At 71.0% G+C, this 55257-nt stretch carries 55 protein-coding genes and 3 pseudogenes (2 of these 58 running past the window's edge); 21 read left to right on the plus strand and 37 right to left on the minus strand.

Going from position 1 to position 55257, the window contains the following annotated elements:
• Positions 1-164, minus strand: a pseudogene (locus tag PSQ21_RS09290) (amino acid permease) (its annotated part extends 991 nt beyond the left edge of the window); the annotation flags it as partial.
• Between the two features lie 45 nt (positions 165-209).
• On the minus strand, positions 210-1433 hold the full coding sequence (locus tag PSQ21_RS09295) for an RNA-guided endonuclease InsQ/TnpB family protein (protein ID WP_274029968.1): 1224 nt from the start codon (positions 1431-1433) through the stop codon (positions 210-212).
• A 25-nt stretch (positions 1434-1458) separates the two neighbouring features.
• On the opposite strand from PSQ21_RS09295, the gene tnpA reads away from it, so the two are divergent.
• Positions 1459-1875 (plus strand): IS200/IS605 family transposase, encoded by a 417-nt coding sequence (gene tnpA / locus PSQ21_RS09300; protein WP_274029969.1) that lies wholly within the window; start codon positions 1459-1461, stop codon positions 1873-1875.
• A gap of 87 nt (positions 1876-1962) precedes the next feature.
• Here the strand turns inward: tnpA and PSQ21_RS09305 are convergent.
• Positions 1963-2286, minus strand: a pseudogene (locus PSQ21_RS09305) (amino acid permease); the annotation flags it as partial.
• Positions 2287-2632: 346 nt separating this feature from the next.
• On the opposite strand from PSQ21_RS09305, the gene PSQ21_RS09310 reads away from it, so the two are divergent.
• Positions 2633-3811, plus strand: coding sequence for a PP2C family protein-serine/threonine phosphatase (locus PSQ21_RS09310; RefSeq protein WP_443334377.1), 1179 nt, complete (start codon positions 2633-2635; stop codon positions 3809-3811).
• Positions 3812-4046: 235 nt separating this feature from the next.
• Here PSQ21_RS09310 and PSQ21_RS09315 read toward each other — a convergent pair whose 3' ends face one another.
• On the minus strand, positions 4047-5015 hold the full coding sequence (locus PSQ21_RS09315; protein ID WP_274029972.1) for a glutaminase: 969 nt from the start codon (positions 5013-5015) through the stop codon (positions 4047-4049).
• A 432-nt stretch (positions 5016-5447) separates the two neighbouring features.
• Between PSQ21_RS09315 and PSQ21_RS09320 the strand changes: the two genes are divergently transcribed.
• Complete coding sequence (locus PSQ21_RS09320; protein WP_274029973.1) at positions 5448-6269, plus strand: S1 family peptidase; 822 nt, start codon at positions 5448-5450, stop codon at positions 6267-6269.
• Positions 6270-6333: 64 nt separating this feature from the next.
• Here the strand turns inward: PSQ21_RS09320 and PSQ21_RS09325 are convergent, their stop codons facing one another.
• From PSQ21_RS09325 to PSQ21_RS09335, 3 genes are all read right to left on the minus strand, one after another.
• Positions 6334-6687 carry a DoxX family protein gene (locus tag PSQ21_RS09325; RefSeq protein ID WP_274029974.1) on the minus strand — a complete coding sequence of 118 codons (354 nt, stop codon included), beginning with the start codon at positions 6685-6687 and terminating at the stop codon, positions 6334-6336.
• A 319-nt stretch (positions 6688-7006) separates the two neighbouring features.
• Entirely contained in the window at positions 7007-7588 is a 582-nt protein-coding gene (locus PSQ21_RS09330; RefSeq protein WP_274035686.1) for an HD domain-containing protein, read from the minus strand.
• A gap of 20 nt (positions 7589-7608) precedes the next feature.
• The gene (locus tag PSQ21_RS09335; RefSeq protein ID WP_274029975.1) at positions 7609-8625 is read right to left on the minus strand and encodes an XRE family transcriptional regulator; all 1017 of its coding nucleotides are present in this window, start codon (positions 8623-8625) and stop codon (positions 7609-7611) included.
• Between the two features lie 203 nt (positions 8626-8828).
• Between PSQ21_RS09335 and tgmA the strand changes: the two genes are divergently transcribed.
• The 3 genes from tgmA to tgmC are packed head-to-tail and all read left to right on the plus strand — an operon-like array spanning position 8829 to position 11212.
• Entirely contained in the window at positions 8829-9083 is a 255-nt protein-coding gene (tgmA, locus tag PSQ21_RS09340) for a putative ATP-grasp-modified RiPP (protein ID WP_274029976.1), read from the plus strand.
• 3 nt (positions 9084-9086) lie between these two features.
• Positions 9087-10046, plus strand: a complete 960-nt coding sequence (gene tgmB, locus PSQ21_RS09345; protein WP_274029977.1) for an ATP-grasp ribosomal peptide maturase — start codon at positions 9087-9089, stop codon at positions 10044-10046.
• A complete protein-coding gene (tgmC, locus tag PSQ21_RS09350) occupies positions 10043-11212 on the plus strand; it encodes an ATP-grasp peptide maturase system methyltransferase (RefSeq protein ID WP_274029978.1) in 1170 nt (389 codons plus the stop codon). The genes tgmB and tgmC overlap by 4 nt, the downstream gene beginning before the upstream one ends.
• 56 nt (positions 11213-11268) lie before the next feature.
• Here the strand turns inward: tgmC and PSQ21_RS09355 are convergent, their stop codons facing one another.
• The 4 genes and pseudogenes from PSQ21_RS09355 to PSQ21_RS09370 form a co-directional block, all read right to left on the minus strand.
• Entirely contained in the window at positions 11269-11475 is a 207-nt protein-coding gene (locus PSQ21_RS09355) for a DUF397 domain-containing protein (RefSeq protein ID WP_443334378.1), read from the minus strand.
• An 85-nt stretch (positions 11476-11560) separates the two neighbouring features.
• Positions 11561-12088: pseudogene (locus tag PSQ21_RS09360) on the minus strand (GntR family transcriptional regulator); the annotation flags it as partial.
• 117 nt (positions 12089-12205) lie between these two features.
• Complete coding sequence (locus PSQ21_RS09365) at positions 12206-12415, minus strand: DUF397 domain-containing protein (RefSeq protein ID WP_274029980.1); 210 nt, start codon at positions 12413-12415, stop codon at positions 12206-12208.
• Positions 12412-13239, minus strand: a complete 828-nt coding sequence (locus PSQ21_RS09370) for a helix-turn-helix domain-containing protein (RefSeq protein ID WP_274029981.1) — start codon at positions 13237-13239, stop codon at positions 12412-12414. Before PSQ21_RS09370 ends, PSQ21_RS09365 begins: the two co-directional genes overlap by 4 nt.
• Before the next feature lie 106 nt (positions 13240-13345).
• Between PSQ21_RS09370 and PSQ21_RS09375 the strand changes: the two genes are divergently transcribed.
• Genes PSQ21_RS09375 through PSQ21_RS09390 form a run of 4 tightly spaced genes read left to right on the plus strand, consistent with a single transcriptional unit; the run spans position 13346 to position 14860 of the window.
• Entirely contained in the window at positions 13346-13618 is a 273-nt protein-coding gene (locus tag PSQ21_RS09375; RefSeq protein ID WP_274029982.1) for a hypothetical protein, read from the plus strand.
• A gap of 49 nt (positions 13619-13667) precedes the next feature.
• Complete coding sequence (locus PSQ21_RS09380) at positions 13668-14072, plus strand: hypothetical protein (RefSeq protein ID WP_274029983.1); 405 nt, start codon at positions 13668-13670, stop codon at positions 14070-14072.
• 5 nt (positions 14073-14077) lie between these two features.
• Positions 14078-14476 (plus strand): hypothetical protein, encoded by a 399-nt coding sequence (locus PSQ21_RS09385; RefSeq protein ID WP_274035687.1) that lies wholly within the window; start codon positions 14078-14080, stop codon positions 14474-14476.
• Between the two features lie 9 nt (positions 14477-14485).
• Entirely contained in the window at positions 14486-14860 is a 375-nt protein-coding gene (locus PSQ21_RS09390; RefSeq protein WP_274029984.1) for a hypothetical protein, read from the plus strand.
• A gap of 106 nt (positions 14861-14966) precedes the next feature.
• Here the strand turns inward: PSQ21_RS09390 and PSQ21_RS09395 are convergent, their stop codons facing one another.
• From PSQ21_RS09395 to PSQ21_RS09405, 3 genes are all read right to left on the minus strand, one after another.
• Entirely contained in the window at positions 14967-15200 is a 234-nt protein-coding gene (locus PSQ21_RS09395) for a DUF6243 family protein (RefSeq protein ID WP_274029985.1), read from the minus strand.
• Between the two features lie 188 nt (positions 15201-15388).
• On the minus strand, positions 15389-15592 hold the full coding sequence (locus tag PSQ21_RS09400) for a hypothetical protein (protein WP_274029986.1): 204 nt from the start codon (positions 15590-15592) through the stop codon (positions 15389-15391).
• A gap of 100 nt (positions 15593-15692) precedes the next feature.
• A complete protein-coding gene (locus tag PSQ21_RS09405) occupies positions 15693-17075 on the minus strand; it encodes a glycine--tRNA ligase (protein WP_097868994.1) in 1383 nt (460 codons plus the stop codon).
• A gap of 176 nt (positions 17076-17251) precedes the next feature.
• Here PSQ21_RS09405 and PSQ21_RS09410 point away from each other — a divergent pair, with 176 nt between their 5' ends.
• From PSQ21_RS09410 to PSQ21_RS09425, 4 genes are all read left to right on the plus strand, one after another.
• Positions 17252-18307: a metal ABC transporter substrate-binding protein gene (locus PSQ21_RS09410; RefSeq protein WP_274029987.1), complete on the plus strand. Its 1056-nt coding sequence runs from the start codon at positions 17252-17254 to the stop codon at positions 18305-18307.
• An 83-nt stretch (positions 18308-18390) separates the two neighbouring features.
• Positions 18391-19215, plus strand: coding sequence for a metal ABC transporter ATP-binding protein (locus PSQ21_RS09415; protein ID WP_274035688.1), 825 nt, complete (start codon positions 18391-18393; stop codon positions 19213-19215).
• Complete coding sequence (locus PSQ21_RS09420) at positions 19215-20114, plus strand: metal ABC transporter permease (protein ID WP_274029988.1); 900 nt, start codon at positions 19215-19217, stop codon at positions 20112-20114. Before PSQ21_RS09415 ends, PSQ21_RS09420 begins: the two co-directional genes overlap by 1 nt.
• 89 nt (positions 20115-20203) lie before the next feature.
• Positions 20204-20638 (plus strand): Fur family transcriptional regulator, encoded by a 435-nt coding sequence (locus tag PSQ21_RS09425; protein WP_097868997.1) that lies wholly within the window; start codon positions 20204-20206, stop codon positions 20636-20638.
• Positions 20639-20717: 79 nt separating this feature from the next.
• On the opposite strand, the gene PSQ21_RS09430 is transcribed toward PSQ21_RS09425, so the two are convergent.
• The 4 genes from PSQ21_RS09430 to leuA form a co-directional block, all read right to left on the minus strand.
• Positions 20718-21581, minus strand: coding sequence for an isoprenyl transferase (locus PSQ21_RS09430; protein WP_274029989.1), 864 nt, complete (start codon positions 21579-21581; stop codon positions 20718-20720).
• A 101-nt stretch (positions 21582-21682) separates the two neighbouring features.
• Positions 21683-22429 (minus strand): DNA repair protein RecO, encoded by a 747-nt coding sequence (recO, locus tag PSQ21_RS09435; RefSeq protein WP_030577480.1) that lies wholly within the window; start codon positions 22427-22429, stop codon positions 21683-21685.
• Between the two features lie 58 nt (positions 22430-22487).
• Positions 22488-23192: a TerB family tellurite resistance protein gene (locus PSQ21_RS09440; RefSeq protein WP_274029990.1), complete on the minus strand. Its 705-nt coding sequence runs from the start codon at positions 23190-23192 to the stop codon at positions 22488-22490.
• A gap of 224 nt (positions 23193-23416) precedes the next feature.
• Positions 23417-25222, minus strand: a complete 1806-nt coding sequence (gene leuA / locus PSQ21_RS09445) for a 2-isopropylmalate synthase (protein WP_274029991.1) — start codon at positions 25220-25222, stop codon at positions 23417-23419.
• A gap of 289 nt (positions 25223-25511) precedes the next feature.
• Between leuA and PSQ21_RS09450 the strand changes: the two genes are divergently transcribed.
• Together PSQ21_RS09450 and PSQ21_RS09455 are read left to right on the plus strand one after the other, a co-directional pair.
• The gene (locus PSQ21_RS09450) at positions 25512-26585 is read left to right on the plus strand and encodes a M4 family metallopeptidase (RefSeq protein ID WP_274029992.1); all 1074 of its coding nucleotides are present in this window, start codon (positions 25512-25514) and stop codon (positions 26583-26585) included.
• Positions 26586-26643: 58 nt separating this feature from the next.
• Positions 26644-26910 (plus strand): protealysin inhibitor emfourin, encoded by a 267-nt coding sequence (locus tag PSQ21_RS09455; protein WP_274029994.1) that lies wholly within the window; start codon positions 26644-26646, stop codon positions 26908-26910.
• Positions 26911-27125: 215 nt separating this feature from the next.
• Here PSQ21_RS09455 and era read toward each other — a convergent pair whose 3' ends face one another.
• The 7 genes from era to PSQ21_RS09490 all read right to left on the minus strand — a co-directional run bounded on the left by era (position 27126) and on the right by PSQ21_RS09490 (position 33165).
• Positions 27126-28100: a GTPase Era gene (era, locus tag PSQ21_RS09460; RefSeq protein WP_176739489.1), complete on the minus strand. Its 975-nt coding sequence runs from the start codon at positions 28098-28100 to the stop codon at positions 27126-27128.
• Positions 28101-28208: 108 nt separating this feature from the next.
• Positions 28209-28562, minus strand: a complete 354-nt coding sequence (locus tag PSQ21_RS09465; protein WP_274029996.1) for a cytidine deaminase — start codon at positions 28560-28562, stop codon at positions 28209-28211.
• Between the two features lie 84 nt (positions 28563-28646).
• Complete coding sequence (locus PSQ21_RS09470; RefSeq protein WP_274029997.1) at positions 28647-29000, minus strand: MmcQ/YjbR family DNA-binding protein; 354 nt, start codon at positions 28998-29000, stop codon at positions 28647-28649.
• Positions 28997-30295, minus strand: a complete 1299-nt coding sequence (locus PSQ21_RS09475) for a hemolysin family protein (protein ID WP_097869009.1) — start codon at positions 30293-30295, stop codon at positions 28997-28999. The genes PSQ21_RS09470 and PSQ21_RS09475 overlap by 4 nt, the downstream gene beginning before the upstream one ends.
• The gene (gene ybeY, locus PSQ21_RS09480; RefSeq protein ID WP_003969265.1) at positions 30292-30789 is read right to left on the minus strand and encodes an rRNA maturation RNase YbeY; all 498 of its coding nucleotides are present in this window, start codon (positions 30787-30789) and stop codon (positions 30292-30294) included. The genes PSQ21_RS09475 and ybeY overlap by 4 nt, the downstream gene beginning before the upstream one ends.
• Positions 30790-30801: 12 nt before the next feature.
• Positions 30802-31863: a PhoH family protein gene (locus tag PSQ21_RS09485; RefSeq protein ID WP_274029998.1), complete on the minus strand. Its 1062-nt coding sequence runs from the start codon at positions 31861-31863 to the stop codon at positions 30802-30804.
• A 141-nt stretch (positions 31864-32004) separates the two neighbouring features.
• A complete protein-coding gene (locus PSQ21_RS09490; RefSeq protein WP_274029999.1) occupies positions 32005-33165 on the minus strand; it encodes a carbohydrate kinase family protein in 1161 nt (386 codons plus the stop codon).
• A 442-nt stretch (positions 33166-33607) separates the two neighbouring features.
• On the opposite strand from PSQ21_RS09490, the gene PSQ21_RS09495 reads away from it, so the two are divergent.
• Positions 33608-34969, plus strand: a complete 1362-nt coding sequence (locus PSQ21_RS09495; protein WP_274030000.1) for an MFS transporter — start codon at positions 33608-33610, stop codon at positions 34967-34969.
• Here the strand turns inward: PSQ21_RS09495 and PSQ21_RS09500 are convergent.
• From PSQ21_RS09500 to hrcA, 7 genes are all read right to left on the minus strand, one after another.
• Positions 34933-35925: an adenosine deaminase gene (locus tag PSQ21_RS09500; RefSeq protein ID WP_274030001.1), complete on the minus strand. Its 993-nt coding sequence runs from the start codon at positions 35923-35925 to the stop codon at positions 34933-34935. The two genes, PSQ21_RS09495 and PSQ21_RS09500, sit on opposite strands and share 37 nt — an antisense overlap.
• Before the next feature lie 29 nt (positions 35926-35954).
• A complete protein-coding gene (locus PSQ21_RS09505) occupies positions 35955-36869 on the minus strand; it encodes a ribonuclease Z (RefSeq protein ID WP_274030002.1) in 915 nt (304 codons plus the stop codon).
• A 15-nt stretch (positions 36870-36884) separates the two neighbouring features.
• The gene (locus PSQ21_RS09510) at positions 36885-37244 is read right to left on the minus strand and encodes a histidine triad nucleotide-binding protein (protein WP_018961213.1); all 360 of its coding nucleotides are present in this window, start codon (positions 37242-37244) and stop codon (positions 36885-36887) included.
• A gap of 69 nt (positions 37245-37313) precedes the next feature.
• Positions 37314-38060, minus strand: coding sequence for a 16S rRNA (uracil(1498)-N(3))-methyltransferase (locus tag PSQ21_RS09515; RefSeq protein WP_274030003.1), 747 nt, complete (start codon positions 38058-38060; stop codon positions 37314-37316).
• Positions 38057-39130 (minus strand): nitronate monooxygenase, encoded by a 1074-nt coding sequence (locus PSQ21_RS09520; protein WP_274030004.1) that lies wholly within the window; start codon positions 39128-39130, stop codon positions 38057-38059. The genes PSQ21_RS09515 and PSQ21_RS09520 overlap by 4 nt, the downstream gene beginning before the upstream one ends.
• A 133-nt stretch (positions 39131-39263) precedes the next feature.
• Positions 39264-40406, minus strand: a complete 1143-nt coding sequence (gene dnaJ, locus PSQ21_RS09525; RefSeq protein WP_274030005.1) for a molecular chaperone DnaJ — start codon at positions 40404-40406, stop codon at positions 39264-39266.
• The gene (gene hrcA, locus PSQ21_RS09530; protein WP_274030006.1) at positions 40407-41423 is read right to left on the minus strand and encodes a heat-inducible transcriptional repressor HrcA; all 1017 of its coding nucleotides are present in this window, start codon (positions 41421-41423) and stop codon (positions 40407-40409) included. It abuts the gene before it with no gap.
• Positions 41424-41584: 161 nt separating this feature from the next.
• Between hrcA and PSQ21_RS09535 the strand changes: the two genes are divergently transcribed.
• The 3 genes from PSQ21_RS09535 (at position 41585) to PSQ21_RS09545 (ending at position 46340) form a co-directional block, all read left to right on the plus strand.
• The gene (locus PSQ21_RS09535) at positions 41585-42400 is read left to right on the plus strand and encodes an MBL fold metallo-hydrolase (RefSeq protein ID WP_274030007.1); all 816 of its coding nucleotides are present in this window, start codon (positions 41585-41587) and stop codon (positions 42398-42400) included.
• 73 nt (positions 42401-42473) lie between these two features.
• Positions 42474-43292 (plus strand): DUF3097 domain-containing protein, encoded by an 819-nt coding sequence (locus PSQ21_RS09540; protein ID WP_274030008.1) that lies wholly within the window; start codon positions 42474-42476, stop codon positions 43290-43292.
• A gap of 171 nt (positions 43293-43463) precedes the next feature.
• A complete protein-coding gene (locus PSQ21_RS09545; protein ID WP_274030009.1) occupies positions 43464-46340 on the plus strand; it encodes an ABC transporter substrate-binding protein in 2877 nt (958 codons plus the stop codon).
• A gap of 15 nt (positions 46341-46355) precedes the next feature.
• Here PSQ21_RS09545 and hemW read toward each other — a convergent pair whose 3' ends face one another.
• The 4 genes from hemW to lepA form a co-directional block, all read right to left on the minus strand.
• On the minus strand, positions 46356-47597 hold the full coding sequence (gene hemW / locus PSQ21_RS09550; protein WP_274030010.1) for a radical SAM family heme chaperone HemW: 1242 nt from the start codon (positions 47595-47597) through the stop codon (positions 46356-46358).
• Between the two features lie 119 nt (positions 47598-47716).
• Positions 47717-49783: an ATP-binding SpoIIE family protein phosphatase gene (locus tag PSQ21_RS09555; RefSeq protein WP_274030011.1), complete on the minus strand. Its 2067-nt coding sequence runs from the start codon at positions 49781-49783 to the stop codon at positions 47717-47719.
• 205 nt (positions 49784-49988) lie between these two features.
• Positions 49989-51878: an AMP-dependent synthetase/ligase gene (locus PSQ21_RS09560; protein ID WP_274030012.1), complete on the minus strand. Its 1890-nt coding sequence runs from the start codon at positions 51876-51878 to the stop codon at positions 49989-49991.
• A 255-nt stretch (positions 51879-52133) separates the two neighbouring features.
• Positions 52134-54008: a translation elongation factor 4 gene (gene lepA, locus PSQ21_RS09565; protein WP_274030013.1), complete on the minus strand. Its 1875-nt coding sequence runs from the start codon at positions 54006-54008 to the stop codon at positions 52134-52136.
• Between the two features lie 216 nt (positions 54009-54224).
• Between lepA and rpsT the strand changes: the two genes are divergently transcribed.
• A complete protein-coding gene (rpsT, locus tag PSQ21_RS09570; RefSeq protein WP_007449624.1) occupies positions 54225-54491 on the plus strand; it encodes a 30S ribosomal protein S20 in 267 nt (88 codons plus the stop codon).
• 551 nt (positions 54492-55042) lie between these two features.
• Here the strand turns inward: rpsT and holA are convergent.
• A protein-coding gene (gene holA / locus PSQ21_RS09575; protein WP_274030014.1) for a DNA polymerase III subunit delta crosses the window boundary here: on the minus strand, positions 55043-55257 show its end. 772 nt of this gene lie beyond the right edge of the window; the window shows 215 of its 987 coding nt (coding positions 773-987); its start codon lies off the right edge, out of view — the gene reads right to left on this strand; its stop codon occupies positions 55043-55045.

Raw genomic sequence — 55257 nt, forward strand, 5'->3', positions numbered from 1 at the left:
CGGATCAGGAGGAAGAACCCCCACAGGCCGATCGAGGAGATCACCACCGCCGTCACGGTGTCGCCGTCGCCGAGCACCGGTGCCACCGCGCCGACCGTCGACATGATGAGCACCCAGTAGGTAACGTTGCCGACGCAGGCGCTGGCCCATTGACTTGCTCCTCGGGCTGAAGCCCGAGGATTCTGGTCTTCCGTTCCGTTGCTGTGCCGCTACGCGGCACGAGGTTCGGGCGGGAATCCGTGGCTTCCTGCTTCGTCGCGCTGTGCCAGGACGAGTCCTGGTCCTACCTGCGCTCCACAGGCTGTGACCGCCAGCCCGGCGGCCGCTTTGACGTTCTTCGCGGCGTTGTGGTCCCGGTCATGTACCGCACCACAGGCGGCACAGGTCCAGGTCCGGACGTGCAAGGGCTTGGGGCCGTCCTTGGCCCCGCACTGCGAGCAGACCTGGCTGGTCGGTGTGAACCGGCCGATCTTCACCAGGGTCCGCCCGTACCGAACCGCTTTGTACTCCAGCATGTGTACGAACTGCGACCAGCCCGCGTCATGCACACTCTTCGCCAGCTTGGTGCGTGCCAGTGCCCTGACCGCCAGGTCCTCCACGGCAATCCCTTGGTTCTCGGAGATCAGCCGGGTGGAGAGCTGGTGGTGGAACTCACGGCGGGCGTCCGTCACTTGTGCGTGTGCGCGAGCGACCTTGAGTCGCGCCTTCTCGCGGTTCCTGGATCCCTTCTGTTTGCGCGACAGCTCGCGTTGGGCCCTCTTCAGCTTCTTCTCCGCGCGGCGCAGGAACCTGGGGGAGTCGATCTTCGTGCCGTCGGAGAGGACGGCGAAGTGCGTCAGCCCGAGGTCGATGCCGACTGTCCGGTCACTGCTGGGCATCCGGGCGGCGTCGGCGGCCGGGTCGGTGTCGATGACGAACGAGGCGAAGAACCGTCCGGCCGCGTCCTTGATGACGGTGACCGAGGTCGGGGTGGCGGGCAGGGTGCGGGACCACTTCACCTTCACCGGACCGATCTTCGGCAGGTTCAGCCGGCCACTGTCAGTGACGGACCAGCGGGCGTTGGCGGTGAACCGGATCGACTGCCGTGCGTCTTTACGGGACTTGAAGCGGGGCGGGCCGATCCTGGGGCCCTTGCGGGTGCCCTTGAGGGAGGCGAAGAAGTTCCGGTACGCGGTCTCGACGTCGCGCAGGGACTGCTGCAGGACGACCGCGGAGACCTCGCCCAGCCAGGAGCGTGAGGCGGTCTGCTTGGCCTGCGTGATCAGGCTGGTGGACAGCTCGCCGATCTTCGGGAACGGCTGCTGGGCCTTGCGGGCGTCCTCGCGGGCGCGCACCGCGTCGTTGAACACGACGCGGGCGCACCCGAACGCCTTCGCCAACGCCCTCTGCTGGCCGGGGTCCGGGTACAGGCGGAAGGCGTACCGGAGCTGCATGACGGCCACGATACATACTTGGGTTATGGGCGATATGCAGAAGATCAGAACTGGTCGGCACTGTGCTTTCGTGATGCATGTGCACTTGGTCTTCGTCACCAAGTTCCGGCACAGAGTGTTCACCGATGCCCACTTGAAGCGTATGGAGGAGATCATGCGATCCGTGTGCACGGACTTCGAGTGCGAGCTGGTGGAGTTCAACGGCGAGGACACCCACGTCCACCTCCTGGTGAACTTCCCGCCCAAGGTCGCCGTGACCAAGCTGGTCAACTCCCTCAAAGGCGTTTCCTCGCGCCGCCTGCGCCAGGAGTTTCCCGACCTCGTGCGCCACTACTGGCGGGCCAACAAGCTGTGGTCCGGCTCCTACTTCGCCGGAACCGTCGGCGGTGCCCCGCTCACCGTGGTCAGGCAGTACATCGAGCAGCAGAACCGGCCGGCATGAGCGTTCCCCGCCTCCGCCGGGGCAGACGCGGCGACGCTTCGCGTCGCCACCATCAGATTCGCTTCACCCCCGGCGTGAACGCCGGAGCACTGCGAATGAATCCCGGTAGCCGAAGGCGGAGAAGAAGCCGAGGTACTCGCCGAAGCCCGCCTTCGCGTAGGCGTAGACCCCGGCGTCCAGGTCGGGCCGGCGGACGGCGAGCGTCTGGAAGACGAAGGCGAGCATCAGCATGCCGGTCCCGGCGACGGCCCAGGCGATCAGCGCTCCCACGACGCCGGTCTCCTGCGCGAAGCGTCGGGGCAGTGAGAACACCCCGGCGCCCACCATCGAGCCGACGACCATCGCGGTGAGCGTCAGGAGTGTCAGCTTCACCGCCGGTCGCGACTCGGCCCGAGGTTCGGCGTGCGTCATGACGTTCCCCTGTCGATGCGGTCATCGGTCCTCCAGGGAAAATAGCAACCTTATGTGCCGGTATGACCCATATCGCCACGGGCGGAGTGGTGCACCGGGCCACGGGCCCACTCCCGGAGCTGAACGACGCCGATGAACTCGACTCGTTCCGGACACACCCGCACCCGGCGACCCAGCGACCCGGCCGCCCGACCTCCTGGCCACCTGGCCTCCTGGCCGCCTGGCCGCCCGGCCGGAATCTCTCGCCGCCACCGCAGGATTCCTCGACCGGGGCCATGAGAGTGGCGGTGGCGTCAGCGGGCAGAAGCATTCTCAACTTTGGGAGGCTGTGGTGACGTGTGACCGGATGGGACTGGCTGATGTGCTGGCGGCGGCGGAGAACGCGGCCCCGGTGGACTCACTCGATGTCGTGGCGCGCAATCTGCGCACCCGGTTCGGTGCGCGGTACGTGTCGTTCCTGTTCGTCGACGTGGTCGGCAGCTGTCTGCTGCGGATCAACGACACGGTCGGTGTGTCCCAGGAGCACCGGACCGAGAGAGTCCCCCTGGCCGGCAGCGGCATCTACGACAAGGTTCTGCGGGCGCAGAAGCCCGTGCTGACGGAGGAGGGCGGGCTGGGGCAGCGCGTGCTCGCGCCGGTCACCAACCGCGGTGACAGCATCGGCGTGCTGGAACTGTTCCTCGACGTCGTGACCGAAAGCGTGCTGAAGCAGGTCGAGGAGGCCGCGCACGCACTGGCGTACATCGTCGTCACCGACCGTCGCTTCACCGACCTCTACCACTGGGGAAACCGCACCACGACGGTCAGTCTGGCGGCGGAGATCCAGCGGCAGCTCCTTCCCTCGGCCCCCTCCTGCGAGGCGGGGGAATTCGCGCTCGCCGGGGCCCTGGTCCCGGCGTCCGACATCGCCGGGGACACCTACGACTACAGCCTCGACCACGACACCCTGCATCTGTCCGTCACCGACGCCATGGGCCACGACGTCGACGCCTCGCTCACCGCCACGCTGGTCGTGAACGCCTCCCGCGGCGCCCGCCGTGCCGGGGCGGGCCTCGCCGAACAGGCCCGCCACATGCATCAGACCCTCCTCGACCACGGGCGCCACGCCTACGCCACGGGCCAGTTGCTCCGCATCGCCCTTGACGGAAGCGGCGCGCAGATGGTCAACGCCGGCCATCCCGGGCCGCTCAGGCTGCGCGACGGCGCGGTCGAGGAAGTGGGCATGGCCGTCAACATGCCGTTCGGCTTCACCGCGCAGGGCTCCTATGAGGTACAGGACATCGACCTGCGCCCCGGTGACCGTCTCGTGCTGTTCACCGACGGAATGCAGGAACGCGAAGCGGAGGCGGTCGACCTGCCCGGCCTCCTGCTGCGGACCGCGGCCGAGCACCCGCGCGAGGTCGTCCGCACCTTGGTCGCCGCGGTGGCCGACGCCTATGGCGGCCGGCCGCCGAAGGACGACGCCACCGTCCTGTGCCTTGACTGGCGAGGCCCGAGCGGCGGTACGCACCGGCCGGACGCCTGAACTCGAACGCTCCTCGGCATCACCAGACGCATCCGCTAGGGCCCCCGGGGGCGCCGGGCCCGCGAGGTGCCGCATGCAGGACTGTCGGGTACGAGGTCCCGGCGGAGGTGAGGTCGGACCCCGTGTTCCGGAACCGGGCGAACGGCCTGATGGCGTTCTGGTGCACGGGGGCCGCGATACTCGGCCTCGCCCCGCTGGAGGCCCTCGGGAGCGTCATGCTGGGGACGGCGGCACGTCAGAAGACGGACAGACCGGTCAGCGTGGTGAAGCGGTCGAGGGCCGACACACCCGCCACCGAGTTGCCACGCCGGTCGAGACCCGGGCTCCACACGCACAGGGTGCACACTCCCGGCACGATGGCGATGATCCCCCCGCCGACTCCGCTCTTGCCCGGCAGCCCCACCCGGTAGGCGAACTCCCCCGCCGCGTCGTACGTCCCGCAGGTCAGCATGACCGCGTTGATCTGCTTCGCCTGGCTGCGGGTCAGCAGCGACGAGCCGTCGGCCCGGATGCCGTGCCGGGCCAGGAACCCGGCGGAGAGGGCCAGGTCCGCGCACGACGCCTCGATCGAGCACTGGCGGAAGTAGGCGGCGAGCAGTTCGGGGACCGGGAGCGTGATGTTGCCGTAGGAGGCCATGAAGTGGCCCAGCGCGGCATTCCGGTCGCCGAAGGCCGCTTCGGAGGCGGCGACCTCCGGTACGAAGTCGATGGCGGCATTACCGCTCTCCGAGCGCAGCAGCTCCCGCACCTGCCCCGCGGCGTCCCCGGTCAGCGCCTGCAGCCGGTCGGTCACCACCAGGGCGCCGGCGTTGATGAACGGGTTGCGGGGGATGCCGTTCTCGTACTCCAGCTGCACCAGGGAGTTGAACGGGTTGCCCGACGGCTCCCGGCCGACGCCCCGCCATATCTGCTCACCGTCCAGGGAGAGCGCCAGCGCCAGGGCGAAGACCTTGGAGATGGACTGCGTCGAGAACGGCTGCTGCCAGTCGCCGACGCCGTAGACGGTTCCGTCCGGTTCCGCGACGGCCATGCCGAAGCGCCGGGGGTCGGCGTCGGCGAGCATCGGTATGTAGTCGGCGGGGGCGCCGTGGTCGGGGAGGGCGGCCATCTCCTCGGCGATACGGCGGATGACGCCGCTGAAGCGGTGGTCGTCGGCGCCCGGAGCGGCGTTGCTCGTCCGGGGGGCGGCGGAGGGGTGGGACACGGCGATTCCTGACGGGGAGAGGAGCGAGGCGGCGGCCCGGCGGACGGGGCCTGAGCGAGGCGGTCGCCCCCTAGTCTGGCCCGCCCACCCGGGTGGCCAGGAATTTCCCTGGCGCCGCGTTCCCGGGACGACCGCCCGGGCCCGGATCCGCCCCCGCCGGATCCGCCCCCGCCGGATCCGCCCCCGCAGGATAGGCGGGCTGTCCCCGTCACGCGGCGACGGCGGTCACGGTGGACGAGGGCGGCCTGCGCTGCGTGCTCCCCCTGAGTCGCCTGGTCACCGCCACGCGTTGACGGCAGCGCCACCCGGCAGCACCACCCCGCGCGGTCCAGCAGGCCCTACCCCGGACAGGCCCGCTGGCCGGATGGATCAGTTCCTCTTGATCGCGAAGGCTGAGCCTGTCGAAACATGCTCAGCCGATCGGAGAACCCAGTGTTCCGCTTGAAGTCCTCACGCCGTACGGTGGCGCGCGCCGCCGCAGTCGTCCTGGCCGGAGCGGCGTGCGCCGCCACGATGACCGGGAGCGCCGGGGCCATCGTCAACGGCGAGGATTCCACTCAGCGTTACCCCTCCATGGTGTCGATCCCCGTGACGGGCGCGGACGACCCGACGTTCAAGGGGGTCTGCGGGGGATCGCTGATCGACTCGCGATGGGTGCTCACGGCCGCCCATTGTGTGGACCCGAGGCTGGTCACCCTGGACGGCACCGTCCGGATCGGCAGCGAGTGGAAGGACGCCGGGGGCACGGTCCGGTCCGTCGCGAAGACGGTGTCCCACCCCGGCTACAGGAGCGGTGAGGACACCGGCCCCAACCGCGCCGACATCGCCCTGATCCGTCTGAACCGCCCGGTCGCGGAGAAGCCCATCCGTATGGCCGACCGTCCGGGGCGGCCCGGCACCCCGACCCGGATCCTCGGCTTCGGCAGGACCGACGACGCACCCGACGCCCCGTGGGTCTTCCCCGACCGACTCCAGGAACTCGACACCCGACGGGGTGCGGTGACCGACTGCGCACCGGGCTACGCGGACAGCACGCGCCTGTGCACCGTCAGCCGGACACCCGGGGCCATGGCGTGCAACGGCGACTCGGGCGGCCCCCAGCTCCAGAGGGACCGGAAGGGCCGCTGGGAGCTCATCGGCGTCACCTCGGGCCCCGGCGCACCGGGCGTGCCCTGCAGCGAAGGACCGGGGCTCTACACCAGCGCCCCCGCCTACGCGGGCTGGATCCGTGAGGCGACAGGCCGCCACGGCTGATTCGGGACGCCGACACGCTGGGTCGCCGCGACGCAGCCGCCCCGCAGCGAAGATCACGTCGCCGTCACCGGCCGCCCGCGAAGTAGACGGTGGCGGCGACCGCGAGCAGCAGGAAGCCGCCCGGGAAGGCGATGTTGTGGAAGACGCGGGCGCGGAGGTGGGCCAGGACCGCGCCGACGAAGAACGCGGTCAGGCCGACTGCCGCCGCCAGGCCCAGCCAGCGGTTCCCGGACAGGCCGAAGAGGAGACCGGCGGCGCCCGCGAGTTTCAGTGTCGCCAGATACGGCACGGTGGCCGGCGGGAGCCCGACCTCCGCGGAGTTCGCCAGGACGAAGGGCACCCGCGCGTAGTCCGCGACCGCGATCAGCACGTTCGCGACGACGCATCCCACCGTGGCGATGAACAGTACGGAACTCATGTGATCACCAACTGTAGTCTCACGATTTGCTCACTCTCGGGAGGCGGACAGGGAAGGTTTCCCCACCCCCCGTCCTGACGGCCGTCGGCCCCGGAAAGTGACACCCGTGCCGATCACGGTCGAAGAGTTCGAGACCGCGCGTCCGCGTCTCCTCTCCGTCGTCCACCGCAAGCCGGGCTCGGCCCAGGACGTTCAGGACGCCGTCCGGACCGCATGGGTACGGACCGCCACCGGGCGACCGTACGGCACGGGAACCACGGACCTTCATCGTTGCCTCGGCCGCAGCCCGCACGAGAAGCCGGAGTCCGGGGCACCGGTCTCAGCGGAGGTACGTCTGCTGCCACTCGATCGACGTCATGGTGAGCGCGGCCTCGGCGAGGGACTGGGCGGAGGCCGTTTTGAGCTTGGCGATGCTGCTGTCGATCCAGGGCTGGACGTTGGAGCAGCCCTGTTCGCGGTATTCGACGGCTTGGAGAAGACATTCCAGCTTGTCGGCGTCGTGCGCGCAGACGACTTCGAGGGAGTCGCCGTTCTCGTACTCCTCCACGATCCGCTGGGCGCCGGCCTTCACCGCCGGATGCGCGGCCGATACCTGGTCGGCGGTGACCTTCTCGTTTCCGACGGCTTCGAGGTAGCGGCGGCCGATGTGCGGGATGTCGCCGACGCGGGTCTCCTGGGTGTCGTGCCACAGTCCGAGGAGAGCGGCCCGCGCGGGGTCGGCGCCCTCCATCATGGCGAGTACGGAGCCGATGAGCGCGACTCTGAAGCTGTGCTCGGCGATGGTCTCGGGGTCCTTCACCCCCGCGATCCACCAGCCGGACCGCTTGGCGCGCTTGAGCATTCCCATTTCCAGCAGAAAGCCTGTCGTGCCCTTTGCCTGCTCCTGCTCGGTGTCCGCCATGAAGTACGACCTCCGATGTGTCATGTGCGGTTCTCGCGTAGAACGTAAACCACCGCGCTGAGTTCCCGCCTCGCCCGCAGAGAGATCCCGTCGTGGTCGAGGAGCCGCGCGGTATGGGCGGCCAGACCGTCCGCGAGAACCGGGTCTGCCAGGGGCAGCCACCGATTGGAGGTCAGCAGGGCCCAGAGGGAGTGGACGTAGAGGTCCAGGTACGCGGGAGCCTGGTGCAGGCCGGTGGCGAGTCCGCGAAGGAGTCGTATGGGCTCCCAGTTGGTCGGACCGTGCCGCATGAAGCCGTCGTCCGTCTGCGCCTCTCGGATCGAACCGAACCAATAGGCCAAGTAGTTGAGGTTCGCGATCTCAGCGGAGTCATCGCCTGTCAAACTCCTCTCGATGAAGTCCCGCAGCGGCTGCTGGTCGCCAAGCCGCACCGACGCGGCGGCTGCTGATCGAGCGGTGGCCCAGTGCGGCGTCCAGCCACGGACGGAGAAGAGGTCGCGGCTGCCGTGCAGAGCGTGTGCCATCCACGATGTCGCCTCGGAGCCTTGGTCGTAGGAGCAGAGGTAGAGACACTGGCGATGGAGCAGTAGCCCGTCACCTCCGGCCCGCAACGCGGATTCGGCGGTCTCGCGGAGGCGCGCGAAGAACACGCTTCGGTCGGGCGCTGACAGGAGCGGGGCCTTGGCTACGGGACCGCGTCGCCCCGTCACCGCTCTGCGGGCCAGAGCGGGCGGAGCGGTCCCGTTCAGAGCCCAGGCGATCATGTGGGCCGTGTCGCGGGTGTGTACCCAGCTCGCGAGCGGATGACATACGTTGCCCTCCGGATGGATCGTGGACGTGATGACGCGGTCTGCGTCCATCGCCGGGTCGAGAAGGTGGAGGACTCCGGAATCCGCGCCCAACGCAAGTAACCGGCGTCGGATGTCGAGCAGGACACCCGCCTTCACATGGGCGAGCGGTCGCCGCCCGGTCTCCCAGCCCTGCCACGTACCAAGATCAACCCCCATCGCTTCGGCCATACCGGCCTGCGTGCGCATGCTCGTACTCTCCCGGGCCACGCGGAGAACGAACCCGGCAATAGTGCCCGCTGTCGCAGGTCCACGCGCGAATCCCTTCGCGTTCATGCCGCACCCCCGGTGTCCCTCGGCCGCCCGAACCCGTACCTCCGGTCAGTCCTACTTCATCGACGGTGCCCGTAGCTTCTGGTTCGACAACAACCACCGTCGTCAAGGAGGCCAGGATGGCTACCGCGGTTGAGCCTCATATGCGCCCCTGGGGAGCCGACCGGCTCGCCCCGTATCCGACCGTCACGCATCGGCCCCACGCTGCAGTCTCGCTCGACCCCGACACCCAGCTCGGCATCTTCACCGACCGCGTCGGCACGGTGGTCGACATGGGCAAGCACGGCACCAGCAAGGGCACCGAGACGAGCACGACCACGAACTCGGACTCCGCACCCGATCAAGGGCATGACCAGGACTCCGAGCAGGACTGACCGGTGACCGACAGAAGGCCGGTGCTGGTGGCCACCGAGGCGGACGACCTCACCGCCGACATGGTGATCAGCGAGCTGAATCGGCGCAACGTGCCGGTCGCCAGGTTCAACCCCGCCGACATCGGGGCGGCGCTGACGGTCTCCGCTCGGTTCGGGAGCTGCCCGGTCCCTGTGACCGGGCAGCTCCGCACCCCTTCGCGGACCGTGGAGCTGGCCGACGTCCGGTCGGTGTACTGGCGCCGCCCGGTGTGGCCGGCCTTCGACCGTCTCAGTACGGACGACGCACGGTTCGCGGCGGCCCACACCCGCTACGGGCTCGGCGGCATCCTGTATGCCCTCGACGGACCGCTGTGGGTCAACCATCCCCTGCGCAACGCTGCTGCCGACTACAAGCCGACCCAGCTCGCGGTTGCCCAGCGCCTCGGGCTCACAGTGCCGCCGACGCTGGTCACGAACGACCCGCACGAGGTACGAGCCTTCATCGAAAGCCACGATCAGGTGATCTTCAAAACGCTCCGATGGACGCCCTACCAGCGAGGTGGTGTTCCCCTCACCGGGTGGGCCGACCCGGTCGTGGCGACGGAGATCGACGAGCGCGTGGCGGTGGTGCCACACCTCTTCCAGGCCGTGGTGAAAAAGGCGGCCGATCTTCGCGTGCTGGTCGTCGGCCGTCACGTGTTCGCCATACGGATCGATTCCGGGATGCTGGACTGGCGCAAGGACTACTCGGCCTTGTCCTACCACGTGGTGGACCTGCCCGACCGCGTGGAGAAGGCGCTCCTGGCCTACCTGGACCACTTCGGTCTGGCCTCGGGAAGCTTCGACATCGCCGTCGACGAGGCCGGTGGCCTCTGGTGGCTGGAGCTGAACCCGAACGGACAGTGGGGGTGGCTGGAGGATTCCACCGGCCTTGCGATGTCCGCCGCATTCGCTGAACTGCTGACGCAAGGAGTTGCCCCATGACCGACACCGCCCAGGAGCGACGTGCCCTCGCCGGACGCCTGACGCGGGCGGGCGTCCTCATCGGCTCCCCATGGCGGGCGGCGGTGGAGGCTGTTCCCCGTGAACTGTTCCTGAAGCCAGGTGTGTTCCTGCCCGCAGAAGGTGGCCGGTGGCAGCCGGTGGCAGCGGCCGGGAGCGACCCGGCCGAGTGGGTACGGATCGCCTACCGCGACGATTCCCTGACCACCCAACTCGACGGGCACCTCACCGCCGACCAGGTCAGCAGCCCTGTGACCGGCTCTCCGACTTCCTCGTCCACCACCCCGGTCACCGTTGTGGACATGCTGGAGAAACTGGAGGTGGAGGACGGTCATCGGGTCCTGGAGATCGGCACAGGAACCGGCTACTCCGCCGCCCTCATGTGCTTCCGCCTCGGGGAGGACGCCGTCACCACGGTCGAAGTGGACCCCGGCGTCTCGGCCCGGGCGGACGACGCCCTGGAAGCGGCCGGATACTCGACCTGGACCGTCACGGGTGACGGGCTCCTCGGCCACCCTCACCGCGCCCCGTACGACCGCGTCATCGCTACCTGCGCGGTCCGTCGCATCCCCTACGCCTGGATCAGGCAGACCAAGCCGGGCGGCGTCATCCTCACCACGGTGGGCGGCTCCTGGCACTACGGCACAGGCCTGGCGAAGGTCACCGTCGCGGAGGACGGTACCGCCGAGGGCGCGATCATCGGCCGTAGCTCGTTCATGCAGGCCCGGTCCCAGGCGGAGGAACCCATCGGTGGTGACCTGTCGGCCCGCACGGCCTACGCCGACAGTGAGCGCGAGACCAAGGTGTCCCCGCTCCTGCTGGAGGACTGGATGCCCGCGTTCCTCGCTCAACTCGCGGCCCCGGGGGCGCGCTTCACTCGCGCGACATCGCTGGAGGGCAACCGGCTGCTGTACCTCTTCGACCCGGAGCGCGAGTCCTTCGCCTCGTTCACGGAGAACGACGGCACCTGGACGGTCCGCCAGGGCGGCCCCATCGCCCTGTGGGACGTGGTCGAGCAGGCCCTCACCGCCTGGCAGGACGCGGACCGCCCCGACATCACCGAGGTACGGCTCCGCGTCACGAAGGAGGCCCACGTGTACTGGATCGACGGCCACCCCGCGCTGCGCTGGCGGCACGACCTCGTCTGAACAGCAGGATGCCCGCCGTGCGGGGCAGGGGGGCATCCGGTTGCCCCGGTGCGTTGTCAGCCGGCGTCGAACGCCCCGCCCCGGACGCCCGCGACGAACGCCGCGAAGGCGGTGTGGGGGACGGTGACCACGGGGCCGTCGACGACCTTGGAGTCACGGACCGGGACGATGCCGTGCGCGGCGGCGAGGTTGGCGGCGACCTCGACGCAGTCGCCGCCGTTGTTGCTGTACGAGGACGTGAACCAGCACGGGGATTCGGGCATCACAGGTGTCCCTTCGCCGCAGGAAGCAGAGGCAGCACCACCATGCACGGCGCGGCCGGGCGTGCACCAGAGGGCCTCGGGGCGGTCACGCGTCGAAGGCGTACTCCAGGACGTACGCGGCGGCATCGAGCACCATCTCGTTGACCTCCACGACACGCCCCTCCTCCGCGAAGGCGGTCCGGCAGATGAGCATGACGGGCGTTCCGGCCGGAAGCCTGAGCTTCGCGGTCTCCTCGGGCAGCGGCATGCGCGAGCGGACCTCCTCCCGGAAGTGGACTGGGCCATGGCCCAGTTCGGCGAGCCGGGCGTAGATCCCACCGGGCCCCGTGTCCGGCTCGGTGATGGCCGAACCCTCGACCAGAGACGCCGGGAGGTACGACGTCGAGAGCAGCACCGGCTTCCCGTCCAGGTTGAACCGGCGGCTCCTGACCCAGACACGCTCACCGTCGAGTCCGAGCACGCGCGCCGCGTACTCCGAGGCGGCGTCGGCCTCTCGCACCTCCAGGCGATCCACCACCAGGTCTCTGCCTGAGAGCTCCGCTTCCCAGACCGAGCGCCCGGTCCCCCACTGCGCGGGTGCCAGACGCTGAATCCCTCGACGCACGAGCGGTCGGGGTTCGGGCTCGCGCCCGCTGGTGTCGGTGGCGGTCATCAAGGGGTGCCCCCTCTCTCGGAACAGCAGGGTGCCCCACCCTGCGCGGCACGGTGGGGCACCCGGTTGCTCGGTTCCTCAGACGGTGTCGAACGTCCCGCCCCGCACGCCCGCGACGAACGCCGCGAACGCGGTGCCGGGGACGGCGATCACGGGGCCGTCCACGACCTTGGAGTCACGGACCGGGACGATGCCGCGCGAGGCGGCGAGGTTGGCGGCGACCTCAATGCAGTTGCCGCCGTTGTTGCTGTACGAGGACTTGAACCATCGGGGGGATTCGGTCGTCACAGGGTGCCCTTTCGCAACTGGCTGATCTTGGCCACAGACGCCGTCTGCGACAGCGACGCGCCCTGAAGTTGATGGTAGGCCGTCAACATGGGCAGGACGAACGAACTTTCCCGGTCAAGATGACCCAGGGTCTGCGACTCGGCGTAGCAGATCACGGACCGGTCCGGCAGCGTCAGAATGTTGACCGGCAGGTCGAACGTCCGCTGTTCACCGATCTCGTACGGAGCCACCTGAAGCAGGGTGTTGGGCAGTTCGGCGAACTCCATCAGCCGGTCCAGCTGGGCGTTCATGACGGCGGAGCCTCCCACCGGACGGCGGATGCAGCTTTCGTCCATGGTCACGAAGAGCATGGGCGGCTTCGGCCGCACCAACGCCGCCTGGCGCTTCGCCAGAAAGGCCACTCGGTCGTCGGCCTGCTCCGGTGTGATCGCTCCCCGCCGTACGGCGCTGTCGGCCAGGACCCGGGCGTACTCCGGCGTCTGCAGCAGCCCAGGGATGATCCCGACTTCGTACAGCCTGAGCTCCGCCGCCCGGCCCTCGTAGCGCACGTACTCCGGAAAGCCTTCCAGCAGGGTCAGGTCCTTCATCGCCTGGACCATGCGGCTGAACTTCTCGCCGGTCCCCAGCGCCCTGTCAACACTTCTCGCGAAACGTGGAGTCGGAGAACGCCGACCAGTTTCCACGGCCGAGATATGCGTCCCCGAGCACCCCATGCGTCCGGCCAACTCATCCTGCGTCCAGCCACGCGCGTCTCTGGCCTGCCTCAACTGCAAGCCGAAGGAAGCGCCCGGATCTTCGGGGTCGAGCTGCTTGCGATTCACCATGTCGAAGCCCTAACTCTCTGAGCAAAACGCGCAGGTTGAAGCCAAACCGACCCTAGGCCACGCTGAATCGCCCCGGTAGCCAAACGGCTACGGAGAGGAGCGATCGATGTACGGCGAGAACGTACGCCCGAATACACCCACGCCCTCCACCCCCTCCGCCCCCACCCCCGCCCTCGGAACCCTCCTGGTCGACACCAGCCGCGCCGACCGCGTGGGGGAGTTCCGAGGGGTCGCCGGCCCCTACTGGTCGCTGCGGCCGGTAGGGGGCGGCGCGGGGTGGGAGGTCGAGCCCCGCCATGTGCGGCCCGCCGTCCTGATAGAGCAGCTCCGCGCCCGTACCGCGCGCCTCAACGCCCGTAGCCGGGGTGAGGTCCTGTGAATTCCCTCGCCCGGTCACCGTTTCGGTTCGGCGAACCCGGACGGCCCACGTGACGCGCTCAGCGGTCTACGCGGCCGAGGTCACCCTGTCCGACGGGCAACGGTTCGCCTCGCTCGGCGCAGTCGTCGTACGGAACCGGCGGCTCGCCCTCCTCTGGCTCCGGCGGCAGGCGCTGCGCCTGGCCAACGGCCATGGGACGGCCCTCGCACCCGAGCCCGTGCGGCAGCCGGCCGGCGACGTGCGCCCGGTCCGCTTCCACGGCTCGGACGCGCCCGAGGAGTTGCGCCGCTGGGCCACGGACGGCGCGCACCAGGACGACGCGATACGGGCCCTGGAGGCGGGGTCCCCCGCGCTGTTCACCGTGCTCGATCCCGCCGTCGGGCTCAGCCTGACGCTCGCCGGGTGGCGTGGCCATCCGGCCGACCGGTCGTCCCGCCACACGAACCGGAGTTGAACACCATGCTCCAGTGCACCGCCGTCACACTTCTCCCTCCCGATGCCGTGCTGCGGCTCCTCGCCCCCGGAGTGGACGACCCGGACGAGCCGGAACCGTATGTCCTGTGCGAACTCGGCGAGCACGACGGCCCGCACACAGAACACGCCGCCTTCCTCCGGCCGGGCAGGACGCCCGACTCGCCGGCCCAGTGGTTCTTCTGGACCGGCAGCGGAACGGAGCGCGCCCACCGGACCGGCAGCGCGGCCTGGTGCCCCGCCCTCCTCCGCCGGCTCGACACGGACGTCGTGCGGCGCTGCGCGTTCTTCGACCACCACACCGCGCCCCACTCCTGGGACGTGGACGATCCGCTCGGCGACCTGATCGCGGAGCGGCTCGTGCCAGGCGACTCCCCCGAAGGGTGACCCGTATCCATGAACCAGTGCACCGCCGTCGCGTTACTGCCGCCCCCGGAACACGTGCTCGCTCTGTCTGTCCCGGATCGCCGCCCGGAGGCCGGACACCTGCTGTGCGAACTCGGGGAGGGCCACGGAGGGGCGCACGCGACGATGCTGTGGGACGAGGGCGGCGGACGGCCGGGAAGCGCCGTCTGGGCGCGGTGGCGCGCGGGGCGGGTACGGCTGCTGCCACTCCCCTGGTGCGCGGTCCTCGACCCCCGGAACGCGGACGCGGCCTGCGGTCTGTTCGCCGGGCATCCGCCGGGCCACGACTGGGAGGTGACCGACCCCACCGACGAGGCGATCACGCGGGAGCTGGCCCGGAGCCTCCCGCATCTGTTCCGCCGGTGACGGACCACGCGCGGACGTACGGGCGGGCGGTCCCGCCCGGTGCACGACCGTGGGCCCGGATCACGGATGATCCGGGCCCACGGCCCTACGGGGTGATGCTCAGGTGTCAGCTCTGCGCGGGCGACGCGTCCTGCTCGCCCGGCTCGGCGGCGGCCGTGGTGGCCGTGGTGGCCGCCTGGGCCTCGGCGCGCTCGCGCATCTTGCGCACCAGCTCCTGCTTCTTGTCCTCGGCGGCCCTGCGGTCGGCGCCTCGCGCGGAAACCGCGCCCTGCTGTTCGGCGCGGGACAGCTTCTTGCGCTGTCCGCCGACACCGAGGAGGTTGTTACGGCTCTTGGCCATGGCGTTCTCCCATGCGACGTGTGAAGTGAATCAGGTGAAGGATCGGGCCCGGTCGCGCCGGTCCCGGGCTGCGGCGGGGTGTGCGCACCCGCCGCGCTCTCACTCGTAGATCTGGAAGAACGAAGACATGCGGAGACCGTACCCCGCCCCGCGAACGCCCCGCACCCGGTTTTCAGGCCGTCGAGGTCTCAGGCCGTCGGGTCGACCGTCGCCTGGTGGGCCTCGGCCAGATGCTCCTCGGCCTTCAGCCAGGGCAGGAACTGCGCCGGGCGCCGCCACGCGCAGGTGGAGCAGGTCAGCTGACGCGTCACGCCCGACTTCCGTACCCGCACGACGTGTTCACGGCCGTGCTGGTCCCATCTGCTGACCTTGCTGGTGGTGCTGGACGGCATCGCGTACCTCCCGGAACGGCGGCGGGGCTCCGGTCCGACCGTACGACGAAGCCCCCGGTTCCGTACCCGGAACCGGGGGCCTCACGCACGGGTGCGGGCGTCAGCAGCCGAGCAGACGCGAGCCGAGGTACGCCTGGATCTGGTCCAGGGAGACGCGCTCCTGCTTCATGGTGTCGCGCTCGCGCACGGTCACCGCGTTGTCGTCGAGGGTGTCGAAGTCGACGGTGACGCAGAACGGGGTGCCGATCTCGTCCTGGCGCCGGTAGCGGCGGCCGATGGCGCCGGCGTCGTCGAACTCGATGTTCCAGTTCTTGCGCAGGTCGGTCGCCAGGCCCTTGGCCTTCGGCGAGAGCTGCGGGTTGCGCGACAGCGGCAGGACCGCGACCTTGACCGGCGCCAGGCGCGGGTCGAGGCGCATCACGGTGCGCTTCTCCATGACGCCCTTGGCGTTGGGCGCCTCGTCCTCGACATAGGCGTCCAGGAGGAACGCCAGCATCGCGCGGCCGACACCGGCCGCGGGCTCGATGACGTACGGCGTCCAGCGCTCGCCGGCCTCCTGGTCGAAGTACGACAGGTCGGTGCCCGACGCCTCGGAGTGCGCCTTGAGGTCGTAGTCCGTGCGGTTGGCGACGCCCTCCAGCTCGCCCCACTCGCTGCCGCCGAAGCGGAAGCGGTACTCGATGTCGGCGGTGCGCTTGGAGTAGTGGGAGAGCTTCTCCTTCGGGTGCTCGAACCAGCGCATGTTCTCCTCGCGCATGCCGAGGCCCGTGTACCAGTTCCAGCGCTGGTCCATCCAGTACTGCTGCCACTCCTCGTCCTCGCCCGGCTTGACGAAGAACTCCATCTCCATCTGCTCGAACTCACGGGTCCGGAAGATGAAGTTGCCCGGAGTGATCTCGTTCCGGAAGGACTTGCCCATCTGCGCGATGCCGAACGGCGGCTTCTTGCGCGACGTCTGCTGCACCTGGCCGAAGTTGGTGAAGATGCCCTGGGCGGTCTCGGGGCGCAGGTAGGCGACCGAGCCGGAGTCCTGGGTCGGGCCGAGGTGGGTGGAGAGCAGACCCGAGAACTGCTTGGGCTCCGTGAAGGTGCCCTTGTTGCCGCAGTTGGGGCAGTTGAGGTCGGCGAGGCCGTTGACCGGCGGCTTGCCGTGCTTCTCCTCGTACGCCTCCTCCAGGTGGTCGGCGCGGTAGCGCTTGTGACAGGAGGTGCACTCGGTGAGCGGGTCCGAGAAGGTGGCGACGTGGCCCGAGGCGACCCAGACGTCCGAGGCCAGGATGACCGACGAGTCGAGACCGACCACGTCCTCGCGCGCGGTGACCATGTAGCGCCACCACTGACGCTTCAGGTTCTCCTTCATCTCGACGCCCAGCGGCCCGTAGTCCCAGGCGGCCCGCTGACCACCGTAGATCTCACTGCAGGGGTAGACGAAGCCACGGCGCTTGCTCAGGCTGACGATGGTGTCGATCTTGTCGGCGGCCACGGTGCTCTCTTCATTACGACGGTGACGAACGGCGAATGCTTCAGATTACCGGCGGGCGCACCCCTGGGATCAAATCGGTGGGACGTGAAGGATCTTCGCGGGGCCCCTAAGTGACCTTCCGGGCATCTCATCAGCCTTGTTGACAATCGTTTCCACTTTAGTTGAAAATGACTGTCATGAACGTACGCCGCCTCATACCCACCACCGCCGTCGCCGGAGCAGTCGCCCTCGGTCTGACCGCTCTCTCCGCCTGCTCCACCTCCGACGCAGCGGACGGGGGCGACGGCGGCAAGCTGAAGGTGACGGCGTCGTTCTACCCGATGCAGTTCCTGGCCGAGAAGATCGGCGGCGAGCACGTCGCGGTCACCAGCCTCACCAAGCCGGGCGTCGAGCCGCACGACCTGGAGCTCAACCCGCGCCAGATCGGCTCCATCAGCGAGTCCGACTACGTGCTGTACCTCAAGGGCATCCAGCCCGCCGTGGACGACGCGATCGCGCAGTCCGGTGTGAAGAACACCGTCGACGCCGCGACCCTCACCACGCTGGAGAACCACGGCTCCGAGGTCAGCGGCCACGACCACGGGGAAGAAGAGCACGCGCACGGCGAAGAAGAGCACGGGGACGAGCACGGCCACGAGGAAGAGGCCCACAAGGAGGAGGCCCCCGAGGAGCACTCCGAGGGCGACGGCCACAACCACGGCGAGGAGGGCGGCGCCGACCCGCACATCTGGCTGGACCCGGTGAAGTACGCCGAGGTCGCCAAGGGCGTCGGCAAGTCGCTGGAGAAGGCCGACCCCGACCACGCCGCCGACTACAAGAAGAACACCGACGCCCTCGTCTCCGAGCTGGGCGAGCTGAACACGGCGTACGAGACCGGGCTGAAGAACACCTCCACCAAGACGTTCATCACCACGCACTCCGCCTTCGGCTACCTCGCCGAGCGCTACGGGCTCACCCAGCAGGGCATCGCGGGCATCGACCCCGAGGCAGAGCCGAGCCCCGCCCGGATCCAGGAGATCCACACCATCGCGGAGAAGGAGAAGGCCACCACGGTCTTCTTCGAGACCCTCGCCAGTGACAAGACGGCGAAGACCCTCGCGAAGGACACCGGCCTGAAGACCGGGGTCCTGGACCCGCTGGAGGGAATCACGGACAGGTCCCAGGGCGCTGACTACATCGAGGTCATGGAGTCCAACCTCGCCGCGCTGCGGAAGGCACTCGGCGCGCAGTGACCCGCACCGCCCCGTGGACCCGTACCGCCCCGCGGACCCGCGTCACCCCGCGGACCCGCACCACCCCCGGATCGGAGGCGCTCATGCCGGAGCGTGAGAGCACCACCCGCGAGCCCGCGGCCGTCGCCCGCGAGCCCGAGGCCACCGGCCATGCGCCCGTGATCGCCCTGCGCGGCGCCACGGCCACCCTCGGCGCCCGCCCCGTGCTGCGCGGGGTGGACCTGACCGTGCACCGCGGCGAGGTCGTCGCACTGCTCGGCGCCAACGGTTCCGGCAAGTCCACCGCCGTACGGTCCGCCATCGGGCAGGTCCCGCTGACCGGCGGCACCGTCGAGCTGTTCGGCACCGAGCTGCGCCGCTTCCGCCGGTGGGGCCGGATCGGCTACGTCCCACAGCGCACCACGGCCGCGGGCGGCGTGCCCGCCACGATCCGCGAGGTCGTCGCCTCCGGCCGGCTGTCCCGTACGGGGCTGCGGTGGCCCGGGAAGGCGGACCGGGCGGCCGTGCAGCGCGCCATCGAGCTGGTGGGCCTGGCCGACCGTGCGAAGGACTCCGTGAGCGCCCTGTCGGGCGGCCAGCACCAGCGGGTGCTGATCGCCCGCGCCCTGGCCGCCGAGCCGGAGCTGCTGATCATGGACGAGCCGATGGCCGGGGTCGACCTGGCCAGCCAGGAGATCCTCGCCTCGACCCTGCGCGAGCAGGTGGCGCTCGGCACCTCCGTGCTGCTGGTGCTGCACGAGCTGGGCCCGCTGGAGCCCCTGATCGACCGGGCCGTCGTCCTGCGCGACGGCTGCGTGACGCACGACGGGCCGCCGCCCGAGGCGCTCGGCCAGCACGCCCTGCCCGGCCACGACCACGTACACCCCCACGCGGCCGCCGAGCCCGTACGGACGGGACTGCTGACCTGATGATGCTGGAATTCCTGAACCCTCCCTTCATGCAGCGGGCGCTCATCGCGGCCGTGCTGGTCGGCATCACCGCGCCCGCCATCGGCATCTACCTGGTGCAGCGGCGGCAGGCCCTGATGGGCGACGGCATCGGGCACATCGCGATGACCGGAGTCGGCCTCGGCTTCCTGCTCTCCACCAGCCCGGTCTGGATGGCCACGGCCGTCGCGGTGGCCGGCGCGGTCGTGATGGAGCTGATCCGCTGGTACGGACACACCCGCGGCGACCTCGCCCTGGCGATGCTGTTCTACGGCGGCATGGCGGGCGGCGTCATGCTGATCAACCTGTCCGACACGGGCTCCAACGCCAACCTGACCTCGTACCTCTTCGGCTCGCTCGCCACCGTCTCCGAGTCGGACGTCATCGCGATCTGCGCGCTGGCCGCCTTCGTGGTGCTGGCCACGGTGGGGCTGCGGCGGCAGTTGTTCGCCGTCAGCCAGGACGAGGAGTTCGCCCGGGTGTCCGGGCTGCCGGTGCGGGTGCTGAACCTGCTGATCGCGGTGACCGCCGCCGTGACCGTGACCGTCGCGATGCGGGTCGTCGGCCTGCTGCTGGTCAGCGCGCTGATGGTGGTGCCGGTGGCGGCCGCTCAGCAGATCACCAAGTCCTTCAAGGTCACCTTCGTGCTGGCCGTGGTGATCGGCACCGCCGTGACCCTCACCGGCACCGTGACCTCGTACTACCAGGACGTTCCGCCCGGCGCGACCATCGTGCTGCTGGCCATCGCGGTGTTCGTCGCGCTGACCCTGCTCGCCGCCCCGCTCGCGAGACGCCGGGCACGGGCGAGCGAGGCGAAGGGGGCCGAGTGCACCCTGGAGGTACCGGGCGCCCGCCGGGACCGGGACGACGTACGCGTGTGACGGCGTCGCACCCTACGTGTTCGCCGGCGGCGGCCGGCCGGGCTGGCACAATGGCCCGACACATGTACGGGCGACACGAGGAGGCAGCTGTGGCCACGGCGCCGATCAGTGGCACGAACGCAGCGCCGGTACGCGGCCGGTCCACCCGGCAGCGGACGGCGGTGGCGGCGGCGCTCGACGAGGTCGACGAGTTCCGCAGCGCCCAGGAGCTGCACGACGTCCTCAAGCACCGCGGCGACTCCGTGGGCCTGACCACGGTCTACCGGACCCTGCAGTCCCTCGCCGACGCGGGTGAGGTCGACGTCCTGCGCACCAGCGACGGCGAGGCCGTCTACCGGCGGTGCTCGACCGGTGATCATCACCACCATCTGGTGTGCCGGCTCTGCGGCAAAGCGGTGGAGGTCGAGGGACCGGCCGTGGAGCAGTGGGCCGAGATGATCGCCGCCCAGCACGGCTATGTGAACGTCGCGCACACCGTCGAGGTCTTCGGCACGTGCGCGGAGTGCGCCGCGAGCAAGGCGTAACGAGCGGGAAACGGCGGGCCCGGGACACGTACAACGTCCCGGGCCCGCCGCTTTCACGCCGCTTTCACATCACTTCACGTCATTTCTTGGCGGCCTGCGCGGCCTCCGCCGTCTTCGCCGCCTGTGCCACCTTCGCGGCCTCCACCGCCTCCGCCCCGCCGAAGCGGCGGTCCCGCTGGGCGTACTCCAGGCAGGCCCGCCACAGGTCCCGACGGTCGAAATCCGGCCAGAGAACGTCCTGGAAGACCATCTCCGCGTACGCGCTCTGCCAGATCAGGTAGTTCGAGGTGCGCTGCTCGCCGCTGGGGCGCACGAAGAGGTCCACGTCCGGCATGTCCGGGTAGTACGTGTACTTCGCGAAGGTCTTCTCGTTGACCTTGGACGGGTCCAGCTTCCCGGCCGCCACGTCCTGGGCGATGCGCTGCGCGGCGTCCGCGATCTCGGCTCGGCCGCCGTAGTTGACGCAGAAGTACAGCGTCATCCTGTCGTTGTCCTTGGTCTGCTCCTGGGCGACCTGGAGCTCCTGGACGACGGACTTCCACAGCTTGGGCATCCGGCCCACCCAGCGGATGCGGATGCCGAGCTCGTCCATCTCGTCGCGGCGGCGGCGGATCACGTCGCGGTTGAAGTTCATCAGGAACTTCACCTCGTCCGGCGAGCGCTTCCAGTTCTCCGTGGAGAAGGCGTAGAGCGAGAGGTTCTTGACGCCCATCTCGATACAGCCCTTGAGAACGTCCATGACGACGCCCTCACCGACCTTGTGGCCCTCGGTGCGGGGCAGACCCCGCTCCTTGGCCCAGCGGCCGTTGCCGTCCATCACGACGGCGACGTGCTGGGGGACCAGCTCGCCGGGGATCTTCGGAGGCGTCGCGCCGGTGGGGTGCGGCTCGGGGGTCTTGTACGTGCGCCGGTTACGGCCGCCGAGGATCCCGCGTACTGCCATGAGCTTCTCAGTCTCCCTGTGTCACTTCTCCACGCGCCGCGTCGTCTGCCGACGTACCGCGTCTCTTCTCCACGTACCGCGTCACTTCACGACGTACCGCGTCACTTCTCCACGTACCGCAGCGAGCGCAGCCCCCGCTCCAGATGCCAGTGCAGATAGGCGGACACCAGCCCGCTCCCCTCCCTGACATGACGCGCCTCGCACGCGTCCGCCGTCGCCCAGTCGCCGCTGAGCAGCGCGCTCAGCAGGCCCAGGGCCTGTGCCGAGGGTACGACGCTGCCGGGCACCCGGCAGTCACCGCATATGACGCCCCCCGCCGCGACGGAGAAGAACCGGTTCGGACCCGGCATTCCGCACTTGGCGCAGTCCTCGAAGCTGGGCGCGTACCCGTTGACCGCGAGCGAACGCAGCAGGAACGCGTCCAGGATCAGGTGGGGGGCGTGCTCGCCCCGGGCGAGGGTGCGCAGGCCGCCGACGAGCAGCAGATACTGCTGGACGGCCGGTTCGCCCTCGTGGTCGGTGAACCGCTCGGCGGTCTCCAGCATCGCGGTGCCCGCCGTGTAGCGGGCGTAGTCGGCGACGATCCCGCCGCCGTAGGGGGCGATCGTCTCGCTCTGGGTGCAGAGCGGCAGCCCGCGGCCGACCAGCTCGCTGCCGCGTGCGAAGAACTGCACGTCGACGTGGGAGAAGGGCTCCAGGCGGGCGCCGAACTTGGATTTGGTGCGGCGCACCCCGCGGGCGACGGCCCGCACCCGGCCGTGGCCCCGGGTCAGGATCGTGATGATCCGGTCGGCCTCGCCCAGTTTCTGCGTACGCAGCACGATGCCGTCGTCCCGGAACAAGCTCATGGACCCATTGTCGCCCACCGGGGGTCGGCCCGTGGCGGGCCGGCGGCGAAGGGGGGCTCTACGACGGCGTACGGGCGGCGGCCGCCAGCAGGCGGGCGGTGTCCTCGGCGGGGAGCTGGAGGGCGCTGCCGACCGTGGTCAGGACCTGGCGCTCGGCGGCGCGGTAGGGCCCGTCGGCCAGCGCGATCCTGGCCCCCTGGAGGAGGACGGACTCGCGGCCGGCGGCGGCCAGGTGCGGGGCGAGCGGCGCCAGCACCTCGTGCAGCTCGATGGCGAGGGTCGGGCCACAGGCCTCGGCGGCCGGGTCGGAACCGGAGCCCTGCCCGGTGTCGGCGGCCAGCACCTCGGCGACGGTGAACAGCTGCTCCTGGGTGCAGTCGTCGAGCCCGGCGTCGCGCACGGTGGCGACGGCGGCCTCCAGGACGGTGCGGGAGGTGGTGCCCCCGGCGGCGAGGACGGCCAGGGTGACGGTGTGGACGGCCTCGCGGAGCATCGCGGAGAACCGGGTCGTGGTGGGGTGGTCCAGCGCCTCGGGGGCGTAGTGGGTGAGGCAGGCGGCGCACTCGACGACGGGCTCGGTCTCGCCCCTGCCGACCAGCGGGACGCCGAGGAAGGTGAGGCGGCGGCGGCCGGTGAGCCGGCGGTAGTTGCGGTCTCCCCCGCAGCCGGGGCAGAAGAAGGCGCCGTCGCCGACGGCGTCCCAGATGGTGCGAACACCGCAGAGGACCGGCCTCAGAGCGCGTTGTCCTTTGGCTGACCGCACGTCGCACACCTCCGTAACGCTCCGGCAACCTTGCCGTGTGTTGGACGTGATGTTAGCCACACGTGAGACGCGGCGTCAGCCTCTGGGACGTCACAACCCCCGGATATGGCCGAACCCCGACCACCCGGAGCGGGCGGTCGGGGTCCGTCATTGCCGTCGTACGGGGGCGAACCGGACGTCCGTACGAGGAGGGGGACGTGAGGGCCCGGGAGGGGCCGGACGGGTCAGCGGGCCGCGCGGTTGACGGCGGAGACGACCGCCTTGAGCGAGGCGCGGGTGGTGTTGGCGTCGATGCCGATGCCCCACAGGACCTTGCCGTCGATCGCGCACTCGATGTACGAGGCCGCCTGGGCGCTGGCGCCCTCGCTCATCGTGTGCTCGGTGTAGTCGAGCAGCCGGGCGTCGATGCCGATGGCCTGGAGCGCTTCGAAGAACGCGGAGATCGGGCCGTTGCCCGTGCCGCTCAGCACGGTGTCCGTACCGTCGACGGTGGCCTCGACGGTCAGGGTGTCCCGGCCGTCGGTGTCGGTGGTGGTCTGGCCGGAGCGGAGCTGGACGCGGCCCCATCGCGCCTCGGTGTTCTCCGCGTTCGGCAGGTACTCGTCCTGGAAGGTGGTCCAGATCTGGGCCGGGGTGACCTCGCCGCCCTCGGCGTCGGTCTTGGCCTGAATGATCCGGGAGAACTCGATCTGCATCCGGCGCGGCAGGTCCAGCTTGTGGTCGTTCTTCAGGACGTAGGCGATACCGCCCTTGCCGGACTGCGAGTTGACCCGGATGACGGCCTCGTAGGAGCGGCCGACGTCCTTCGGGTCGATCGGCAGGTAGGGCACGGCCCACTCGATGTCGTCGACCGTCTTCCCCTGGGCGGCGGCGTCACGCTCCATGGCGTCGAAGCCCTTCTTGATGGCGTCCTGGTGGGAGCCGGAGAAGGCGGTGTAGACCAGATCGCCCGCATAGGGGTGGCGCGGGTGGATCTCCATCTGGTTGCAGTATTCGCTGGTGCGGCGGATCTCGTCGATCTGCGAGAAGTCGATCTGCGGGTCGACGCCCTGGGAGAAGAGGTTCATGCCCAGGGTGACCAGGTCGACGTTGCCGGTGCGCTCGCCCTGGCCGAACAGGCAGCCCTCGATGCGGTCGGCACCGGCCATGATGGCCAGCTCGGCGGCGGCGACGGCGGTGCCCCGGTCGTTGTGCGGGTGGACCGACAGACAGACGAACTCGCGTCGGGTCAGGTTGCGGGACATCCACTCGAAGCGGTCCGCGTGGGTGGAGGGCGTCGAACGCTCCACGGTGGCGGGCAGGTTGAGGATGATCTCGCGGCCCTCCTCCGGCTGCCAGACGTCGCAGACGGCCTCGCAGACCTCCAGGGCGAAGTCCAGCTCGGTGTCGGTGAAGATCTCCGGGCTGTACTGGTAGCCGAAGACCGTCTCCGGGCCCAGGATCTTCTCGGCGTACTCCATGACCAGCCGGGTGCCGTCCACCGCGATCTGCTTGACCTCCTCGCGCGAACCGCGGAAGACGACGCGGCGGAAGGTGGGGGCGGTGGCGTTGTACAGGTGGACGGTGGCCCGGTGCGCGCCGACCAGCGACTCCACGGTGCGCTCGATCAGCTCCTCGCGGGCCTGCGTCAGGACGGAGATCGTCACGTCCTCGGGGATCGCGCCCTCTTCGATGATGGAGCGGACGAAGTTGAAGTCGGTCTCGCCGGAGGACGGGAAGCCGACCTCGATCTCCTTGAAGCCCATCGCGACCAGCAGGTCGAACATCTCGCGCTTGCGCGCCGGGGACATCGGGTCGATCAGGGCCTGGTTGCCGTCGCGCAGATCGGTGGAGAGCCAGCGGGGCGCGACGGTGATCCGGCTGTCGGGCCAGGTGCGGTCGGCGATGTCCACGGCCTCGTAGCCGCGGTACTTGTGGACCGGCATCCCGGACGGCTTCTGGAGCTGCGTCGCGTTGGTGATCGGGGTGGGACGGCCGACGGAATCACGGGCGGGAATCACGGGCTTACCGGCGGGATTCACGGTGGTCATGGCGTAGGGCTCCTCGGTCCAGCGGGGGTCGGCCGACTGTGTCGCTGCAGCACCAGACTCCGCGGGGAGGGGGTCGGCCTACGACTACAGGCCCTCGCCGCGGCGGCTAAGGAGAAGCAGCCCGAAACGCATGATGCGACGAGCGTAACCGAGTGTGGCCCGTGGTGTCGGTCCGTATCAGTATGCGGGATCGGGCCCCGGTGGCGGGTAAACGGTGACTCATCACTCCATTTCGTCAATCGTCGTCGCAACCAGTGACAGGGCAGTGACGGAATGCCACAGTCGTTTCATGCACCTTCGAACCGACGGCGATCTCCACCCCGTCTTCTGCACCATCGTTCCGCCCCACGTACTCGATCACCTGTCCCGGTCCGCCGACGCCAGGCTCGCGGATCCGGCCCGCCGCACCCTGGTGGCCGACGGCCTCCGCCGCGACCGCCGCCGGACGACGGCCCTCGCCGCCGTCCCGACCGCCCCCGGCGTGGGCGCGGTCCCCACCAAGCCCCACCGCACCCTGTACGACTGCCGGAACAGCACCGCCCTGCCCGGCCACCAGGTCCGCGCCGAGGGCGACAAGCCCACCTCGGACGCCAGCGTCAACCGCGCGTACGCCGGCCTCGGCGCCACCTTCGAACTGCTGCTCTCGGCGTACGGGCGCAGCTCGATCGACGGCAAGGGGCTGCCGCTGATCGGCTCCGTGCACTACGGCGAGGAGTACAACAACGCGTTCTTCGACGGCGAGCAGATGGTCTTCGGGGACGGTGACGGCGAGATCTTCCTCGACTTCACCGTCGCGGTCGACGTGATCGCCCACGAGCTGGCCCACGGTCTGACGCAGCACACCGCCAACCTGCGCTACGAGGGCCAGTCGGGCGCGCTCAACGAGTCGGTGTCCGACGTCTTCGGCTCGCTGGTGAAGCAGTTCTCGCTGGGCCAGAGCGCGGAGCAGGCCGACTGGCTGATCGGGGCCGGGCTGCTCGCTCCCCGGGTCAGCGGGGACGCGCTGCGCTCGATGAAGGCCCCGGGCACGGCGTACGACGACGACGTCCTCGGCAAGGACCCGCAGCCGGGCTCCATGGCGGACTACATCGAGACGGAGGAGGACAACGGCGGGGTCCACCTCAACTCCGGCATCCCCAACCGCGCGTTCCACCTCCTGGCCACCGCGCTGGGCGGCAACTCCTGGGAGCGTGCCGGGCAGATCTGGTTCGACGTGCTGACCGGCGGCGAGCTGACGGCCGGCGCGGACTTCGCGGAGTTCGCCCGGCTGACGGTCGCGGCGGCGGGCGCCCGCTTCGGCGCGGCGGACGAGCGGGAGGCGGTCCTCAAGGCCTGGTCGGAGGTGGGAGTTCCGACCAAGTGACCCGCACCCCGAAGAGGCGGGGTTGAGCGCTCGTACGGCCCCCGATAGACAGGACCCCATGCGTATTCAGGTCAGCCGGACCGGCGGCTTCGCCGGCATCGCCCGCCGCCATGAGGTCGACACCGGGGGAAGGGCGGACGCCGCGGAATGGCACGCGCTCGCCGAGGAGGCGCTCGACTCCGCGCGGGACACCCCGCCGACGGGGGTACCGGACGGCTTCCGGTACGAGATCACCGTCGGGGACCGCACCGTGTACTGCGCTGACCCCGATCTGACCGGGGCGCAGCGCACGCTGATCTCACGCGTCCTCAAGGAGGGCGCGTGAGATCGGCACCCGTGCCGTACGAACGCTAAGGGCTGTCCCGTAATTCCCGGTGGATAAGCGCGCGGCGTCAGATGCGGTGCATCGCAAGGCGGAGGGACGTCCGCATACTGGATATATGTGGACGTTCCGACAACGCGGCGAGGTGCCATAGCTGTCGTCGCGCGCCCGCCGGGAATTACGGGACAGCCCTTAGGGCGGGTTTCGAAAGTCCCGCCCTAGAACCCCAGCTTCCGCAGCTGCTTGGGATCGCGCTGCCAGTCCTTGGCGACCTTCACATGCAGGTCCAGGAAGACCGGCGTGCCGAGGAGTGCCTCGATGTGCTTGCGGGACTTGGTGCCGACGTCCTTCAGCCGCTGGCCCTTCGGGCCGATGATGATGCCCTTCTGGCTGGGGCGCTCGATGTAGACGTTGGCGTGGATGTCCAGCAGCGGCTTGTCCGCCGGGCGGTCCGTGCGCGGCAGCATCTCCTCGACGACGACCGCGATGGAGTGCGGCAGCTCGTCGCGTACGCCCTCCAGCGCCGCCTCGCGGATCAGCTCCGCGACCATGACCATCTCCGGCTCGTCGGTGAGGTCGCCCTCCGGGTAGAGCGGCGGGCTCACGGGGAGCAGCGGGGCGATCAGGTCGGCGAGCAGGCCGACCTGCTGGTCCTTGACCGCCGAGACCGGGATGATCTCGGCCCACTCGAAACCGAGCTCGTCGGCCAGCGCGGAGACAGCGAGGAGCTGTTCGGCCAGCGCCTTCGACTCGACCAGGTCGGTCTTGGTGATGATGGCGATCTTGGGGGTCTTCTTGATCCCCGCGAGCTCCTTGACGATGTACTTGTCGCCGGGGCCGAGCTTCTGGTCGGCGGGCAGGCAGAAGCCGATGACGTCGACCTCGGCCCAGGTGGTCCGCACGACGTCGTTGAGCCGCTCGCCCAGGAGCGTGCGCGGCTTGTGGAGGCCGGGGGTGTCGACCAGGATCAACTGCGCGTCGTCACGGTGCACGATGCCGCGCACCGTGTGCCGGGTGGTCTGGGGGCGGTTGGAGGTGATCGCCACCTTCTGACCGACGAGCGCGTTCGTGAGGGTGGACTTGCCCGCGTTGGGGCGGCCCACGAAGCAGGCGAAGCCGGCCCGGTGGGGGGAGGTGGTCTCCGCTTGCGCGGCAGCGGATTCTTGGTTCGGTCGAGCGCTCATGGCGACCATTCTCCCCGATCCCGGCGGCGTCGGAGCACAGTGGCCCGGGCGGGACGGTCACGGACCCGCCGACGCCGTACGCGTACGGCCCGGGCGGGCCCGCCGTCGCCCGGCCGCTCAGCCCGCCGTGACGCGGACCCGCAGCGTGCCGTCGGGACCCGCCAGCAGCACCGGGGTGTCCCGTCCGCCGAGGTCCCGCACCGCGGCCCGGTCGTCGTCGGAGGGTGACTCGGCGGCGGAGACGACCGCGGCCGCCTCCAGCGAGGTGGCGCCGCTGGCCACCGCCATGGCGACGGCGGTCTGCAGGGCGCTGAGCTTCAGCGACTCCAGCGCCACCGTGCCCGCGACATACGTACGTCCCGTCTCGTCGCGTACGGCCGCGCCCTCGGGCACGCCGTTGCGGGCACGGGCGCTGCGCGCCAGGGTGACGATCTTGCGGTCCTCGGCGTCGAGCTCCGTGGTGTCGGTCATGGAACGAGCATACGAAGCGCACGGAGCCCCGCACAGGCCGCCCCGGCGCCGGGAGGGTCCGGCCGCCCCGGAAGGGCGCGTCCTCTACGGGCGGTCCAGGCGCAGCCGTTCCGCCTTCGGGAGTCCGGCGACCACCAGGTCGTAGGAGTCCTCGACCAACTCGCGCAGGAGCCGGTCGGGGACACCGGAGACGGTGACCGTGTTCCAGTGGCGCTTGCTCATGTGCCAGCCGGGCACGATCGCGGGGTGCGTCCCGCGCAGCCGGATCGCCTCGTCCGGATCGCACTTGAGGTTGATGGTGAGCGGCCGCCCGTCCAGCGCGGTGAGGGCGAACATCTTCCCGAGCACCTTGAAGACGGAGGTCTCCGGGCCGAACGGGAACTCCTCCACGCTCGCGTTGAACTCCAGGCAGAAGGCCCGCAGCCGCTCCGGCGTCATTCCGCTTCCTTCTCCTCGGGTTCCTTGTGCTCCGGCTCCACGAGCACCGTGACGATCTTGTTCCGGCGGCCGGCGGGGGATTCCGCGGTGAGCCGGAGCTTGCGGCCGTCGGGCAGCTCGACGGCCGCGGACGCGCCGGCGATCGGGACCCGGCCGAGCGCCTTGGCGAGCAGGCCGCCGACGGTTTCCACGTCCTCGTCGTCGTACTCGTCGAGGCCGAAGAGGTCACCGAGGTCACCGATGTCGAGCCGGGCGGTGACCCGGTAGCAGCCGTCCTCCAGCTCCTGGACGGGCGGCAGCTCCCGGTCGTACTCGTCGGTGATCTCGCCGACGATCTCCTCCAGGATGTCCTCGATGGTGACGATGCCCGCGGTGCCGCCGTACTCGTCGATGACGACCGCGACATGGCTGCGGTCCTGCTGCATCTCGCGCAGCAGGTCCCCGGCGTTCTTGGTGTCGGGGACGAAGGCGGCGGGGCGCATCGCGGTGGAGACGGGGTCGGCCTCGGACTCGCGGTTGATGTGCGTCTTGCGGACGAGGTCCTTGAGGTAGACGATCCCGACGACGTCGTCCTCGTTCTCGCCGGTGACGGGGATCCGGGAGAAGCCGGAGCGCAGGGCGAGGGTGAGGGCCTGGCGGATCGTCTTGTAGCGCTCGATGGAGACGAGGTCGGTGCGCGGCACCATGACCTCGCGGACCAGGGTGTCGCCCAGCTCGAAGACGGAGTGCACCATGCGGCGCTCGTCGTCCTCGATGAGCGACTCCGCCTCGGCGAGGTCGACCATGGCGCGCAGCTCGGCCTCGCTGGCGAACGGGCCCTTGCGGAATCCCTTGCCCGGGGTCAGCGCGTTGCCGACGAGGATCAGCAGCTGCGGGATCGGCCCCATGATCCTGGCCAGCGGCAGCAGGACGTACGCGGAGGCCGTGGCCGTGTTCAGCGGGTGCTGGCGGCCGATGGTGCGCGGGGAGACGCCGATGGCGACGTAGCTGACGAGCACCATCACGCCCATCGCGACGGCCAGCGCCTCCCAGGTCTCGGGCAGTTCCTGGAGGCAGACGTAGGTGACGAGCACCCCGGCCGACATCTCGCAGGCGACCCGCACCAGCAGGGCGACGTTGAGATAGCGGGTCGGGTCGGCGGCGATCTGCGCCAGCTTCGCGCTGCCGCGCCGGCCGGACCGGACCGCCTCGTCCGCCCGGAAGCTGGAGGTGCGGGCGATACCGGCCTCCGCGCAGGCGGCCAGCCAGCCGACCACGACCAGCAGCACGGCGCCGATGATCAGGGGCGCGCTCACGAGACGGTGGGGGCGGGGGACGCGCCGGTGAGCCCGTGCTCCCCGCGCCAGCCGTCCACGATGGCGGCCTGGAGACCGAACATCTCGGCCTTCTCGTCCGGCTCCTCGTGGTCGTACCCCAGCAGGTGCAGCACGCCGTGGACGGTCAGGAGCTGGAGCTCCTCGTCCATGGAGTGCTGCGTCGGGGCCTCTTCGCCCTGCTTCTTCGCGACCTCCGGGCAGAGCACGATGTCACCGAGGAGCCCCTGCGGGGGCTCCTCGTCGTCCTTGGCCGGCGGACGCAGCTCGTCCATCGGGAAGGACATGACATCGGTCGGGCCGGGGAGGTCCATCCACTGGATGTGCAGCTGCTCCATGGCGTCGGTGTCCACGACGATCACCGAGAGCTCGGACAGCGGGTGGATCCGCATCCGGGCCAGTGCGTAGCGGGCGATGTCGAGGATCGCCTGCTCGTCGACCTCGGTTCCGGACTCGTTGTTGACGTCGATCGACATGGTGCGCTGCGACTACTTCCCTTTACGGCGGTCGCGTCGGCCGTCTTCGCGGCCTTCCGCCTGACCGTCCTGCTGACCGTTTCGGCTGTCGTACTTCTCGTACGCGTCGACGATACGGCCGACGAGCTTGTGCCGGACGACATCCTGGGAGGTGAGCCGGGAGAAGTGCACGTCGTCCAGGCCCTCCAGGATGTCCTGGACCTGCCGCAGCCCGCTCTTGGTGCCGCTCGGCAGGTCGACCTGGGTGACGTCACCGGTGATGACGATCTTCGAGTCGAAGCCGAGGCGGGTGAGGAACATCTTCATCTGCTCGGCGCTGGTGTTCTGCGCCTCGTCGAGGATGATGAACGCGTCATTCAAGGTACGTCCACGCATGTACGCCAGCGGCGCGACCTCGATCGTGCCCGCCGCCATCAGCCGCGGGATCGAGTCGGGGTCGAGCATGTCGTGCAGGGCGTCGTAGAGCGGGCGCAGATACGGGTCGATCTTGTCGAACAGGGTGCCCGGGAGGAAACCGAGCCGCTCCCCCGCCTCGACCGCGGGCCGGGTCAGGATGATCCGGCTGACCTGCTTGGACTGGAGTGCCTGGACGGCCTTGGCCATGGCGAGGTAGGTCTTGCCCGTACCGGCGGGGCCGATGCCGAAGACGATCGTGTGCTGGTCGATCGCGTCGACGTACCGCTTCTGGTTGAGCGTCTTGGGGCGGATGGTGCGGCCGCGGTTGGAGAGGATGTTCTGCGTGAGCACCTCGGCGGGCGTCTCGGCCCCGGGCTCCGCCCCTCCGCCGGCCGCCTTGAGCATGGCGATCGACCGTTCCACTGCGTCCTCCGTCATCGGCGCTCCGGTGCGGAGCACGAGCATCATCTCGTTGAACAGGCGTTGGATGAGAGCGACGTCGGCGGCCTCGCCCGTGGCACTGATCTCGTTGCCCCGGACGTGGATGTCGGCCGCCGGGAAGGCCTCTTCGATCACGCGCAACAGCGAGTCACCCGATCCCAGGAGCATCACCATGGGGTGTGCGGCCGGGATCCTGATCTGGGCACGCGCCTGCGGCTGTGTGGGTGTGTGAGTCATGGGCCGGCCCTCGGGCCTGCGCATACCTCCCGTTGCAGGGTTCTCGCTGCTCGACAACCTCCGGATTACCAAGCCTACGACCTGCCGGTGACAACACCGAGAGGTTTTACCGGTCGTGTGTGCGACCCGGCCCGCCCCCGCTCACTGGCGGAAGCCGATCGTGGGAACCGCGCGCCGCAGCGGCCAGGCGCGGGCCGTGGTGGGCAGCAGGTCGTCCAGGAAGGCGTAGCGCTCCAGGGCGGCGGGGTCCTGGTCCGCGCAGGTACGGATCAGCTGCCACCAGGCGGCGACCTCGGCCCAGCCGGGGGCGGAGAGCGAGCCGCCGAACTCCTGGACCGAGAGGGCGGCGGTGAGGCCGGCGAAGGCGAGCCGGTCGGCGAGCGGCCAGTCGGCGAGGGTGCCGGTGACGAAGCCGGCGACGAAGACGTCTCCGGCGCCGGTGGGGTCGAGCGCCTCCACCTCGATGGCGGGCACGGCCGCGGCGACGCCGGTGCGGCCGTCGACGGCGTACGCGCCCTCGGCGCCCAGGGTGACCACGGCGAGCGGGACGCGTTCGGCGAGCGCGTGGGCGGCGGCGCGCGGGCAGTCGGTGCGGGTGTAGCGCATCGCCTCCTCGGCGTTGGGCAGGAACGCCTCGCAGTGCGCCAGGTCGGGCAGGGCGTCCAGGTCCCAGCGGCCGGTCTCGTCCCAGCCGACGTCGGCGAAGATCAGCGCGCCGTTCCGGGCGGCGGCGGCCACCCAGGGCTCGCCCCGGCCCGGGGCGAGCGAGGCGATGGCGGCGCGGGCGCGCGGCGGGCAGTGCGGGAAGGCCGGGGCGGGGACGGGGGCGGGGGTTCCGGCGGCCGGGGCGGCTCCGGTGGACTTGGGAGTTCCGGTGATGGCGGCTCCGGTGGGGGCGGGTGCCTCGTGGCCGTGCGAGACCATCGTGCGCTCGCCCTCGTACGCCATGGAGACGGTGACCGGGGAGTGCCAGCCGGGGACGGTGTGCGACATCGACAGGTCGATTCCCTCGCCCTGTTCGAGGGCGTCCCAGCAGTACTCCCCGTAATGGTCGTCGCCGAAGGCGGCGGCGAGCGAGGTGTGGAGGCCGAGGCGGGCGAGGGCGGTGGCCATGTTGGCGACGCCGCCGGGGCTGGAGCCCATGCCACGCGCCCAGGACTCGGTCCCGCGCACGGGGGCGCTGTCCAGCCCGGTGAAGATGATGTCCAGGAAGACCGGGCCCGTCAGGAAGACGTCGCAGGCGGGGTCCCGGGGGGCGCGCAGCGCCTGTAGCGGGTCGATACCCGGAGTGTCTGTGCTCACCGTGCGCTCCCGGGGTCGTGCGGCGGATCTCGGCGGGATCCGGACCGTGTGAGGTGCGGCCAGTCTGCCCGATGCGCCCGAGGGAACGCAGCGCTCCGACGAGGGAACGCAGTGTCAGCGGCCATATGTTCGCAGGACGCCTGACCTGCATAAACATGCGCTAATACCCGGGGTTTTGCTGCATAAACACATAAGTGACCCGGATCACAGCGCGGCGGCTTTCGGGGAGTCGGAAGCGCTTGATACAAATTGCCCCGCGAGCACCTTCGGGGCCTTCTCCGACGAGAGCCGCACATCTTCAGCATCTCGCTGCAAACCACTGCACCACCTCATGCCTTCGCATGCCCACGCTCGCTTCGCTGTGCCCTGCTCCGCCCTGCTCCCCCCTGCTCCACCCCCTCCCCTCCCCCCTGCCTGCTCAGGCATGTCTTCAGGAACGCCCATGTCCTCGCGCCCTGGCGCCGCGTGGCCCCTGGTGGCCGTGTTCACCGCCGGTTACCTCGCCTCCTACCTGCTCCCCACCGTCGTCGGCCGGCTCAGCGCCCATCTGGGGCTGAGTCCCGCCCAGGCGGGCCTCGTCGGCAGCGCCCTGCTCCTCAGCTCGGCCGGCGCCGGCTTCTCCCTGGCGGGCCGGGTCGAGCGGTACGGGGCACGCACCCCCGCCCGCGTCGGACTGGTGCTGGCCGCCGTCGGCTACGGCTGCGCCGCGCTCGCGGGGTCCGTACCGCTGGTGGTGCTCGGTGTGGTGATCGGCGGCTTCGGCTCCGGCACGGCGACGGCGGTCGCCGCGGCCGGGATCGCCGCCCGGCGCGACCCGCACCGGACGTCCTCGCTCGGGCTGCTCGCCGTGTCCGCCACCGCGGGCGTCCTCTATCTGACGATCCCCCACCTGGGCGGCGGCCACCGGCTTCCGTTCGCCGCGATCGCCCTGGTCGCCCTGCTGGTCTGGCCCGCGACCGCCCGGCTCGGCGGTGCGACGACGGCGGAGGAGACCGTCTCACCGGTCACCGGCCGGCTCCCGCACCGTCGCTCCGGGCTCGTTCTGGCGGGCGGCATGCTCGTCTGGTCCATGGCGCAGAACGCGCTGTGGGGCGTGAGCAGCCGCATCGGCCTGGTCCAGGCGGGGCTGTCCGAGGTCACCGTCGGCGCGGTGTTCGCCGCCGCGCTCGGCGCGGGTCTGCTCGGTGTGACGGGCGCCGGGCTGCTCGGGGCGCGGCTCGGCAGGGCGGTGCCGATCGGGCTGGGGACCGTTGTCATCTCGGCGAGCATCGTGCTCAGCTCCTCGGCCCGGGACCTCGGGTCGTTCGCGACCGGAGAGATCATGTGGAACACCGTCTACCCGGTGGTCCTCTCCTACCTCATCGGTCTTGCCGCCTCCCTGGACGCGCGCGGCCGTTGGGCGGTGCTGGCGGGCTCCGCCTCCTCCGTGGGGGTGGCCTGCGGTCCGCTGCTGGGCAGCGTGCTCTCCGAGGAGGCCGGATATCCGGTGATGGGGCTGATCCTGGGGGCGGCCACCCTGCTGGTCGCCGCCCCCGTGACCGCCGTGGCGCTGCACATCGGCGGCCGTCCGCTGGTGCCCGGTTCGGTACGCCGTCGTGGTGGCGCCCCGGCCGCCCTGCTCGCCGCCACCACCGGGAGCCTGCCCGGCGCGGTGCCGAAGCTCGGCTCACCGGAGCAGGCCGTCACGGAGCTGCGCGTACCGGCCCTGCGGCGCGGGCGGCTGGTGCGCAGCGCGATCCGGACGGCCGGTCCGGACGGCGGTTCCGGTCAGTCGAACGCGTACGCCTCGACCTCGGACAGATAGCGCGCGCGGCGCTCCTCGTCGTGGTCGAGGAAGGCCGCTTCGAAGGAGTTGCGGGCCAGGGTGCGCAGTTGCTCCGGCTTGAGGGCGAGCGCGTCGCGGACGGCGTCGAAGTTGTCCCCGGCGTATCCGCCGAAGTAGGCGGGGTCGTCGGAGTTCACCGTGCACAGGAGTCCGGCGGCCAGCATCTCCGGCAGCGGGTGGTCCGCCAGCGTGTCGACGGTGCGCAGCCGTACGTTCGACAGCGGGCAGAGCGTGAGCGGCACCCGGTCGGCGACCAGCCGCTCCACCAGCTCCGGGTCCTCCATGCAGCGCAGCCCGTGGTCGACGCGCTCGACGCCGAGGACGTCCAGGGCCTGCCTGATGTACTCCGGCGGGCCCTCCTCGCCCGCGTGGGCCACCTTGCGCAGGCCGAGCGCGGTGGCGGCCTCGTACACCTCGCGGAACTTGGCGGGCGGGTGGCCGACCTCGGCGGAGTCCAGGCCGATGGCGCTGATCCGGTGCAGATAGGGCTTCGCCGCGTCCAGGGTGCCGAGGGCCGATTCGGCGGAGAGGTCGCGCAGGAAGCACATGATCAGCTGGGTGGAGACGCCGTGCTTCTCCTCGCTGCGCTCCAGCGCCCGGCCGAGCCCCTCGATGACGGTGCCGATCGGGACGCCCCGGGCGGTGTGAGCCTGCGGGTCGAAGAAGATCTCGGCGTGCCGGACGCCCTGGGCGGCGGCGCGGGCGAGGTAGGCGTCGACGAGTTCGGCGAAGTCGTCCTCGGTGCGCAGGACGGCCATCAGCGCGTAGTACAGGTCCAGGAAGGACTGGAGGTCCGCGAACCGGTAGGCGGCGCGCAGTTCGTCGGTGGTGGAGTAGGGCAGGTCCACCTCGTTGCGCTCCGCGAGGGCGAAGGCCAGCTCGGGTTCGAGGGTGCCTTCGATGTGGAGGTGGAGTTCTGCCTTGGGGAGGTGCACGGTGTCTCGCAAACAGGGGTGGGGGCGGATCAGGGGTGGTGCCGGGTGGGGAGCGGGACCCGGATCAGGTCCTGGGCGACGGTGAGTTCGCCGTCGAACCCGGCGGCGCGGGCCTGGGTCTCGAAGAGTCCGGGGTCGCCGTAGCGCTGGGAGAAGTGGGTCAGCACGAGGTGGCGGACGCCCGATTCCTTCGCCACCCGGGCGGCCTGTCCGGCGGTCAGGTGCCCGTGGTCGACGGCCAGCTTCTCGTCCTCGTCGAGGAAGGTCGACTCGATGACGAGCATGTCGCAGCCCTCGGCGAGCGCGTACACCCCGTCGCAGAGCCGGGTGTCCATGACGAACGCGAACCGCTGTCCGCGCCGTTCCTCGGAGACCTGCTCCAGCGTGACGCCGCCGAGGACACCCTCGCGCTGGAGGCGGCCCACGTCCGGTCCGGCGATGCCGCGCTCCTTCAGCAGGGCGGGCAGCATGCGCCGGGTGTCGGGCTCGGTGAGGCGGTAGCCGTACGACTCGACGGGGTGCGAGAGCTTCGCGCTGTCCAGCGTGTACCCGGGGGTGGTGGCGAGGACTCCCCCGGTCCCGGCGACCGGGGCCTGGTTCAGCTCGACGGTCTCGCGGTAGGCGGTGGCGTACCGCAGCCGGTCGAAGAAGTGCTGCCCGCTCGCCGGGTAGTGCGCGGTCACCGGGTGCGGCACCTGGTCGAGGTTGATGCGCTGGATCACCCCGGCGAGCCCGAGGGAGTGGTCGCCGTGGAAGTGGGTGACGCAGATCCGGTCGATGTCGTGCGCGGCGACCCCGGCCCGCAGCATCTGGCGCTGGGTGCCCTCGCCGGGGTCGAAGAGGATGCCCTCGCCGTCCCAGCGCAGCAGGTAGCCGTTGTGGTTGCGGTGCCGGGTCGGGACCTGGCTGGCGGTGCCGAGCACCACCAGCTCGCGTACGGACATGGGTCGGGGGCTCCGTTATCCGGGGGGCCACTGGAGGCCGCGGCCGCCCAGGACGTGTGCGTGGGCGTGGAAGACGGTCTGGCCGGCGCCGGAGCCCGTGTTGAGGATGATCCGGTAGCCGCTGCCGTCGACCTTCTCCTCGGCGGCGACCTCTCCGGCCTCGCGCAGGACGTCCGCGGCGACGAGCGGTTCGGCGGCGGCGAGGGAGGCGGCGTCCGGGTAGTGGGCCTTGGGGATGACCAGGACGTGGGTCGGGGCCTGCGGGTTGATGTCGCGGAAGGCGACGGTGGTCTCGCTCTCGCGGACGATGGTCGCCGGGATGTCTCCCGAGACGATCTTGCAGAACAGGCAGTCGGACTGCGGCTCTCCCGCCATGGCGCCGGGCCTCCTCGTTCGCTGGTGATCGGTACAGGGGCATGCTATCCCCGGCCCGGCGGGCGTTGTTCAGCCCCAGCGCCCGGTCCGCCCGAGCAGCAGCGCGGTCGCGGCCGTCCCGGCGGTGGAGGTGCGCAGGACGCTGCGGCCGAGCCGGTAGGGGCGGGCGCCCGCCTCGGCGAAGACGGCCAGTTCCTGCGGGGAGACGCCGCCCTCCGGTCCGACGACCAGCACGAGGCTGCCGGAGGCCGGGAGTTCGGCGGTGGCGAGGGGGGTGCTGTCGTGGTCGCGGTCCTCGTGGAGGACCCCGGCGAAGTCGGCGGTGGCGAGCAGGGCGGCGACCTGCTTGGTCGTCAGCGCGTCGGTCACCTCGGGGAAGCGGACCCGGCGCGACTGCTTTCCCGCCTCCCTCGCCGTACTGCGCCACTTCGTCAGGGCCTTGGCGCCGCGCTCGCCCTTCCACTGGGTGATGCAGCGGGCCGCCTGCCAGGGCACGATCGCGTCGACGCCGGTCTCGGTCATCGTCTCGACGGCCAGTTCGCCGCGGTCGCCCTTGGGGAGCGCCTGGACGACGGTGATCCGCGGGGCGGGCGCGGGCTCCTCGTGGAGGGTGTCGAGGCCGGTGACCGTGAGCCGGTCCTTGCCCTCGGCGGTCCGCACGACGCCCTCCGCCCAGTGGCCGAGCCCGTCGGTGAGGACGACGTCCTCGCCGGGCTGAAGCCGCTTGACGGAGACGGCGTGCCGTCCCTCCGGCCCCTCCAGGACGAACTCCGGCCCGGCGGGCATCTGTTCGACGACGAAGACCGGTGCGGTCACCGGGGGCTCCTCACGCTCAGGGCCGACCGGGCGGCCTCCAGTTCGGCCACGAGCAGCTCGATCAGCTCGCCCGCGGTCACTTCCCGGGCCATCCGGTGGCCCTGTCCGGCCCACAGGGCCATGCCCTGGGCGTCCCCGGCCTTGGCGGCGGCCCTGCGCAGCCCGCTGGTGACGTAGTGGACCTGGGGGTAGGCGGCGGGGGCGTAGGGGCCGTGTTCGCGGACGAAGCGGTTGACCAGGCCGCGGGCGGGCCGCCCGGAGAAGGCACGGGTCAGCTCGGTGCGGACGAACAGCGGGTTGGTCAGGGCCTGCTTGTGCAGCGGGTGCGCCCCGGACTCGGGGCAGACCAGGAAGGCGGTGCCGAGCTGGGCGGCGTCCGCGCCCGCCGCGAGGACGGCGGCGATCTGCGCGCCGCGCATCAGGCCGCCGGCCGCGATGATCGGGATCTGCACGGTCTCGCGGACCTGGGTGATGAGGGAGAGCAGCCCGGTGCCGGTCTGGTCGAGCTGCGGGTCGTCGCGGTGGGTGGACTGGTGGCCGCCCGCCTCGACGCCCTGGACGCAGACGGTGTCGGCGCCCGCCCACTGGGCGCTCTGGGCCTCCTCGGCCGAGGTGACCGTGACGATGGTGTGGGTCCCGGCCCTGGCGAAGGCGTCCAGGGTGTCGCGGGTCGGGCAGCCGAAGGTGAAGGAGACGACCGGAACCGGGTCCTCCAGCAGGATCGCGACCTTCGCCTCGTAGCCGTCGTCGCCGCCGCTGTCCGGGTCGCCGAGCGGGGTCTCGTACCAGGCGGCCTCGCCGGCGAGCTGGTGGCGGTAGACCTCGACGGCGCTGGGGTCGGCGAGCGCGGGCTGCGGCATGAAGAGGTTGACGCCGAACGGTCCGGCGGTGAGCCGGCGCAGCTGCTTGATCTCGTTGTACATCCCGTCCGCCGTTTTGTACCCGGCGGCCAGGAATCCGAGCCCGCCGGCCTCGGCGACGGCCCCGGCGAGCTGGGGCCCGGACGTGCCGCCCGCCATAGGGGCCTGCACGATCGGATACCGGCAGAGATCGGTCAACTCGGAGGACATGACCGCATCGTGCCACGTCCCGTCCAACAGGGCCGAATCAGCCAGGCGACACCGTGACCGGTTCTCCCGCCGTACGCCGCACCGCCCGCCGGTTGTGAACCGGCGGGCGGTGCGGTGAAAGGCGGAAAGCGGTTCAGCGGCCGTTGAACGCGTCCTTCAGACGGGAGAAGAGACCCTGCTGGCCTGGCTGAAACTGACCCAGGGGCCGTTCCTCGCCGCGCAGCTTGGAGAACTCCCGCAGCAGCCGCTCCTGTTCCGCGTCGAGCTTGGACGGGGTCGTCACCTCGACGTGCACGATCAGATCGCCCCGCCCGCCGCCCCGCAGGTGGGTGATGCCCCGCCCGTGCAGGGGCACGGACTGGCCGGACTGGGTGCCGGGCCGGATGTCGATCTCCTCCAGGCCGTCCAGCGTCTCCAGCGGGCACTTGGTGCCGAGGGCCGCGGCCGTCATGGGGATGGTGACCGTGCAGTGCAGATCGTCGCCGCGCCGCTGGAACACGGCGTGCGGCAGTTCGTGGATCTCCACGTACAGGTCGCCCGGCGGGCCGCCGCCGGGGCCGACCTCTCCCTCGCCGGCGAGCTGGATACGGGTGCCGTTGTCGACGCCCGCGGGGATCTTCACGGTCAGGGTGCGCCGCGAACGGATGCGGCCGTCGCCGGCGCACTCCGGGCACGGGGTGGGCACGACCGTGCCGAAACCCTGGCACTGCGGGCAGGGCCGCGAGGTCATGACCTGGCCCAGGAAGGACCGGGTGACCTGCGAGACCTCGCCGCGACCGCGACACATGTCACAGGTCTGGGCGGAGGTGCCGGGGGCCGCGCCCTCGCCGCTGCACGTGTTGCAGACGACGGCCGTGTCGACCTGGATGTCCTTGGTGGTGCCGAAGGCCGCCTCGTTGAGGTCGATCTCCAGCCGGATCATGGCGTCCTGGCCCCTGCGGGTCCGCGAACGGGGTCCGCGCTGCGCGGCGTTGCCGAAGAACGCGTCCATGATGTCGGAGAAGTTGCCGAAGCCGCCGGCTCCGAAACCTCCCGCGCCGCCACCGCCGCCGCCACCGGCGGAGAGCGGGTCGCCGCCGAGGTCGTAGACCTGCTTCTTCTGCGGGTCCGAGAGCACCTCGTAAGCGGCGTTGATCTCCTTGAACCGCTCCTGGGTCTTCGGGTCCGGGTTGACATCCGGGTGCAGCTCGCGTGCGAGCCGACGGAATGCCTTCTTGATCTCGTCCTGAGATGCGTCGCGGCGCACGCCGAGTACGGCGTAGTAGTCCGTGGCCACTTACGACTCCGCCAGGATCTGTCCGACGTAACGTGCCACTGCGCGTACCGCTCCCATCGTTCCGGGGTAGTCCATGCGGGTCGGTCCGACCACGCCGAGTTTGGCGACTGCCTCGTCGCCCGAACCGTAGCCGACCGCGACGACGGACGTGGAGTTGAGCCCCTCGTGGGCGTTCTCGTGCCCGATCCGTACGGTCATGCCGGAGTCCGTCGCCTCACCGAGCAGCTTCAGCAGGACGACCTGTTCCTCCAGTGCTTCCAGCACCGGCCGGATCATCACCGGGAAGTCGTGTCCGAAGCGGGTGAGGTTGGAGGTGCCGCCGATCATCAGCCGCTCCTCCGTCTCCTCGACCAGGGTTTCGAGGAGGGTGGAAAGGACCGTGGACACCGTCCCGCGGTCCTCGCTGTCGAAGGATTCCGGCAGCTCCTGCACCAGGTGCGGGACATCCGAGAAGCGGCGTCCGACGACCCGGCTGTTGAGCCGGGCCCGCAGATCCGCGAGCGATGTCTCGCCGAACGGCGCAGGACAGTCGATCATACGCTGTTCCACCCGGCCGGTGTCCGTGATCAGGACGAGCATCAGCCGGGCGGGGGCGAGCGCCAGCAGTTCCACGTGCCGCACCGTCGAGCGGGTCAGCGAGGGGTACTGCACGACGGCGACCTGCCGGGTCAGCTGCGCGAGCAGCCGCACCGTCCGGCCGACCACGTCGTCGAGGTCGACCGCGCCGTCGAGGAAGTTCTGGATGGCCCGCCGCTCGGGCGACGACAGCGGCTTGACGCCCGCGAGCTTGTCGACGAAGAGGCGGTACCCCTTGTCCGTCGGGATGCGTCCCGCGCTCGTGTGCGGCTGGGCGATGAAGCCCTCGTCCTCCAGCACCGCCATGTCGTTGCGGACGGTGGCCGGGGAGACCCCCAGCCGGTGCCGCTCGGTCAGCGCCTTGGAACCGACGGGCTCCTCGGTACCGACATAGTCCTGGACGATGGCGCGCAGCACTTCGAGTCTGCGTTCGCTGAGCATCGCGCACACCTCCAGCTGTGTTTCTCGGTGTCTGTCTGGCACTCGGTGCGTTCGAGTGCCAGCAATCCCGCCGTCAGTGTACGGGGGTGGGGTGGGGCCGGGGCAAGGGCGACCGGCCACGCCCCCACGAGACCGCGCGCCGTTGCCGCTAGCGTCGTGGTATGGACGTCGCTTGGGAAGACTTCGGCTGGGAGCGGTTGGGCAACGGTATCGGCAGGCGGCGCCTTCCCCGCTGGGATGCCACCGCCGCGCTGGTCGCCGGGGAGGACGGCGCACTGCTGTACGACACCGGCGCCACGCTGCGCGAGGGCGTCGAGCTGCGGCGGCAGGCCGAGGCGCTGCTCGGGCGGAGAGTGACGCATATCGCACTGAGCCATCCGCACTTCGATCATGTGCTGGGCACCGCCGCGTTCGCCGGGGCGCAGGTGTACGGGGCGGTGGGCATCGCGGCCCTGCTGCGCGACGGGGCGGAGGGCCTGTGCGCCTCGGCGGTGCGCCACGGCGTACCGGAGGGCGAGGCGGCCCGGTCGGCGGACACGCTGGTGGTCCCGCACCACGAGGTGTGCGGCGACTGGACGCTCGACCTGGGCGGCGGCCGTCAGGTGCTCCTGGCGAACGTGGGCCCCGGACACAGCGGCCATGACCTCGCGGTGCTGGTGCCGGGCACGGACGGCGAGCCTCCGGTGGTGTTCTGCGGCGACCTGGTCGAGGAGTCGGGCGAGCCGCAGGCGGGCCGGGACGCGATCACCTCACGCTGGCCGGCCGCGCTGGAGCGGTTGCTGGCGCTGGGCGGCGAGGACGCTCGTTACGTACCGGGGCACGGGGCGGTGGTGGACGCGGCGTTCGTGCGGGCGCAGCGGGGGGCGCTGGCGGAGCGGTTCGGCGTGTCCCTCGACGCGTCCCTCGACGCGTCCCTCGACGCGTCCCTCGACGCGTCCTTCGACGCGTCCTTCGACGTGTCCTTCGACAGGGAATGAGCCCCGGACCGTCTCGCCGGTCATGGCCGGGTCCGCCACGCCCGGCGCGGTTCGGGCGAATATCGTCGTGCCCATGCGCAGCTACCAGCCGGACCTGACCCCGCCGTGGAAGAGGTCCGCCCCCGTGCCCGAGGTGTCCGCCGAGCCCGATCTGGTCGTGGAGGAGGTCTCCACCGGCTTCTGCGGGGCGGTGATCCGCTGCGAGAAGACGGCCCAGGGGCCGACGGTGACGCTGGAGGACCGCTTCGGCAAGCACCGGGTGTTCCCGATGGAGCCGCGCGGCTTCCTGCTGGAGGGCAAGGTCGTCACGCTGGTACGCCCGGCCCCCGGTGGCCCGGTGCGTCCCACCCGTACGGCCTCCGGTTCGGTGGCGGTGCCCGGGGCGCGGGCCCGGGTGGCGCGGGCGGGGCGGATCTATGTGGAGGGCCGGCACGACGCGGAGCTGGTGGAGCGGGTGTGGGGCGACGACCTGCGCATCGAGGGCGTGGTCGTGGAGTACCTGGAGGGGGTGGACGACCTCCCGGCGATCGTCGGGGAGTTCGCGCCGGGGCCCGACGCCCGGCTGGGGGTGCTGGTGGACCATCTGGTGCCCGGCTCCAAGGAGTCCCGGATCGCCGAGCGGGTGACCGGCGCGCATGTGCTGGTGGTGGGGCATCCGTACATCGACGTGTGGGAGGCGGTGAAACCGTCCTCGGTGGGGATCGACGCCTGGCCGGTGGTGCCGAGGGGGCAGGACTGGAAGACGGGCGTGTGCCGGGCGCTGGGGTGGCCGGAGAACACCGGGGCCGCCTGGCAGCACATCCTGTCCAAGGTCCGCAGCTACAAGGACCTCGAACCCCAACTGCTGGGCCGAGTGGAGGAATTGATCGATTTCGTCACCCTTCCGGACTGATGTCCGGGGTCTGATACCGGCCCGGTACCGGCGCGTTGCAGGACTGTCGAAGAGGATCTCGTGCCGATCCCTATGAATGCCTGCGCCCCACACGCACCATCGGATATTGAGGGGGAAGAACGGGCAGGCGGTTCGCGAGCCGGACGGCTCACGGGGGAAGGGCACGGGGCGATGGCGCGCGAGGTGTGGCGGGACAGTGCGGACAACGAGGCGGCCTCGGCCGTCTTCCACCTGATACAGCAGCTGATCGACCGGTACCGCGTCAACCGGCCGGTGATGCCGCTCGTCGTGGTCCAGGCGGCGGACGCCGGGGCCGGTCCGGAGATCGACGCGCGGGTGGAGCAGCTCGTACGTCAGGTGCACCGGGCCAATGAGTTACGCCGGGTGCCGGTGCGGCAGCTGGAGGGCGAGGGGGCGACCCCGTACGAGGCGGCGCTCGACATGGTGCGCACGCTCTCCGAGAAGCCGTGGGAGACCCGCGAGAACACCCAGTACAAGACCTTCTCCTTTCCCCGCTCGCGGCTGCTCGGGGCGATCGAGCAGGCCACCGCGGCGGTGGTCGAGCAGTCCGACGGGAACACCTCCGCGGTACGCGAGGAAAGGATCCTGGAACAGCTGAGCCGGCTGCGCTGGCGGTCCGGCCGGCCCCGCCGGGGCACCTGGTGGGACTCCCTGCGGCGGTCGGTGCGTCCCGAGACCTTCGTCGGCGCGCTCTTCATCGCCCTCCTCAGCGTGCTGCTGGGGGAGATCGACTGGCTGCTGACCGTGCTGGTGGCGGCCCTCGCGCTGATCGGTCTCGTCGTGGTGGGGCTGGCGAGCCGGGCCGCCCCGCCGCTGCTGTGGCTGCGGCGCGCCAGCCGGTGGTTCGCCACCACCTCGTCCCTGGCCGCGTCCAGCACCGGCCATCCGTCGGACGGCTGGTCGTGGTTGTCGCCGAGCGGTTCGTGGCGGGTGATCCGGGCGCGGGCGGCGGCGGTCGCGGAGCGGGTGGCGGACGCGGGGGCGGGAGACGAGCACGCGCGCCAGTTCCATCTGGAGCTGCGGGTGCAGGCGCTGCTGGAGGATCTGCGGCACAACTACCGCCCGCACTCCCTGGACTGGCGGCGCAGCAAGCGCACGGTCCCGCCGGTGGTGTTCCTGCCCCGGGCCACGCAGGACAACGGCGGCATCCTGCTGATCAACGCGATCAACAGCGTACGGTCGCGGCGCAGCGAGGTGGATCCGCTGCTGCTGCTCGCCTCGCTCCAGGCCCCCGAGATCATGCGGCACACCCCGCCGCTGCCCCCGGAGCGGCCGGGTCCCGGGGCGCCGACCGGTTCGTCCGGGGCGCGGGCCCGCTACGAGCGCTGGGTGGACGATCTGAGTCTTGGCCAGTCGCCGGGGGCGGCGGCGACCCTGGCGTGGGTGCTGCTGCTGCCGCTGTCCACCGAGAAGCTGACCCACGAGCACGCGCACGCGCAGCTCGTCACCCACCGGGTGCGACGGACCTGGGCGTGGTGGGTGATGTCGCGGGCGAGCGTCGCCGTGCTCGTCGTGGGCAGTCTGCTGGGGGCGTTCCTGTGGGCCGGACACTGGCGCGACACGTACTGCCACGGGCCGCTGACCGACCGCAGCACGGACGCGATCTGGGAGGGGAAGGGCAACGACCGGGAGTGCGTGGGGGTGGCGACCGCGCCCGAGGTGCTCTTCGCGCGGGGCAACGACCTGGAGCTGAACGGGGCGGGGAAGGGCATCACCTTCGAGCGGATCGAGCAGGCGATCCGGGACGAGAACGCCGACATCGAGCCGGACGACACGTACGTGACGGTCGTGTACGCCGGTCCGCTCACCGCCACGGGCAAGGACCGGGAGGCGACCCGCAAGGGCCTGGAGGAACTGACCGGCGTCTATCTCCACCAGCGGGCGGTGAACAAGACCGTGCGCCGGTCGGTGAAGCTGCGGGTGCTGACCGCGAACGGCGGCGAGGACATGCTGCGGCAGCTCACCGCCGTACGGAAGATCATCGAGGTGGCCCGGCGGGATCCGACGGTGGTCGGGGTGGTGGGCCTCGGCCGCAACACCCAGGAGAGCGAGAAGGCGGTGAAGCTGCTGCGCGAGGCCGGGCTGCCGGTGGTGAACACGACGAACTCCAGCAGCGACCTGCCCCGGGAGTTCCCCAACTACTTCGGCCTCGCGGCGACGGACGAGGAGCAGACGCATGTGCTGGGGCTGGTCGCCCGGCAGATCGCGAAGGACCTCGACCGTCCGCACGGGCTCGTGCTGTCGCGCGAGGACGTCAACGGGGACCTGGACCGGTACACCATCGAGCAGCGGGACGCGGGCCGGAAGATGCTGGACGACGCGGGCTTCGGGCTGGGCAAGGACGTGACGTACGACCTGGCGGGCGGGGCGAGCCTGAACACCCCGCTGACGACCATCTGCCGGGCCGAGCGGGTGCCCGACGCGCTGTACTTCGCCGGGCGGGTCGAGGACGTGCCGACGCTGATGCGTGGCCTGTCGGAGACCACCGGGTGCTCGGACCGGCGGATGACGGTGTTCACCGGGGACGATCTGACGAAGGGGACGTTCGACGACAGCACGTCGATCGCGGCCAACGTCACGCTCTACCACAGCTCGCTCGCCCCGTTGGACCAGGGAAACAACCTCGGCTTCTACGTGGACGCCTACCGCACACTGCGGGCGCTGCACCCGGAGCGGGAGGTCGCCGAGCTGGCGCCGGGGCGGGCGGCGTGGGAGGACGATCTGTTCGCCAGTGGGCAGACCGTCATCTCCTACAGCGCGACGGTCGCCCTGTACGACGCGGCGGCGCGCGGCGACAAGCGCCGGAGCGCGGCGGAGACCTGGGCGACGTTGCACACGGTGGACCTCAACAACATGCCGACGGGGAGGATCTCGTTCAGCCGGGCGAGGTCCTCGGTCTCCGACAACGTGCACGGCCTCAACATCGTCAAGGTGGTCCGCCCGGGGCCGAGCGCCGAGCGGACCCTGGTCTGCGGCAAGCCCGCCGGGGTCTCGCCCCCGCTGACGGCGAAGGACTGCCGTCCGTGAGGCGCCCCGCCCGGGTCAGTCGACCAGGTCGCGGACGACGGCGTCGGCGAGGAGCCGCCCGCGCAGGGTGAGGACCGCGCGGCCCCGCCCGTACGGTTCCGGGGCCAGCAGCCCGTCGGCCAGGGCGCGGCGGGAGGCGGCGAGACCGTCGGCTTTCAGGAGGGAGAGCGGGCAGCCCTCGCGCAGCCGCAGTTCCAGCAGGATGCGCTCGACGCGGCGGTCCTCCTCGCCGAGGATCTCGCGGCCCGCGCCGGGTGAGCGGCCCTCGGAGAGCGCCTGGGCGTACGCGCCGGGGTGCTTCACGTTCCACCAGCGCACGCCGCCGACGTGGCTGTGGGCTCCGGGGCCCGCGCCCCACCAGTCGGCGCCGCGCCAGTACAGCTCGTTGTGCAGACAGCGGCCCGCCTCGGTGGTGGCCCAGTTGGAGACCTCGTACCAGTCGAAGCCGGCGGCGGCGAACGCCTCGTCCGCGATGAGGTAGCGGTCGGCGTGCGCGTCGTCGTCGGTCATCGGGATCTCGCCGCGCCGGATGCGGCGGGCGAGCTGGGTGCCCTCCTCGACGATCAGGGCGTACGCGGAGACGTGGTCGGGGCCCGCGCCGATCGCGGCGTCCAGGGTGGCCCGCCAGTCGTCGTCGGACTCGCCGGGGGTGCCGTAGATCAGGTCGAGGTTGACGTGGTCGAAGCCCGCCGCACGGGCCTCGGCGACGCAGGCCTCGGGGCGGCCGGGGGTGTGGGTGCGGTCCAGGATCTTCAGGACGTGCTGCTTGGCGCTCTGCATGCCGAAGGAGACCCGGTTGAAGCCGCCCTCGCGGAGGGCGGCCAGGTAGGCCGGGTCGACGGACTCGGGGTTCGCCTCGGTGGTGATCTCCGCGTCCTCCGCGAGCCCGAACTCCTCCTTGATCGATGCCAGCATCCGTACGAGGTCGGCGGCGGGCAGCAGGGTGGGGGTGCCGCCGCCGACGAAGACCGTGCGCACGGGGCGGGGGTCGTCGCCGAGGACCTTGCGGGCCTGGCGGACCTCCTCGATCAGGTGGGCGGCGTAGTTGTCGCGGGAGGCCAGCGCCCCGCCGGAGCCGCGCAGCTCGGTGGCGGTGTAGGTGTTGAAGTCGCAGTAGCCGCAGCGGGTGGCGCAGTAGGGGACGTGCAGGTAGAAGCCGAGCGGGCGGTCGGCTGCGCCTTCCAGGGCGTGGCGCGGCAGCGCCCCGTCGTCGGGCACGGGCTCACCATCGGGCAGTACGGAAGGCATACCGTCCATTGTCACTCGCCGCGGAAGCTGTCCTTACCGGGCCGCTTCGGTCCGGCGGGCTCCAGTCCGCACCGGGCTCCCGTCCGGCATGGTTCAGTCCGCACCGGGCGGCTCCTGGCCGGCGTCGTTCAGTTCGCGTGCAGGACCAGCAGGGCCACGTCGTCGTCCGGGGGCTGCTCGGCGAACTCGTGGACGGCCCGCCGGATGCGCTCGGCCGTCGCCTCGGCCGGCAGCCCGGCGCACCCGGCCAGCACCTGGGCCAGCCCGTCCCCGTCGTCGAACATCAGCGGGCCCGACCGGCGCTCGGTCACCCCGTCCGTGACACAGAGCAGGGTGTCCCCGGGCGTGAGGTCGAAGATCTGGCTCTCGTACGCCACGTCCTCGACGACCCCGAGCAGCACCTGCGGCTCGGCGGCCGGGCGTACGGAGCCGTCGGGGCGCAGCAGCAGCGGCAGCGGGTGCCCGGCGCTGGCCACCGTGCAGCGGACCCCGCCGCCGGGGAGCGGCACGACCTCCCCGTACAGCAGGGAGAGGAACCGTGACTGGGTGCCGTCGTGGAGCTGCTGGCCCCCGGCGGCGGCGACCATCAGGGCGGCGGCCTCGGCGGCCTCCATGGCGTCGTCGAGGAGCAGCCGGTTCAGCCGGTCCAGGACCTCCCCGACGCCGAAGCCCTCCCGGGAGAGCAGCCGCAGCCAGGGGCGGGCGAGGCCGGTGACGACGGCGGCCTCGGGGCCGCTGCCCTGGACGTCGCCGAGGACGAAGCACCAGCGGTCGCCGGGGCACGGGAAGATGTCGTAGAAGTCACCCCCGACCACCCCGTCGTCGCTCGGTTCGTAGACGAGGGCGCTGGTGACACCGGGGATCTCGGCGACCTTGCTCGGGAGCAGGCCGCGCTGGAGGATCCGGCTGATGGTGGCCTGCCGGGTGTAGGCGCGGGCCGCGCCGACGGCGAGGCCGAGGCGGCGGACGAAGTCCTCGATCAGCGACGCCACCGCCTCCGGCATCCGGGCGACACCCTCGCGGCCGACGAGGACGGTGCCGAGCGCCCGGCCGCCCGCGGTGATCCGGAACGCGAGCGCGGCCCCGCCCCGGCCGCCGGGGTGCGGGAGCGGTACGGGGGTGCCCTCCCGGTCCTCCCGGTGCTCCCAGTCCTCCCGGTCCTTCCAGCCGTTCCGGCCCTCCCGGTCCTTCCAGCCGTTCCGGCCCTCCCCGTCCTCCCGGCCCTCGTCGGCGGGGTGGGCGGGCCAGGGGACGGGGACGGACACGGGGCCGGAGCCGACGCCGGCCGGGAGGCGGAGCGGCTCCTTCTCCAGGGCGGCGCGCAGGGGCTCGGTACCGGTCTCGTCGCTGTGCCAGACCCGGGCGAGCCGGGGCTCGGCGGCCGGACCCCCACCCTCGGTCTCCAGCCAGATCGCGCACCAGTCCGCCAGCCGGGGCACCAGCAGCTGGCCCGCTATGGCGGCCACCAGGTCCTCGTCGAGCTGCCCGGCGAGCAGGTCGGAGGCCTCGGCGAGGAAGGCCGGGGCGCCCCGGCTGTCCCAGACCGCGTCGTCGCGCTCGACGCGCCTGGCCGCGGGGGCGAGGATCTCGGCGGCGCGCAGCCCGCGTCTGAGGGCCTCCCCGTCGGGCGGGGCGGGCGGGGCGCTCCAGTCGTCGACGGGGAGGCGGGCCCAGACGGTCTTGAGGCCGGTGCGGTAGGTGATGCCCCAGGAGTCGGCGAGGGTGGCGACGAGCTGGAGGCCCCGGCCGTACTCGGCGGGGTCGGGCAGCTCCCCCGCGTACGCCCCGGCCGGTCCGGGGCCCGCCCCGCGCTCGTCGCCGCTCACCGGGCGGGCCGGGTGGTGGTCGGTGACCTCCAGGACGAGGGCGGCCGTCGGCTCCTCGCCGTCGCCCTCCTCCTCCAGCCTGAGAACCAGGTCGACCGTGGTCCCGGCGTGCACGACGGCGTTGGTGACCAGCTCGTTGGTGACGGTCACGGCGTCGTCGGCCAGCCGGTCGCTGAAACCGACGGCCGCGGGCACCCCGATCCCGGTCCACTCCGCGAGCGCGGCCCGCACGAACCGGCGGGCGGCGGCCGGGGCGAGCGGGATGCCGGGCAGGCTGGTACGGCTGGCCGGGCGCGGGCCGTGCGCGTACCCGGCGCGGGTGGTGCCGGGACGCTGCACGGTGTCCCGCTGCAAGGGAATGGGCGCCACGGTGCGGCTCCTCCGGTCCGACGACACCGACAGAGTGACAGACCGGCCGCGTCCATAAGCACCGAGTTACCGAAGTGGGCAGAAAATCGAGCATGTGCGAACGCAAGGATGCGGGAAACGCAACGGGACGTGGACAACGGGCGGGGCGGGTGCCGGACACATCATGTCCGGCACCCGCCCCGCCCGCGCTTCCCGGGAGAAGCTCCTACGCCTCGCGCGAGCCCGCGTACATCTCGTCGATGAGCCCCCGGTACTCCCGCTCGACGACCGGCCGCTTCAGCTTGAGGCTGGGGGTCAGCTCGCCGTGCTCGACGTCCAGGTCGCGCGGCAGGAGGCGGAACTTCTTGATGCTCTGCCAGCGCTGGAGGCCCTCGTTGAGGCGCTTGACGTACCCGTCGATCAGCTCGACGGTCTGCGGGGCGGCGACGACCTCCGCGTACGACTTGCCCTCCATGCCGTTCTCGGCGGCCCAGCCGAGGAGGGTGGGTCCGTCGAGCGCGATGAGCGCGGTGCAGAAGTTACGGTCCGCGCCGTGCACCAGGATGTTGGAGACGAACGGGCAGACCGCCTTGAACTGACCCTCGACCTCCGCCGGGGCGACGTACTTGCCGCCGGACGTCTTGATCAGGTCCTTCTTGCGGTCGGTGATGCTCAGGTAGCCGTCGGCCGACAGCTCGCCGATGTCCCCGGTGTGGATCCAGCCGTCCGACTCCAGGACCTCTTCGGTCTTGTCTGGCAGTTTGTGGTAGCCCTGCATGACGCCGGGGCTGCGCAGCAGGATCTCGCCGTCGTCGGCGATGCGCACCTCGGTGCCGGGGAGCGGCTTGCCGACGGTGCCGGTGCGGTAGGCCTCGCCCGGGTTGACGAAGGAGGCGGCGCTGGTCTCGGTGAGGCCGTAGCCCTCCAGGACGTGGACGCCCGCGCCCGCGAAGAAGTAGCCGATGTCCGGGGCGAGGGCGGCGGAGCCGGAGATGCAGGCGCGCAGCCGGCCGCCGAAGGCCTCACGGATCTTGGAGAAGACGAGCGCGTCGGCGACCTTGTGCTTGGCGCCGAGCGCGAAGGGGACGGAGGCCTTGCCGGTGCGGCGGAAGTTGTCCTGGGAGACCTTGGCGTACTCGCGGGCGACCCCGGCCGCCCACTGGAAGATCTTGTACTTGGCGCCACCGCCCGCGCGGGCCTTGGAGGCGACCCCGTTGTAGACCTTCTCGAAGATCCGGGGCACGGCGGCCATGTAGGTCGGCCGGACGACCGGCAGGTTCTCGATGATCTTGTCGATGCGGCCGTCGATCGCGGTGACGTGGCCGACCTCGATCTGCCCGGAGGTGAGGACCTTGCCGAAGACGTGGGCGAGCGGCAGCCAGAGGTACTGCACGTCCTCGGGCGTGATCATCCCGGTCGCCACGGTGGCCTTGGCCATGTACGACCAGTTGTCGTGCGGCAGCCGCACGCCCTTGGGGCGGCCGGTCGTGCCCGAGGTGTAGATGAGGGTGGCGAGCTGGTCGGCGGTGATCGCGGCGACCCGCTCGGTGACCGCGTCCGGGGTCTTGGCGAGGAGCTCGGCGCCCTGGGCCTCCAGCTCGGCGAGGGTCATGATCCAGCCCTCGGGGTCGCCCTCGGCGGGCTCGACGCCGGCCGGGTCGATGACCACGACATGGGCGAGGTCCGGCAGGTCGGCGCGGATCTCCCGGGCCTTTGCCAGCTGCTCGGCGTTCTCCGCGATGAGGATCCGGCTCTCGGAGTCGGCCAGGATGAACGCGGACTCCGCGGCGTTCGTGGAGGGGTAGATCGTCGTGGTCGCGGCACCCGCGCACATCACCCCGAGGTCGATGAGGACCCATTCCACCCGGGTGGCCGAGGCGAGCGCGACCCGCTCCTCCGGCCGCACGCCGAGCGCGATCAGCCCGGCGGCGACCGCGTAGACCCGCTCCGAGGCCTGGCCCCAGCTCAGCGACTTCCAGTCGTCGGGACCCGTGCCCGAGGCCGACGGCACCGGATAGCGGTACGCCTCCCGGTCCGGGGTCGCCGCCACGCGGTCCATGAAGAGCACCGCCACGGAGGGCGGCCGGTTATCGATCAAGGTCTGTGTGTCGCTCACGACGTCCTCCGGGCCTGCGGCATTGCTACGACCGGCTTCTCTGATACGGCGACTGACTGCTGTCGTCCTACTCTGCCTACTGCTCTCGTCCTGCTGCGCAACCTGCTCGTTCGGCTTGTTTAACTCACCAGTAACCGTCGAGTCGTGATCAGAGTAGAGCGCGCGTGTCCGCCGCGTAAGAGGCAACAGGCCGCCGCTTTCATAACGAAAGGGCCCCCACGCCGGTACCGCGGCATGGGGGCCCTGGAGAGCGGACTACTTCTTGCCCTTGCTCTCACCCGCGGACTCGTCGGTCGACAGGACGGAGATGAAGGCGTCCTGCGGAACCTCCACGTTGCCGACCATCTTCATCCGCTTCTTGCCCTCCTTCTGCTTCTCCAGCAGCTTCCGCTTACGGGAGATGTCACCGCCGTAGCACTTGGCGAGGACGTCCTTACGGATGGCGCGGACGGTCTCACGGGCGATGACCCGGGCGCCGATGGCCGCCTGGATCGGCACCTCGAAGTTCTGCCGGGGGATGAGCTTCTGCAGCTTGGCGACGAGCCGCACGCCGTACGCGTACGCCTTGTCCTTGTGGGTGACCGCGGAGAACGCGTCCACCTTGTCGCCGTGCAGCAGGATGTCGACCTTGACGAGCTGCGCCGACTGCTCGCCGGTGGGCTCGTAGTCGAGGGAGGCGTACCCCCGGGTCTTGGACTTCAGCTGGTCGAAGAAGTCGAAGACGATCTCCGCGAGCGGCAGGGTGTAGCGGATCTCGACGCGGTCCTCGGAGAGGTAGTCCATGCCGAGGAGGGTGCCGCGCCGGCCCTGGCACAGCTCCATGATCGCGCCGATGAACTCGCTCGGGGCCAGCACCGTGGCGCGGACGACCGGCTCGTGCACCTTGTCGATCTTGCCCTCGGGGAACTCGCTCGGGTTGGTGACGATGTGCTCGGTGCCGTCCTCCATCTCGACGCGGTAGACCACGTTGGGGGCGGTGGCGATCAGGTCGAGGCCGAACTCGCGCTCCAGCCGCTCGCGGACCACGTCCAGGTGGAGCAGGCCGAGGAAGCCGACGCGGAATCCGAAGCCGAGCGCGGCGGAGGTCTCCGGCTCGTAGACCAGGGCGGCGTCGTTGAGCTGGAGCTTGTCCAGCGCCTCGCGCAGGTCCGGGTAGTCCGAGCCGTCCAGCGGGTACAGCCCCGAGAACACCATCGGCTTCGGGTCCTTGTAACCGCCCAGCGCCTCGGTCGCCCCGTTCTGCAGGGAGGTGATCGTGTCACCGACCTTGGACTGCCGGACGTCCTTCACCCCGGTGATGATGTAGCCGACCTCGCCCACGCCGATGCCGTCGGCCGGGGTCATCTCCGGGGAGGACACTCCGATCTCCAGCAGCTCGTGGGTGGCGCCGGTGGACATCATGCGGATGCGCTCGCGCTTGTTGAGCTGGCCGTCGACGACACGGACGTAGGTGACGACACCGCGGTACGAGTCGTAGACCGAGTCGAAGATCATCGCGCGGGCGGGGGCGTCCGCGACGCCGACCGGGGCCGGCACGTCCCGCACGACCCGGTCGAGCAGCGCGTCCACGCCGACGCCGGTCTTCGCGGAGACCTTGAGCACGTCCTCGGGCTGGCAGCCGATGAGGTTGGCCAGCTCCTCGGAGAACTTCTCCGGCTGGGCGGCCGGGAGGTCGATCTTGTTGAGCACCGGGACGATGGTGAGGTCGTTCTCCATCGCGAGATAGAGGTTGGCCAGCGTCTGGGCCTCGATGCCCTGCGCGGCGTCGACCAGCAGGATCGTGCCCTCGCAGGCCGCGAGCGAACGGGAGACCTCGTAGGTGAAGTCCACGTGGCCCGGGGTGTCGATCATGTTGAGGACGTGGGTGGTGCCCGTGTCCTCACCCGTGTTGGGGGCCCAGGGCAACCGGACGGCCTGGGACTTGATGGTGATGCCGCGCTCGCGCTCGATGTCCATCCGGTCGAGGTACTGAGCACGCATCTGCCGTTGGTCGACCACTCCGGTCAGCTGAAGCATCCGGTCGGCAAGGGTCGACTTGCCGTGGTCGATGTGCGCGATGATGCAGAAATTGCGGATCAGCGCCGGGTCGGTACGGCTCGGCTCGGGCACGTTGGAAGGAGTCGCGGGCACGCAGGGTCCTGATTCTTGAGACGCCGAACGCCGTGTCTCGGGTCGATGTCGGGTCGGTCGGATCGATACGTAGGCTCCATCGTCCCACGCCTGCGGGACAGCGACCGGTTTGGGCCGGTCGGAGGGTGACTGCTACCGTGGGCAGCTGTGCCTCGTGGCTCTCACGAGCGGCGCGGCTCACCTGGAAGATCCAACGAACCTGAAAAGGCTCTATTCGTGGCGAACATCAAGTCCCAGATCAAGCGGAACAAGACCAACGAGAAGGCGCGCCTGCGCAACAAGGCCGTCAAGTCGTCGCTCAAGACCGCGATCCGCAAGGCCCGCGAGGCCGCCGCTGCCGGTGACGTCGAGAAGGCCACCACGGCCGTCCGCGACGCTTCCCGTCAGCTCGACAAGGCTGTCTCGAAGGGTGTCATCCACAAGAACGCCGCCGCCAACAAGAAGTCGGCGCTGGCGTCCAAGGTTGCCTCCCTGCAGGCCTGAGCTTCTTCCCGGAGCTCACTGATGTGACCGCCGGAACGGACCAGACGGGCCCTCTCTCCCGCCCCTGACCGGCACCCCGCGCCGCACACCGAACCTGCGTTCGCCACGCGGGTGCGGCGCACCCCGAGTGTGACCCGGAAGCCCCGGCCCACGATCTCCCCAGATCGTGAGCCGGGGCTTCCGCGCATCCGGATGTCCAGCCGGTCCGAGGCCGGCGAAACCTGCGAGGGGCATCCCGCGCGCGGGCGGGGGCGCCACTCGGCGCGTCCGGGGCACGTTCAGCCCGCCCAGCGCACATCCGGCCGCCCGGGCACGTTCAGCCCGCCCGGGCACATCCGACCGCCCGGGCACGTTCAGCCCGCCCGGCGCACGTCCGGCCCTCCTGGGGCACATCCGGCCGCCCGGCGCACGTCCGGCCCGCCCGGCGCTCAAGGACGGAGCCGACGCGCTCCCGAGGCCCGCCCGCCGCGGCGCGCCGCCCGCCCCGCCCCGCCAGTTCTGCGCCCCGCGCCCCGCGCGCCGCGGCGACGACGACCCCGCCCCGCGAGGGCCTACCGGCCCGCCCGCGCGGCCCGGGCGACCACGACGACGGCCTTCTCCAGGGCGTACTCGGGATCGTCCCCCCCGCCCTTCACGCCCGCGTCCGCCGCTGCCACGGCCCGCAGGGCCACCGCCACCCCGTCCGGCGTCCACCCCCGCATCTGCTGCCGCACCCGGTCGATCTTCCACGGCGGCATGCCCAGCTCCCGGGCCAGATCGGCCGGCC

It is taken from the genome of Streptomyces sp. MMBL 11-1 (assembly GCF_028622875.1).
In the GTDB taxonomy this organism is placed as follows: Bacteria; Actinomycetota; Actinomycetes; order Streptomycetales; family Streptomycetaceae; genus Streptomyces.

What these genes read in the sequence shown, in the direction of transcription:
- PSQ21_RS09455 (WP_274029994.1), top strand. Translation starts at nt 26,644, where the DNA reads ATGCGTATTCAGGTCAGCCGGACCGGCGGCTTCGCCGGCATCGCCCGC.
- PSQ21_RS09470 (WP_274029997.1), bottom strand. Translation starts at nt 29,000, where the DNA reads ATGACGCCGGAGCGGCTGCGGGCCTTCTGCCTGGAGTTCAACGCGAGC.
- PSQ21_RS09375 (WP_274029982.1), top strand. Translation starts at nt 13,346, where the DNA reads ATGTACGGCGAGAACGTACGCCCGAATACACCCACGCCCTCCACCCCC.
- PSQ21_RS09355 (WP_443334378.1), bottom strand. Translation starts at nt 11,475, where the DNA reads ATGCCCGAATCCCCGTGCTGGTTCACGTCCTCGTACAGCAACAACGGC.
- recO (WP_030577480.1), bottom strand. Translation starts at nt 22,429, where the DNA reads ATGAGCTTGTTCCGGGACGACGGCATCGTGCTGCGTACGCAGAAACTG.
- hrcA (WP_274030006.1), bottom strand. Translation starts at nt 41,423, where the DNA reads ATGCTCAGCGAACGCAGACTCGAAGTGCTGCGCGCCATCGTCCAGGAC.
- PSQ21_RS09295 (WP_274029968.1), bottom strand. Translation starts at nt 1,433, where the DNA reads ATGCAGCTCCGGTACGCCTTCCGCCTGTACCCGGACCCCGGCCAGCAG.
- tgmA (WP_274029976.1), top strand. Translation starts at nt 8,829, where the DNA reads ATGGCTACCGCGGTTGAGCCTCATATGCGCCCCTGGGGAGCCGACCGG.
- PSQ21_RS09545 (WP_274030009.1), top strand. Translation starts at nt 43,464, where the DNA reads ATGGCGCGCGAGGTGTGGCGGGACAGTGCGGACAACGAGGCGGCCTCG.
- tnpA (WP_274029969.1), top strand. Translation starts at nt 1,459, where the DNA reads ATGGGCGATATGCAGAAGATCAGAACTGGTCGGCACTGTGCTTTCGTG.
- PSQ21_RS09535 (WP_274030007.1), top strand. Translation starts at nt 41,585, where the DNA reads ATGGACGTCGCTTGGGAAGACTTCGGCTGGGAGCGGTTGGGCAACGGT.
- PSQ21_RS09400 (WP_274029986.1), bottom strand. Translation starts at nt 15,592, where the DNA reads ATGCCGTCCAGCACCACCAGCAAGGTCAGCAGATGGGACCAGCACGGC.
- PSQ21_RS09385 (WP_274035687.1), top strand. Translation starts at nt 14,078, where the DNA reads ATGCTCCAGTGCACCGCCGTCACACTTCTCCCTCCCGATGCCGTGCTG.
- leuA (WP_274029991.1), bottom strand. Translation starts at nt 25,222, where the DNA reads ATGACCACCGTGAATCCCGCCGGTAAGCCCGTGATTCCCGCCCGTGAT.
- hemW (WP_274030010.1), bottom strand. Translation starts at nt 47,597, where the DNA reads ATGGACGGTATGCCTTCCGTACTGCCCGATGGTGAGCCCGTGCCCGAC.
- PSQ21_RS09450 (WP_274029992.1), top strand. Translation starts at nt 25,512, where the DNA reads ATGCACCTTCGAACCGACGGCGATCTCCACCCCGTCTTCTGCACCATC.
- PSQ21_RS09410 (WP_274029987.1), top strand. Translation starts at nt 17,252, where the DNA reads ATGAACGTACGCCGCCTCATACCCACCACCGCCGTCGCCGGAGCAGTC.
- era (WP_176739489.1), bottom strand. Translation starts at nt 28,100, where the DNA reads ATGGTCGCCATGAGCGCTCGACCGAACCAAGAATCCGCTGCCGCGCAA.
- PSQ21_RS09395 (WP_274029985.1), bottom strand. Translation starts at nt 15,200, where the DNA reads ATGGCCAAGAGCCGTAACAACCTCCTCGGTGTCGGCGGACAGCGCAAG.
- PSQ21_RS09420 (WP_274029988.1), top strand. Translation starts at nt 19,215, where the DNA reads ATGATGCTGGAATTCCTGAACCCTCCCTTCATGCAGCGGGCGCTCATC.
- PSQ21_RS09495 (WP_274030000.1), top strand. Translation starts at nt 33,608, where the DNA reads ATGTCCTCGCGCCCTGGCGCCGCGTGGCCCCTGGTGGCCGTGTTCACC.
- tgmC (WP_274029978.1), top strand. Translation starts at nt 10,043, where the DNA reads ATGACCGACACCGCCCAGGAGCGACGTGCCCTCGCCGGACGCCTGACG.
- PSQ21_RS09330 (WP_274035686.1), bottom strand. Translation starts at nt 7,588, where the DNA reads ATGGCGGACACCGAGCAGGAGCAGGCAAAGGGCACGACAGGCTTTCTG.
- PSQ21_RS09485 (WP_274029998.1), bottom strand. Translation starts at nt 31,863, where the DNA reads ATGACTCACACACCCACACAGCCGCAGGCGCGTGCCCAGATCAGGATC.
- PSQ21_RS09335 (WP_274029975.1), bottom strand. Translation starts at nt 8,625, where the DNA reads ATGCGCACGCAGGCCGGTATGGCCGAAGCGATGGGGGTTGATCTTGGT.
- PSQ21_RS09540 (WP_274030008.1), top strand. Translation starts at nt 42,474, where the DNA reads ATGCGCAGCTACCAGCCGGACCTGACCCCGCCGTGGAAGAGGTCCGCC.
- PSQ21_RS09415 (WP_274035688.1), top strand. Translation starts at nt 18,391, where the DNA reads ATGCCGGAGCGTGAGAGCACCACCCGCGAGCCCGCGGCCGTCGCCCGC.
- PSQ21_RS09505 (WP_274030002.1), bottom strand. Translation starts at nt 36,869, where the DNA reads ATGTCCGTACGCGAGCTGGTGGTGCTCGGCACCGCCAGCCAGGTCCCG.
- ybeY (WP_003969265.1), bottom strand. Translation starts at nt 30,789, where the DNA reads ATGTCGATCGACGTCAACAACGAGTCCGGAACCGAGGTCGACGAGCAG.
- PSQ21_RS09370 (WP_274029981.1), bottom strand. Translation starts at nt 13,239, where the DNA reads ATGGTGAATCGCAAGCAGCTCGACCCCGAAGATCCGGGCGCTTCCTTC.
- PSQ21_RS09465 (WP_274029996.1), bottom strand. Translation starts at nt 28,562, where the DNA reads ATGACCGACACCACGGAGCTCGACGCCGAGGACCGCAAGATCGTCACC.
- PSQ21_RS09325 (WP_274029974.1), bottom strand. Translation starts at nt 6,687, where the DNA reads ATGAGTTCCGTACTGTTCATCGCCACGGTGGGATGCGTCGTCGCGAAC.
- PSQ21_RS09520 (WP_274030004.1), bottom strand. Translation starts at nt 39,130, where the DNA reads ATGTCCTCCGAGTTGACCGATCTCTGCCGGTATCCGATCGTGCAGGCC.
- PSQ21_RS09310 (WP_443334377.1), top strand. Translation starts at nt 2,633, where the DNA reads ATGGGACTGGCTGATGTGCTGGCGGCGGCGGAGAACGCGGCCCCGGTG.
- PSQ21_RS09430 (WP_274029989.1), bottom strand. Translation starts at nt 21,581, where the DNA reads ATGGCAGTACGCGGGATCCTCGGCGGCCGTAACCGGCGCACGTACAAG.
- PSQ21_RS09510 (WP_018961213.1), bottom strand. Translation starts at nt 37,244, where the DNA reads ATGGCGGGAGAGCCGCAGTCCGACTGCCTGTTCTGCAAGATCGTCTCG.
- PSQ21_RS09390 (WP_274029984.1), top strand. Translation starts at nt 14,486, where the DNA reads ATGAACCAGTGCACCGCCGTCGCGTTACTGCCGCCCCCGGAACACGTG.